The following is a 52,245-nucleotide window of genomic DNA, read 5'->3' on the forward strand; positions in this document are numbered from 1 at the left end:
TTGATCCCAATCTAATTCTATTTGAAGATTTTTGGGGTTTGCATCCGCTGCGTTATTGAGCAGATTAAGTAAGGATTGTTTGAGTGATGTAGTGCTGCTGATATAAGGTGCGTCACCTAGTCCCATTACTGTATAGATCTTGCTGATCTCAGGGCGTTGCACCATCAATTGTTCTAAAGTGTCCTCAATAAGCTCAGTTGCCGGTAGCCACTGAGTTGTCGAATGTTCCTCTTTAACACTTTGGGTCATCTGTTTTAGACGATCGGCACAGATCTCCGTTTGTTGATAAAGCAATTGGAGATCTTCTTGTAATTCGGGGTTTTGCTTGTGTTCATATTCAAGTTCTTTTAGTAACACTTGCATAGTGCTCAAGGGGGTGCCGAGTTCGTGTGCTGTACCTGCGGCCATGGTTGCTAGTGATAATAGTTGTTGATCTTGGATATGCCTTTCTCTTTCTTGTTCCAGTTTTTCCTGCTGTTGTTGCATGGATTGTCGCATTCTAACAATGAAGTAAGTAATAACTAACACCGTCAGTAAAAAGTTAATCCACATACCTACAATGTGTATATCAAACAGCTCCATAACACGATGCTGGTGGCTGTTACCTAGTTTGAAAATGGGCTCGTAGTAGAATAGTAAGGAGCTGTAAATAACGACGATCATAAGAGCGATAAGCCACACATATCGTTTAGATAGCGTCGCTGAGGCAATTATAAGCGGGACTAGTAATAAAAAGATAAAGGGATTTGTTGCGCCACCGGTATGAAATAGTAGAGCACCATACAATGACATCTCGGCTATAAGCTGAGTAAAAAATTCTGGTTCAGTAACCGGCCAAGGTGAAAAAAGTCGGGCGTAGGTTATTACGTTTAGAAGGGCTAACGTTCCTAAGGTTGAGCTTATTTTCCAAACATTTAAATCTGCGTGTAAGCCATAAATAGCAAAGATAACAGCAAGACACTGACCAAACAGTGTGACTGAACGAATATAAGAAAGCTGTAATAGATTGTCGCGATGATTAGCCATAAAGATATTATACCCCAGAGAGGGTTAAGTAAGGCGAGGCAAAATGTCGCAGTTAAGCGGTTTTTGCTTGGTGAAAGAGATAGAGAGTCGTTTTTCCTGTGGTGATAGACTTCCTTTATTTTTGGCTGGATATTATAATCAAATTATAATACCCAGCCAACGGAAACGAATATGGAATCTAAAACTGCTCGCTTTACTGTTCTGCTTGATCCAAGAAAAAAGAAAGCTTTTGAACAATTATGTGCGTCGCAAGATTTAACCCCTTCCCAAGTTGTTCGTCAACTTATGCGAGGTTACCTTGAGCAGCATGGCGTTGATTATTTGAGCAAAGCTGAGGATGATAGCTAAACCTCAGACTAATCCTTTTTACCATCAGATTGGTTACTCGTATTTTCAAAGTATTGGCGGCTAGCGTCTAAAAAGTTGTTCATGATTAATCGGTCATCCTGCTTAATGTCGTTCATTTTAAGCAGTTTGCTAATCGCCTGAGTAAAACCACTAAAAAAGTACTCTTCACCTACTAAACTGATAATTCCTGCTCTTTTGAGTTTGCGCTCTACGCGTTTGTTCGCGCCTGACATTAAAACAATGACATTACGTTTCTGTAGGGCAGTAATAACCTCTTCGAGTGTTTGTAGGCCAGTTGCATCGATAAAAGGCACCCATTTTAAACGAATAATTAGGTATTGCGGGTCAGTGTGAGTATTGGCTAGAGAGCGCTCAAGTGTTTCAACTGCACCAAAGAAGAAAGGCCCTTCTACAGAGTAAACAAGCACAGAGTCAGGAAGTTTTTGCGTACCTAAGTGGGTCAGTTCTGCATGAATATCACTAGATTCAGAGACAGACACTTCCACACTGGAAGCCATTCGGCGTAAAAAATGTAAGGTGGCAATAATAACGCCAATATTGACTGCAATAACAAGGTCTGCAAAAACGGTAAGGAAAAAGGTAACCAGTAAAATAACAACATCAGCGCGGGGGGCTTTTGTCATGATTTTTGTGAAGTGTCTGACTTCACTCATATTCCAAGCAACCACAAACAAAATAGCTGAGAGAACGCAAAGGGGAATATCACTGGCTAGTGGCGCTAATAAGACCAAAATAATGACCAAAACAGCAGAGTGAACAATACCGGCAATAGGGCTGTTACCACCGTTACGGATATTCGTTGCTGTTCGGGCAATTGCGCCGGTTGCTGCAAACCCACCAAATAAAGGTGTGAGTACGTTAGCTATACCTTGGCCAACAAGTTCCTGATTTGAGTCGTGTCGTGTACCTGACATGCCGTCAGCCACCACCGCAGACAATAAAGACTCGATTGCGCCAAGCATCGCGATTGTGAACGCGGGGCCAATTAATGAGATCACTTGCGGCCACGTAAACGAGGGTACTTCGAACTCAGGTAGTCCTTGTGGTATCCCGCCAAATGCAGTTCCTATAGTACGTACATCTTCGAATTGAAATATTGCTTGGGTAAGGGTGATAACAATCAAAGCAACTAAAGGACCTGGAACTTTTTTTAATCCAGGTATATGTGCTGTGATAATAACCAAAAATAGGGAAAAAATGGCTAAAGCGGTCGTGGCTAAATGGAAATCGGGTAGTAAGTTGAAGAGGCTGATGGCCTTCTCATGAAAGTGTTGCCCGTCGACTTTAGCTAAGCCAAAAAAATCCTGCCATTGACCAACCCAGATGATGACAGCGATGCCTGCGGTAAAGCCCACAATAACAGGGTCAGGGATAAACTTTATAATGCTTCCTAACTTGGCGAACCCTAATGCAATAAGAATAAAGCCAGCCATTAAGGTGGCTATTTGCAGCCCAGATACGCCATATTCGGCGGTGATTCCCGCCAAAATAACGATGAAAGCACCCGTGGGGCCTGCGATCTGTAATCGGCTTCCACCGAAAATAGAAACCGCCAAACCCGCGATTATGGCTGTATAAATACCCTGTTCCGGCTTGACGCCTGAAGCGATCGCGAATGCCATTGCTAGAGGCAGCGCTACGACGCCAACAATGGTTCCAGCAACAATATTTCTTAACCAGTTTTTATGCGAAAATAGTCCCGCTTGAAAGGCATCTCTGATCGCGATCATATGCTGTATACACTCTAGTAAATCTATTATCATGTGATTATAATAAAATTGTAATGACAAAAGAAGTGATTATCCAAATTTCACCCTAAGAGAGGTCGTAATGAGTCTGCCAAATTGCCCAAAATGTGAGTCTGCCTACGTATATCAAGATCAAGAGATGCTGATCTGTCCTGAATGTGCATATGAATGGAATCCAAATGATAGCGGTGAAGAGGAAGAAGTGACTCTTAAAGACGCAAATGGCAATACGTTGTTAGAAGGGGATAAAGTTACTTTAATCAAGGACTTAAAAGTTAAAGGTTCATCACAAGTTCTTAAAATCGGAACGAAAGCATCCATAAAGCGTTTTGTTGATGGCGATCACGATATTGACTGTAAGGTTGATGGTGTGGGCGATATGATGCTGAAATCTAAGTTTGTGAAAAAAGCGTAGTAATGGTTTTTGAGAGTCGTGTTTAGACTGCTTTTAGATTTTCTTTGCATATGATTTTGGAATGAGATTATTTAGCAAAGCGATCTTAGGGGAAAATGACTTAGCAATGGCATTTTTCTGGATGAAGGCTAGCCAGGTTTATATTGGCTAGCCTTTTTGTTAATTGGCGGGATATTTTAGTATTAGATGTTGTTTAGCAACGGTTTTGATGTCTGATTTTTAGGTAAGCCCAGAGAAATAAGCGCTGTTAAAATAATAAAAGCGCTAGATATCCATAAGCATGCAGCCATTCCAAAATCTTGATAAATCCAGCCCGATAGCACTGTGCCTATCAGTCTACCCATCGCATTGGCCATATAATAAAAACCTACATCTAGTGACACTCGGTCGCCACTGGCATAGCTGACAATTAAATAACTGTGTAAGGCAGAGTTGACGGCAAAGAGCGCCCCAAACGCAAGTAACCCGCTAATCAGAACGATCTGTACATTCCAGTCATAGGTTAAGGCAAGGGCGATAATAGCAGGTGTGATGCTTAGCGCTAATGCCCAAGCAATTGCATACCTTCCATCAGGCATAAGGTCTTTGTTTTTTCCTGTGATTTTAGGGGCAAGGCTCTGAACGATGCCATAGCCGATGACCCAAAGCGCTAAAAAACCGCCCACATACCAATGATCCCAAGCAAAGGTATTGGCAAGGAAAACAGGTAAGGCGACAACAAACCATATATCTCGTGCGCCAAAAAGAAACATACGTGCTGCAGATAGGTAATTAACCGCTCTGCTTTTGGAAAATATAGCTGTGAACTTCGGTTTGCTTTTGGCCTTTCCTAAATGCTGTTTAAGGCTGATTAAGCTCAATATCCATACGCCAGTTAATGCAATGGCCATAGTTAATATGGCACCCGCAAAGCCTAAAAGACTTAGCAATGCACCGCCCAGAAAAAAGCCTATACCTTTTAGAGCATTTTTCGAACCGGTTAAAATAGCTACCCATCTATATAACTGGCTTTCAGTGCTTTTTGAATCAGGAACCAATAATTTAATAGCGCTTTTTGCACTCATTTTATTTAGATCTTTAGCTATACCTGACAGTGCTTGTGCTCCCATAACCCAAGGAACTGTCAACAAACTGGTTGGAACCAGGAGCATCGCGAGAGCGACTATCTGTATAAAGAGACCTATATTCATGGTCCTGTTTAGACCTAGCCTCGCGCCCAGCCATCCGCCAATTAAGTTGGTGATTACGCCAAAAACCTCATAAAAGATGAATAGCATTGCGATTTCCAGCGGGCTATAGCCTAGCCCGTAAAAATACAAAATAACCAACATTCTTAAGGCGCCATCGGTCAGGGTAAATGCCCAATAATTACCCGTGACGATTATATATTGGCGAACTTGAGGGGATAGCTGCGCGAGTAATTGCATCTCAGTTACTCTTTGTCTGAGCGGCCAACGAGGCGAACGAGCTCAACAGTACGATTTGCATAGCCCCACTCATTGTCATACCAAGCATAAAGTTTTACCTGAGTTCCATTCACAACCATTGTTGATAGGGCATCGATAATGCTTGAGCGAGGGTCTGTTTTGTAATCAATTGATACTAAGGGGCGCTCTTCATAACCGAGAATCCCTTCTAACTCGTTTTCGGCCGCTTCTTTGAGTAATTGATTAACTTCTGCCTCAGTTGTGGATTTTCCGATTTCAAATACACAATCGGTTAAAGATGCATTAGCTAATGGAATGCGTACCGCATGGCCATTAAGTTTCCCTTTAAGCTCAGGGAATATATGAGTAATCGCCGTTGCAGAACCGGTAGTTGTCGGTATCAGACTCATGCCGCAAGCCCTAGCACGACGTAGATCTTTATGGGGCGCATCTAAGATGGTTTGCGTATTGGTTATATCGTGAATGGTGGTCATGGAGCCGTGTACTATGCCAAGCTTTTCATGGATAACTTTTACCACTGGAGCAAGACAGTTTGTTGTGCAGGAAGCAGCCGTCACAATTGAGTGTATCGTCTTGTCATATAAGTGCTGATTGACGCCCATAACCACATTGAGCACGCCTTCTTCCTTGACCGGCGCGGTCACAACAACACGTTTTACACCTTGTTTTAAGTAGTCTTGTAGAGCGGCTTTCGATTTCATTTTACCGCTAGCTTCAATGACTACATCACAGTTGGACCAGTCTGTATCAGCGATCGCTTTGTTTTGGGTACAATGGATAGGTTTGTCGTTAATAACTATATCTGAACCTTCAGCGCGGGCCTCATGGTGCCAACGGCCGTGCACAGAATCGAAGGTGATCAGGTGAGCGAGTGTTGCAGCATCACCCGCAGGATCATTAAATTGAACAAATTCTACATCATCCCAATCAAATGCAGCACGAAACGATAGCCGTCCCATACGTCCTAAGCCATTGATACCTACTTTAATCGTCATAAAAACCTCAAATCGAATAACGTCTATAAATTAATGCTAAATGTGTCGAAGTTAATGTGCTGCTTTCTTGTATTGATGCACGATGCTTAACGTCGCTGGTTCACCCTTCGCTTAACCATGCTTGGATTTGTTCTGTATGTGGTATCGAGCCGGAGTGGACGAGTTGCTCATCTACAACGACGGCAGGTGTACTCATTACCCCGTAAGCCATGATAACTTGCGGATCTGTCTCTTTTGTTACATTCACAGAAACGCCTTTTTCAAGCGCAAGTTTGTTGATTAGCTCAGCCGTTTTAGTGCATTTTTTGCAGCCGCTACCTAGTACTTTTATCTGTTTCATAGATCACCTTATAAAAAAGAAGAGAATGCATTAAATAGCCATCCAACCACAGTGAATGACACGAGTAGCAAGAAAAAGACGGTAGCGAGTAGTCGCCACTGCATGACCTGTTTAAGTAGAATGAATTCAGGGAAGCTTGCGGCAACAGTACTCATACAAAAGGCCAGTGTTGTTCCTATAGGTAAGCCATTAATAATTAAACTTTCCATTACAGGAATGACCCCCGTTGCATTGGAATACAGCGGGATCCCTAATAAAACCGCTGCGGGAACTGACCACCATTGACCAGCTCCGAGGTATTGTTCTATCCAGCCGTCGGGAACAAAACCATGCAGCGCGGCCCCCAACCCAACACCGATAATGACCCATTTCCAAACGCGGCCAAAAATCTCGAAAGTTTCATCTTTCGCAAATTGATGGCGTTCTAAAAATGGCATAACTACAGGCATAACTACAGGCATAACTACAGGTGTATCTTCATGTTGAAGCTGATCCTTTTGCTGTCCTTGAGCAAGAGCTTTTGCAGCAAAGGACTGTAACCAGCGCTCCGCTTTAATGCTATCAAGGAAAAAACCACCGATTGTGCCTACGCAGATCCCTATGGCGACATAGAGCAGAGTGAACTTCCAACCGAGCAAACTCATCAGTAGTAAGATCGCTACTTCATTAATTAGTGGTGAAGTGAGAAGGAACGACATAGTGATGCCTAAGGGGATACCTGCTGAGGTAAAACCAAGAAATACAGGTATGCTTGAGCAGGAGCAAAAAGGTGTAATCGCGCCAAAACCTGATCCTAGTAGATAGCCTACACCACGGTTTTTTCCCGAAAGGTAATCTCTAACGCGTTCTATATTTAACGACGCGCGCAGGAGCGCAATAAAGTAAATCATGACGATGAGCAGCGCGAAGATCTTGGTTACATCTTCGATAAAAAAGTGTACGGCATCACCTAATTTTGAATCAGGGGAAAAGTTAAGAATTGAGTAGGTTAGCCAGTCGGCGAGCTGGGTGAATATTGCAAACATTAGTTCTCTCCAAACCAATGTCTAGTGCGGTTAGCGAACCAAACTAGACTCAGCATAACGGGAACTTCGACGAGCACGCCGACCACGGTTGCCAGTGCTGCGCCTGAGTGGAGGCCGAATAGTGAGATTGCGACAGCGACGGCTAATTCAAAAAAATTAGATGTGCTAATCATGCAAGCAGGCGCTGCAATGTTATGAGGAAGCTTCATCTTTTTAGCCCATAAATAAGCAAGGGCAAAAATACCATAGGTTTGAATCAGCAAAGGGATCGCGATTAAAGCGATAACCTCCGGCTGAGATAGGATAGTCTCTGCTTGAAAGCCAAACAATAATATAACCGTTGCTAGTAGCCCGATCATTGACCAAGGTTTCAGACTTGCCAGTAAGGTATTAAGTTTGGAATGGTCGTTTTTGTTGTCAATGCTTCTGCGGGTCAATACTCCCGCAACCAGCGGAATCACAACATAGAGAGCTACGGAGAGAAGAAGGGTGTTCCAAGGCACAGCAATATCGGTAACACCTAGAAGAAAACCGGCAATAGGTGCGAATGCGAAAATCATAATTAAGTCGTTAATTGAAACTTGCACTAAAGTGTAATTGGGATCACCTTTAGTGAGTTGGCTCCAAACAAAAACCATAGCGGTGCAGGGCGCAACGCCTAGCAGAATCATGCCTGCGATATATTCAGTTGCTGTTTGTGGATCTACCCAGCTAGCGAAGAGAACTTTAAAAAACAACCAGCCTAGAAAAGCCATGGTAAAGGGTTTTATTAACCAGTTAACCACTAAGGTCAAGACTAACCCTTTAGGTTTCTTGCCCACATCTTTAATAGAGCTAAAATCAATTTGCACCATCATCGGGTAGATCATGATCCAGATAAGTAGTGCGACGATTAAATTAACATGGGCGAACTCTAGGGTAGCGATAAGCTCGAATAAATTAGGTACTAAATTACCTAAAATAACGCCTGCAATAATAGAAACACCGACCCATACAGATAAGTAACGCTCAAAAATTCCCATTATTACACTCCTTCTTTAAAGCTTATTGTGTGCAGAATACATTTAGATACAACATAAACGTGTGCGTTCAGGCCTGTCTCCCATTTTCTGAAGGCGAAGTTTATCGTCTTCAATAAATGCGGGGTTGCTGTTTAGCGTTTCGGTTAATACATTCAGCGCCCAAGGAGGGAGTTCTGGGTTGATACTATAAAACACCCATTGGCCTTGGCGTCGGTCGGTCAGTAATTCGCAGTTTCTCAATTGGGCTAAATGCCGAGAAATTTTTGGTTGGCTTTCATCTAATGCCTGCATCAGCTCACAAACACATAATTCTTGCTCCGCTTTGATGAGTAGCAGGCAGCGGAGACGGGTTTCGTCTGACAGGCATTTATAAAACTGAGTAGGCTGCATGGATATTTTTGTTTCCTGTTGGATTCTCGATTAGTAAAGATATATGGGAATTAGTATATATGAAAATTCATATATATAAAATAAAGAGTGTAATTTTATCTCATGGCCAGTGTTGGAGTAGTAAGCGTTTATAGGGTGATCTCCAGACAGGTCGGTAGACTTGGGTAAAACATCCCTTTTTTATAGTCTATTAAGCCTTGTGTATAAGAGAGTCTATAGCTTTGGGGATATAAAACCGTCAGGTTTAATAGCAAGCACAGAGCATTGGAGTTGAGACTATTTTCAACTAAGAGGCAGATAATGTTTGGAATTACATGGGGATGAGAGGAAAGCTAAAAAAGCGTATCTATAAGCCTTTGCTTGATTTGAATCGCTTTTGTTAGACGCTCAATTTTAGTCCTACAGATGAAATTCGAGCTCCCTCAGTTTCCTTTACAATAATTTGCACAAACCCAAGCTGAATTCGGTCGCCTACAACGGGGGTGCCGTGGAACTGTTTGGTTAAGTATTGCTCAACGCTTTTCTCTGCACTTATTGGGTCGATCTCAAAGCTATACTCTTTCGCTAAATCAGCCATTTTGGCGTTAGGTAATAAAGCAAACTCACCAAAAAAGCGTTTAGCTTTAAGCTGAGGCGATTGTGTGTCTGGCGCAAAAATACGTCCTAAAGCTGATTTTGCCTCACTTGTTGCTAGAATCATTACTTGGTCTTCAGGGATAAGTTTCTGTTCCTCAGTATTACTTATCAACAGCCCTTGTCTGATAACACCCACCATTTGGCAAGTGTTACTTAAGGGTAGATTGGTAGCTGATGTTCCAATAACGCTGCTTCCTGCTGTTATAGGGTAGATTAAGAGGTCTTTATCTAGGTTATGTTTGATTGTGAGGTGTAAGTAATTTGGCTCAGGTGATGTCGGGGGAAGTTCAACCTTGAGCCATCTCGCCATAGGCGCAATAGTCCAGCCTTGAAGTACCAATGATATAAGTACAACGAAGAAAACAAGATCAAAATAGGTTTGTGTATTCTCTAAACCCGCTAAGGATGGGAACAGCGCCAAAATAATGGGAACCGCGCCACGTAACCCGCACCAACCAATAAAGACCTGTTCGCGCCATGGGAAATGAAAAGGTAACAAAGACATAGCGACAGCTATAGGTCTGGCGATAAAAATAAGCACAAAGGCGATCGCTATAGCGGGAATGATCATGGGTATCATATGGCTTGGCGTAATGAGCAAACCTAACATCAAAAACATACCAATTTGACTTAACCATGCTATTCCATCGTGAAAACGGTGAATCTCATTACTATAAATAAGCGGAGTATTGCCAATGATTACGCCGGCGATAAATATCGCGAGGAAGCCACTGCCATTTAGCAGGTTGGTTACACCAAAGATACAGATACCGCCGGCTAACGCGAGAAGCGGATAGAGTGATGATGGAAGTGGCAAACGTTTAAGTAATTGAGCAACTATATGGCCGCCCGCAAAGCCGAAAGCTAGACCAAGGCCCATTTGGCTGAGTAATTCGCTCGCAATTGTCCAGCCTTCGCTACCGCTATCGCTTAGTTGAAGTAGTTGCACTAAGGTGATCGTTAAAAAGATCGCTATTGGGTCATTGGAGCCTGACTCGATCTCTAAGGTCGCGCTTGTGCGTTTTTTTAAGTCTAAACCTGCGCCTCTTATTAAGCCAAAGACTGCAGCAGCGTCAGTCGATCCAACAATGGCACCTATTAATAACCCATCGAGAAGGGGTAAACCCAAAATAATATGCGCGGCATAGCCGGTTATACCCGCTGTAGCTATTACACCCACGGTGGCTAATGAGAGTGCGGGTTTGAGGCTGATACGGAAGCTCTGTGTTTTTGTGGCGAGCCCACCATCAAAGATAATAATGGCAAGCGCGATATTGCCGAAGAGAAAGGCCAGATTAAAATCGTCAAACTTAATACCACCGATTCCATCTTCCCCTGCAAGCATACCTAATACTAAGAAAACCAATAAAACCGGTGCGCCGATACGACGAGTCAATACGCTGGCAACAACACATAGCATTACAAGTAGACCGGATAAGAAAATGTATTGATAGGTTAGGTCGATGGTCATGCACTTTCCTTATGTGTATTGATACTTTGCGCGTAGGCTGACGCTAGCTAGTTCTGGAAGATAGAAGAATGGATTGTCTTAGACCACGTTTGATGTGCTTTTTTGTGTCCTCTATCTTGGGTGCGCCCTGTATCTATAAAAACTTTATGCAAGAGACCTTCAGGGTTCTGTTTTACAGGTGCTTTTTGACGATAAACCTTAGTGTTATTGAATGATAGTTAGTTCCCTTATCTTACTAAATTTTAGTGGATGATTATCAGTTTATTCTCTTGAATCATTTTATAGCATATGTGATATTCCATATATACTGTAAATCGAATATGTTGTTATGGATTATGTGGGTTTTTTAAACGTTTTTCGGATGATATGCGTATAAAGCGTGACTACCGATCAATCGTCCTATAGGACAGACAACTATTGCTAATTGAATATGAACAGGTGATAGCATTGTTCATAAGCAATATTTTATGTGTACAGCGTTCATTTGATTGCAAGATTAAAAGGCATCGAATATGAGTGAATTAAATCTAGAAAAGGGCACCTTACCTAATGTAGATGATGAATTACTGGATATTCCATCATTTGATAAATGCGTAAGTGCACCGAGTGAACACGCCCCGCGTGTATTATTACTTTATGGGTCGTTACGAGAGCGTTCTTTTAGTCGGCTAGTCATCGAAGAGTCTGCACGCTTACTAACGTGTTTTGGTGCAGAGGTTAAGATCTTTAACCCTGAGGGGTTACCTCAGGTGGATACTGAAGATGAGAATCATCCCAAGGTACAAGAATTACGTGAATTAATGATGTGGTCTGAGGGCCAAGTGTGGTGCTCTCCTGAGCGTCATGGTGCGATGACCAGTATATTTAAAAGCCAGTTGGATTGGGTGCCTTTAAATATGGGCGGCGTTAGGCCGACCCAAGGTAAAACACTTGCGGTTATGCAGGTTTGTGGTGGCTCACAATCGTTTAATGTTGTGAATCAACTTCGCGTGCTAGGTCGTTGGATGCGGATGGTGACTATACCTAATCAGTCCTCTGTGCCTAAGGCTTACTTAGAGTTTGATGAAAACGATAGGATGAAACCGTCGCCTTACTACAATCGTATTGTGGATGTTATGGAAGAGCTGATGAAGTTCACCTTATTGCTACGCGATAATAAAGACTATTTTGTAGATCGTTATTCTGAGCGTGTAGAAAGTGCGGAGCAGGTGAGTGAGCGGGTTAATCAGCGCTCACTATAAATGTGAAGCTTAGGGCTGTGCCCCTTGTTTTTGTTCTACCGTTTACGAATGTAGTCGTGTAAATGGATTTTAGTAAATGATGCCTAGAGATAAACGATGGTTGTTATTCACCACAATCCAGACTGCGGCACATCGCGCAATGTGCTTAAAATTATTCAAGATGCGGGCTACTCACCGGTTGTTATTGAATATCTACAAGAAGGCTGGACTAAAGCCCAGTTGCAAGGCTTACTTGCCGCCGCTGATTTAACCCCACGACAGGCCCTTAGAACAACCAAGTCCCCAGCGGAAGCTTTAGGCTTGCTAGATGAAACTGTCTCGAACGAGGCAATTTTTAGTGCAATGCTAGAGCACCCCATTTTAGTTAATAGACCTATAGTCTGTAGCCCAAAAGGGGTTAAGCTATGCCGCCCCAGCGAAGCAGTGCTTGATCTCTTAGATAACTGGCCCACCGGCCCCTACTACAAAGAGGATGGGCAGCAAATTTTAGATACCTTAGGGCACCGGTTTATTTCGAGCAAGTAAAGCCTTTTTTCTGGGGCCGCCGTTCTACGCTTAACCTTCTGCAATCAAGCTGGTGGGGGGATTTCCTACGTTCAGAGACTCAGTGTTTCTATTTCTGCGAGGCAAGTCGGCTTGATTTCACTGCCTTACAGCTGTATTCGAGGATGGATATAGTCTAGAAACGCAGTAATTCGACTGGAAAGGGTGGTGTTACGGTAGTAGACCGCATGTACCAACTCGCGGTTACTTGGGCTGGTGATATGATTATCTAGCACTTTAACCAGCCGTCCGTTGGCCAAGTCTTCACAAATCATAAACTCGGATAGCAGTGCCAAGCCTTGTCCAGCCAAGCAAAGTTGGCGAATGGTCTCACCGCTGCTACTGCTTAGGGTTGGGGACAGTGCAACATGAGGGGTAAGGGGCCAGCGATTCAGGTGGGGTGCATCGGCAAAGCCAATGATTTTGTGCTGTTCTAGCGCTTCGGGGGTTTCCGGTGTGCCTTGTTGAGCAAGATATGAAGGAGAGGCGACGATATGCAAAGGGCTGCGTCCGAGAAAGCGGGCATGCAAGTTTGAATCCTGTAGGGTACCAATGCGAATGGCCAGATCCGTCTTGCGCTCAATCAGATCAATGATATTTTCATTGGCTACAAGTTCTAACTCGATCTTTGGATAGCACTCACAAAAGCCTGCTACCAGTGGGACTAGCTGGTGCAGGATAAAAGGAGTAGCGGCGTCCACTCTGAGCCGACCTGCCGGTATACCTTTTAAGGTTCTGATCTTTTCTTCCGCTTCTGCCAACTGATGCAGTCCGTTTCTGACTTGCTCGGTAAAAATACGGCCTTCTTCGGTGAGCTCTAGCTTGCGCGTAGTGCGATTCAGCAATGTGCAGTCTAAATCCTTTTCTAGTCGGCTGACAGCGCGTGACACCTTGGCAACTTGAATATCTAGGATGCGGGCGGCGGCTGAGAAGCTGCCGCTATCAATCACGGTTAGCAGAATCTCAAGATCTTCAGTACGGGATATTATTGCCATATATGTAAAGGTATTTTGTCACTGATGCTGTTTTTGTAAAAGATAGCAGTAGGCATACTCCGTAGCAACTAAAACATACAAGGAGATTGAAATGCCTATTGCTCTTTTTGCGCTGACTCTCAGCGCATTTGCAATCGGTACCACCGAGTTCGTGATTGTTGGTTTGGTACCTACTATCGCCCAAGACCTGGGCGTTTCCCTACCTTCTGCGGGACTGTTAGTCAGTCTTTATGCATTGGGTGTTGCTATTGGGGCGCCTGTCCTTACAGCCCTGACTGGGCGCTGGCAGCGTAAAAATGTGCTGCTGATGGTAATGTTATTGTTCGTAGTTGGTAACCTGCTGGCTTGGATGGCCCCTACCTACAGCTCACTGATCACTGCGCGTATCTTGACCGGCTTGGCCCATGGGGTGTTTTTCTCAATTGGATCAACCATCGCAACTAGTTTGGTGCCACGTGAAAAAGAGGCCAGTGCTATCGCTATCATGTTTACTGGCTTGACTGTTGCATTGGTCACGGGTGTGCCTTTGGGGACCTGGATTGGTCAGAACTTTGGCTGGCGTGCGACCTTTATGGTTGTGGCTGCTCTAGGGTTAATTGCGCTGATCGGTAGTGCATTGCTTGTGCCAAAGAATCTCAAACAGGCCCCGCCTGCACGTATTGCCCAGCAGCTAAGCGTATTGACTCAACCACGCCTGCTGCTGGTCTATGCCATGACTGCCGTTGGTTACGGTGGCACTTTTACCGCTTTCACTTTCCTTGCTCCGATTTTGGAACAGGTGTCCGGCTTTGAATCGGGTGCTATAGGCCTAATCATGCTGGTCTACGGTGTATCGGTTGCCGTTGGTAATATTTGGGGTGGTCGTATGGCGGATCGTATGGGGCCGATCAAGGCATTACATATAATCTTTACTGCACTAGCACTTGTACTGTTAGCGTTTACCTTTACTGCCGGAAATCAGATTGCTGCTGTTATCACCATTTTAATTTGGGGAGCCTTTGCCTTCGGTAATGTACCTGGCTTGCAAGTGTATGTAGTTCAGTTGGCAGAGAAGTACACACCGCAGGCAGTTGATGTGGCCTCGGGGCTGAATATCGCAGCGTTCAATGTCGGTATTGCATTGGGTTCGATCCTCGGAGGGGTTGTAATAGAAAGAATGACACTGATGGATACCGCTTGGATTGGAGCACTGATCGTTGCATTGGCACTCGTGCTTACTCGACTGTCCGGTTTTCTCGATAAACGTGACCAACTGCAATTCATCTGAAAACACGAGAATACAAGGGCGAAGCCCTTCTATGTAACCTTCGATGCTGTCTATGTTGAGCAGTTGGCTTCGGAGTCCAGCGGATATCTAGTCTGCAGTGTGGGGCGTCTAGAAAAGGCGGCGTAGCGTTTTCTAGTCGCGATTATACCAACATGGCGTAGTACTTAATGCTTTGCATGGCACAGGTTCAGTTGTACAGTGGAAATGTTCTGCTCAGATGGATGAAAAACTACTCAATCAGATTTATCGGGGTGAACTTAAAGGACCTGATATTCATGTAGTTAGATTCGATCAGTTGCAGAGGGTTTACGGGAGTTTAAGAGCAATAAAAAGGCCCTAAAATACACTATTGAGATGGCATAGGAACGCTTTTCCTGTTTTATTTTATAATGGTTCTAAGGTGGATCAGGCGCACGGGGCAACTGGAGTTTGATACAATGCCCATGTGCTTTATTTATCAGCTTTTAACCTCAAGGCTTAATGCAAAAATCTAATAGCGAGGATTAACATGGCAGATCTTTTTACACCGGTTCAGCTCGGTGCCCTAACACTGGCTAATCGTGTCCTTATGGCGCCTTTGACGCGGACTCGCGCTGATGCAGATCATGTTCCCACTGATCTTATGGTCGAACACTATGCCCAGCGTGCTTCAGCGGGCTTGATCATTGCCGAAGCTACCATGGCAATGGAAGGTAACTCGGCATTTTGGCGTGAACCTGGTATCTACTCCGAGGCTCAGGTTTCTGGCTGGAAGAGAGTCACTGACGCCGTACATGCCAAGGGTGGCAAGATTTTCTTGCAGATCTGGCATGGCGGTCGCGCTTGCCATCCCTTGCTGAATGGAGGTCGTGTACCGGTCGCACCGAGTGCTATGGCTATCACCAATGATGAAGTTCACACGCCAGAAGGGAAAAAGGCTTATACTGTTCCCCGTGAACTGGCTGATGAAGAGATTCCGGCCATTATCGAAGGGTTTAAAGTCGCAGCGGAAAATGCCAAGAGAGCTGGCTTCGACGGTGTTGAAGTACACGGCGCGAATGGTTATTTACTGGATGAGTTCCTGCGTGATGGCGCCAACCACCGTAAAGGCCCTTATGGTGGCCCGATCGAAAACCGTGCTCGCTTGTTGCTAGACGTTCTAGACGTTGTAACTCAAGTTTGGGGTAGCGACTACGTTGGTGTGCGTCTGTCGCCGTTGAATAGCTTCAACAGTATGAAAGACAGTGATCCGATTGCGCTGGTTACTTGGTTGGCCAAACGCTTGAACGACTTTGATCTGGCGTATCTGCACCTTATGCGTGCTGATTTCCTTGGTGAGCAGCAGGCTGATGTGGTGACGCCTGTACGTGAACACTACCGCGGCCATTTGATGCTGAATATGGGCTATACCGGTGTCGAAGCCGATACTGTTATCGCTTCAGGTCAAGCCGATAGTATCGCGTTTGGTGTGCCCTTTATCGCCAATCCTGATCTGCCGGAGCGCTTGCGGAATGATGTAGAACTGAATCAGGCAGACCCAGCTACTTTTTATACCCAGGGTCCCGAAGGCTATCTTGACTACCCGACTATCAGTGAATTGGTAAACGCCTAAGGCAGGTCCGGGGGGGGCTCGTCTTGAAGATGCGTAAGAAACAACTTTTCCCCCCTCCAATACTTGGTATTCCGGCTAACGGTAACTACACCCATCATGTGTATAGGTCGACAGGTGATCATTATTTTTTAGTAGAAAGAAATTTTGGGTTTGCCCGCAGTTGTTTATGGGCTAAATAAACCGCGATTACCAATAGATATAACTGAGTATTGGTACAGGCTGAGAGTAAATGCTACCTGATTGGATAAGCATTGATTGTGTATACAGCTCAGATCAGCGAAAATAGCCGCCAACTACGATTAACGCGACGGATTTTTTCGGCGAAGAACTTTCGCTATCATCTCCCACCCTGATGCCGCCCAGCCTTTCAACGCTTAAAACCACCTTTCATTGCACACCACAATCACATCTCTACGTACTGAATTTAAAGGTTTTTTGTCTTTTTCTCGTTTCTTTGCTTTTCAATGATGTTCAAGCGTAACCTCGGAAAGTGTGTACAAACTTGAGTACAAATTCCGTTTTAGAGGCCTTTGGCGAAAATTCCATGACACAAATCTGGCTGTAGGTCTTGTCGTTACTGGGTTTGACGAAGAAAATACCTCCTGTTTTTGGTGCTTTGGTTTTGACATTACAAAAGCGGAATAAATGCGATCATCTCTAGCTTGTTGTTTGCAAGGCTATGAATTTAAAGGGTTCGTCATTATGGATTTTGATGTGTCATCGTTGCGAGTGTACAAATTTTTATCGTTGGGCGTGTTGCTTGCTATTCATGACACAAACCGCCTTGTAGCCCTTGTTATTCATAGGTCTGAGCCAATAAGTACCTTTGCGGATGGGGCTTGATATTTTATCACTTGAGTTAATAGCTGGATTGGCCCTTACAAAGCAAACGCACCAAAGCATCGCGGATGTTACTCGCATATTGAACTAAGTAAGCCTTCTCAGTTTTAGCTGGATGGTTTAACAAATATAAATTATACGGCGATATGCGCCGTAAATTTAAAAAATGGTAAACTTTTGTTTGTTGTGTTAGTTTATCAAAGCTAAGTTTTACGGCGAAATTCGCCGTAAAATCATAAAGTGATAAACTGCAGAAAGGGTTTGGTGTTTAGAAATGGTTAGTCATTCCCAGCGCGAAACGGTGAAAGAGTCATATAAGCAGTCTCTTAAAACTCTTTTACCTTATGGCATGTTAGCTACAAAGAAGTGGCTTGCAGAGCAAGGCTTGAGTGCTCATGCGTTAGATAACGCTGTGAAAACCGATACGTTGTTGCTACTAGCTACAGGTGTTTACAGCCAGTATTCCCGGGCAGTCACTTGGGAAGGCGTAGTAGCTTCAATGCAGCGTATGGATGTGAACAACTCGGATAATCTGCCTTCGGTCATCGTTGGCGGGTTGTCAGCATTGTCATTATCAGGATTGTCGCAGTATCTGTCGTTAGGCAGTACGCCACATATACATTTATATGCAAAAGGCAAGTTGCCATCATGGCTGGGGCGTTTGTCGCTGCCCGTTGAATGTGTTGGGCATAGTACCAATACCTTGTGGCCTGAATGGCTGATAAAAGACAAAAGCTTTATCAGGCAGTATGAGTGGGAGGCTGAACTGCCCCCTGTATATTTTTCATGTCCTGAAAAAGCGTTATTGGAATTACTGGTAGATTTGCCTGACGCGGTTAGCTTTGAACATGCTGATGAGCTAATGCAAGGCTTAGTGAATTTATCACCCAGAAAGCTCGATACACTTTTAAAAGCCTGTAAAAGCGTAAAGGTGAAGCGGTTGTTTTTTTGGCTGGCTAAACGTCAAGCTTACCCTTGGTTTAACAAGCTGAATGTCGAGGATTACGATTTAGGCTCTGGCAAGCGTGTTGTGGCTAAAGGCGGTAAATTGGATACAGATTATTTGATCACTGTGCCGTCACATATGGCAATGGAAAGCGAAAGTTAGTGATGGATAGAAACAGTATTTATTACAAGCAAGTGCAGTTATTGATGCAGGTTTTGCCCTTTGTCGCAAAGAAAGAATGCTTTGCGCTTAAAGGTGGTACGGCGATCAATCTCTTTGTCAGAGAGTTTCCGCGCTTGTCGGTTGATATTGATTTAGTTTATCTGCCGATGAAAGGCCGTGATGACGCATTACAGGAAATATGCGCAGCATTAGATGTGATTAGCGCAGATTTAAAAGCCGCGTTTAAAGATGTAGAGCTAACCGAAGCATACAAGTCAAAACGCGATGCGCTCAGACTAATCGTTGGCGGTAATGGCGTGCAGATTAAAGTAGAGTTATCGCCCGTATTACGTGGCACGGTTTACGAGCCGCAGTTGATGGAAGTATGCGCCGCCGTAGAAGATGAATTTGGTTATGCTGAAGTGCCTGTGGTGGCCTTGGCCGATCTCTATGCTGGCAAAATATGCGCGGCATTAGATAGGCAGCACCCAAGAGACTTATTCGATGTGAAGTGGCTCTTGGAAAATGAAGGCCTGACGGATGAGATACGAAAGGCACTAATAATCTATCTCTCAAGTCACAATCGGCCAATGGCCGAATTGTTAAGGCCGCAATTTAAAGATATATCGGCTATTTATGCAGGTGAATTTGCAAATATGGCCGAGACGGATGTACCGCTTGAAGAGCTGGTGGCCGTGAGAGAGCGTTTGGTAGAGCTTATTCACCAAGGGCTAACCGATAGTGAAAAAGGCTTTTTACTGTCGTTTAAAAACCGTGAGCCGGATTGGGCGTTGCTTGGTCTTGATGATGTAAGTGAACTTCCGGCCATTAGATGGAAACAGATTAATCTGGCCAAAATGCCAGATGACAAACATAAGCTGGCGTTAGACAAGCTAAAAGAAGTACTGAGTGTTTGATTTATAGTACTTAGTTATTTTGCTAGAATAGCGCTCAAATTTTTCAATGCTTTGATGGGAGGTTTTGCTGGCTGTAGGCCGTGGCAATCTGCTTGAACTCTTTATGTTATTGAGTGAAACATCGGGGCTTAGAGTTAACTTTATTTTTTTGTACAAATAGTTGTACAAAACGGGAATTTAGATACATGGCAAACGCCGATTTTCTTAATGAAATCAATAAGCGAAGAACTTTCGCTATTATCTCCCACCCTGATGCCGGTAAAACGACAATTACTGAAAAATTGTTGTTGTTTGGACAGCTTATTCAGCAAGCGGGTAGTGTTAAAGGTAAAAAAGGTGATCGTCACGCGACATCGGATTGGATGTCGATGGAGCAGGAGCGTGGTATCTCTATTACCTCCTCTGTCATGCAGTTTCCTTATAATGATCGCATGGTTAATCTATTGGATACGCCGGGGCATGAGGACTTTTCTGAGGATACTTATCGCACATTAACCGCTGTAGATTCAGCCTTAATGGTGGTAGATGGCGCTAAAGGTGTTGAGGCGCGAACCATTAAGTTGATGGATGTTTGCCGCTTACGTGATACACCAATCTTTTCGTTTGTGAACAAGGTCGACCGTGAAATTCGTGATCCAATCGAGTTATTAGATGAGATTGAGGAGGTGCTTAAAATTGAATCAGCACCGATCACGTGGCCAATCGAGATGGGGTCTCGTTTTAAAGGGATATATAACCTTTATACGGATACCATTCATGTCTTTCAGCCTGGGCAGGGACATACCATTCCTGAAGATGTGCGTATCTCTGGTTTAGAAAGTGATGAAGCGAAGGCGCTATTGGGCGATATTTACGATGATTTTGTGGATGAGATTGAGCTCGTACGTGGTGCAACCCATGAGTATGATCAAGAGGCATTTTTGGCGGGTAAGCTGACGCCTGTTTTTTTTGGTACAGCATTAGCGAACTTTGGTGTACGCGAGATGCTGAATGATTTTGTGAAATGGGCACCTGCACCTATTGCTCGCAATGCGATTACTCGCCCAGTAGAGCCGGCTGAAGAAAAATTCAGTGGCTTTATCTTTAAAATTCAGGCGAATATGGATCCTAAACACCGTGACCGTATTGCCTTTATGCGTATCTGCTCCGGCAAATATACTCAGGGTATGAAGATGCGCCACAGCCGCATTAATAAAGATGTGAAGATCGCGGATGCGGTGACATTTATTGCAGGCGATCGTGAAAATGTTGAAGAGGCGTGGTCGGGCGATATTATTGGTTTGCATAACCATGGGACGATACAGATCGGCGACACGTTTACTGCCGGTGAGGACCTGAAATTTACCGGGATTCCTCACTTTGCCCCAGAGATGTTTCGCCGTGTACGCCCCCTTGATCCGCTGAAAATGAAGCAACTTCAAAAAGGTTTGAAGCAGCTTTCAGAAGAGGGTGCTGTACAGTTGTTCCAGCCGTTTAAAAATAACGATCTTATTCTTGGTGCAGTCGGTCAATTACAGTTTGATGTGGTGGTCTTTCGTTTGAAAGATGAGTACAAAGTGGATTGTAAATACGAACCTATAAGCGTTCAGACGGCGCGTTGGGCTGAGTGTGATGACGAAAAAGTGCTGGCTGAATTTGAGAAGAAAAATCATGATAATTTGGCGCTCGATGGTAGCGGTTTGCTGACCTACCTTGCACCAACAAGGGTTAATCTGAGTTTAGCGGAAGAGCGCTGGCCGGATGTTGCTTTTAGGGCAACACGCGAGCACTGATCGGTTCATTGTTTACAAAGGCTTGGCGTACTCTTGCGTCCAAGCCTTCTCGCCTTTAATCTGCTGTTATGCAACTTTTCGATACCCACTGCCATATAGATTTCTCTCAATTCGATGACTATCGAGATGAGGCACTTACACGCGCTTCTAATGCGGGCGTTGGGCATATTGTCGTCCCCGGTGTTAATGCGGTGGGTTGGGCGGGTATTGAAACTTTGTTTTCAGCCCATTGTGACAATTGGCCAAGTCTTCATATGGCGCTAGGATTACATCCTTGTTTCCTTCATGAACATCAATCTCAAGATCTTGAGCAGTTAGAGCAACTGTTATCGTCTAAGTCGGTATGTGCGGTTGGCGAAATAGGCTTGGATCTATTTATTCCGCAGGCGGATTTGGATGAGCAACTAAGTTTTTTAAAGCCCCAGTTGGCACTAGCTGAAAACTATCAGCTTCCTGTTTTATTACATGTTAGAAAGGCCCACGATCAGATGCTTAAGCAGCTTAGGCTATTTAAGCTTACTCGAGGTGGGATTGTGCATGCGTTTTCCGGGAGTGAGCAGCAGGCTCATCAGTATATTGAACTTGGGTTTAAGTTAGGGCTTGGTGGGACTGTGACTTATGAGCGTGCACAGAAATTAAGACGTACAGTGCAAGCTACAGCGCTAGAACATTTTGTTTTAGAGACTGATGCGCCGGATATGCCGTTGAGTGGCCATCAAGGTAAGCCTAATGAGCCTTGTCGGGTATTGGATGTTGCCAAGGTTGTTGCGGATCTGAAAGGTTGTACGGTGGAGGAAGTAGCTGCAACCACCTCTCAGCAGGCGTTGCAGCTTTTTAATATAGATCAGCCAAGCACTGTCGATTAACTGCCAGAGTCAAATAGATCGTTTAGGATGCTGGAGAGTGTGTTCCAGACTAGGTCAGTCGTGTCGTTTTTAGGTACTTTAAAAAAACGACCCTCATTACCCACGGGCGTTGCTTTATAGCTTCCATCGTTGGGATTCATGATCATCAACATTAAGGATACCGGATAATTAGGGCCTTTGACTTCTTGGTTGTAAGCCTTTTCGATGGGATAGAGTTCGCCACGAGAGGAAACAACCTTAGTCATATCTTTGCAGCGTTTACTGTCCCCTTCACAAAAGAAGCGGTATTTAGTATCGATCAAGTAATAGCTAGTATCTGTTTCAGCTTGGAAATCCGGTGTTATAGCATCCATATTAATACAGCCATTAAGACCGATAATTGCTATTAGAGTGATGAAAACACGCATCGCCAGTTCCTTATAAATTATTAGTTAGCAGATATCGTCAAAAGGGTTATCAATATCCAAGTTAATTGGATTGCTGTAGCCCGGCATAGTGATCTGTTTATCACTAATACTAAGGTCTTCGCCCTGAAGGACATTATGGTCATATAAATAGATTGGCTTAGCGTCTCCATGAAGGGAGGCTTGGTCGTATGCAGTGGCTGCCATACGCGTTTTTTCGAGTTTTGTTTGGTAAGCCAATAATTGAGATTTACTATAGCGCTTGTTAAGTAGGTTGCTCACAACATGAGGGGCAATCACGGGTGCGGATGCGTTATTGCCACCAAAACCTTTCGAGTTCAAGAACACGGTATCCATTCCTTGCTTGCCAACTTCAATATGCTGGTTGCTCAAGAATAGATTGCTTTGATGTACATCGCTGGCGAATTCATCTGTCGTTAAAATTCCGGGGATATAGCCATACTTCCAAGTGCCTAAAGATAAGCTAAGCTGATCTCCTCCTGCGGTGCCTTGAGAGTGTCCAATATAGGATTTAATAGCAGCAACCGGCCAGTTTTGTATGCCAAAGGCTTTTGCTGTTTCGTTAATTACATGAGATTCAGTCACACGATTTTGAGGTGTACTGGTACCGTGAGCTTGGACAAAGCTCCTTTGCTGTAAGGACTCTTCGCCAAGCATTTTTCGAACAAGGGCTGTGGATTTGGCTAAAGTGATGTAATTGCCAATACCTGGTGCGGAGATCGATTTTTTATGTCCATCTGCGCTTACAAATACTTCTGGAACTGCGCCATATATTTCGGCGCCTAACTCTATGGCTAAATCGTCGCTCATTAAAAGAACAAATTGGCTGCTTTCGCCTATAGTGAAACCGCAGTTATTGCCGAATGGTCGGCAGGCTTTACGGTAATCATCAGCCGTGAGTTCTGATAGATTGTCGAGTGCTAATAGGTCTTTGTCTTCCGCTAATGCTCCCATGGCTTTGAAGCCTTCAATGACTTCTGGGGTTACAGGCGCATCGCTTCCGCCTACGAGGACGACTTTACGGCGTCCTGAGCGAATATCATTTACGCCGCTGCGAAGGTTGTAGAGAAACGTTGCGCAAGCACCTAGCGCGCCTCCAGTGGTGCCTACATTACCTAGAATGTAGGCATTCACAAAATCTGCAGGCATTTGGGCGTAGCCTAATGGCATCTGTTTGGATGTTGTGCGTTTCCCTATAGCAGGAAATTTTGTAAGTCCGCCAAAGCCAAAATCATCAAGCTGCCCTATAGAGTTGCTGGCATAAACCGCAATCTGATCCGGTGCTACGCTGTTGGCGATTGTTTCGAAAGGGATGCCTGTCGAAGAGAGTGCATCGGATGCTGCAAAAACAGTCATCTGAAGGTTGCGAGGATGGTTGCGGGACTGGTAAAGCTTGCCAGGTTCGAAGCCTGAAGGTAGCTGACCTGCAGACTGGACGGGCGCGACTTTGTTATCGGGTAAGATAACATCCATTTTTGATGAAACGTGAATATCGAACTGTCCGGGTGCCGTTTCAGTGACCGACCAATTAGCAGGTATCTCTAATGGCATCTGCCTTTTGCGGAGGTGGAATCTGAGTGATCCATCTCCGCAATTTAGAGTGGCAGCTTTGTTAAACATAACGTGGTTTACATCAAAGCTGCTTTTTTCAATTCGACGAATTAAAGTACTATCAAGTAATTGTTTTTGAAGATCTTTGATTAATTCGGTTGCATTGTACTCAATTCCATCCTGATTTTTATATTTTCCATCAGATGAGGTAACAAGACCTGTCAATATAGCTAGGTCAGTGAGTGTCTCTTGGCGCGACTGCTCGTCGAGTTTCTCTATAATCAATCGGCGATATGCATGGTGAAAAGAAGCGCGCCCAGCAGGGTTTATACCACCAAAACCAACAATGACAGGAAGCTGGGACAATTGAATCTCCTAAAAACGAGTACTACGTAAAATTAACTTATGTTCAATACAGTGAGTGGAGTTTATATGAAACTGCATTGTTGGAACAATACGATTATTTTATCGGTGTTTGGCATGACTGACTAGCGGCAAGTAGTATTTATCTGTTTTTTAGTCAGTGTTTATTCAGCCATAGTAGAGTTATTATGGTGCAATAGTCATTTTTTTTTGGAGTTAATTATGAAAAAACTGTTCGCAGTTTGTGTTGCCGGCGTTCTGTTGACTGGGTGTCAAACAATTGATCCATACACAGGAGAGCAGAAAGTAGGAAGCACAACTAAAGGTGCAGGTATAGGTGCCGTTGCAGGTGCTGTGCTAGGTGCAGCTGTTTCTAGTAAATCTGATCGTGGTAAAGGCGCTTTAACAGGGGCTTTGGTGGGTGGTGCTGTTGGTGGTGGTATTGGTTACTACATGGATCAACAGGAAGCGCTTCTGCGTCAAGAGCTACAAGGTACAGGCGTTCAAGTTGAGCGTATTGGTGATTCAATTCGTTTGATTATGCCGGGTAATATCACATTTGCGCTTAATTCAGACCAGATAGCGAACAACTTTTATCCTGTATTGGATTCAGTAGTAAAAGTCTTGGTGAAATTTGATAAAACCGAGATGAATGTGGATGGCTTTACTGATAGCACAGGATCGTTTGAGTATAACCAGCAGTTGTCAGAACGACGTGCGGCGCGTGTGGCTGACTACTTAGCGAGCTCGGGTATTTCTCGTCTTAGAGTTAATGCACGTGGCTTTGGGGAGCGTTACCCCGTAGCAGATAACACTACTGAAATAGGTCGTTCTCAAAATCGCCGTGTAGAGATTAATATTAGCGGCACACGTACAAACTAGTTTGTATATATATTCCCCCGTTTTGCTGGCGGGGGAGTCGTCTTTTAGCTATATGGAATTAGCGTGCAATAGCTAAATCCCCTGCCCGAATATTGTATGTTTCAGCGGATGCGTTGATATGGCCAGATGCAAATCCCATCTGTACATCATCAATAATTAAGGTTTGTTGTGTGTTGGTTAATTGGGTGTTGCTGTTCATTTGTGGGGTGAAAATGGTGGAGCTGCGATAGATAGTGAGCTTGTCCCCACGCTTTAAACCATGCTGCTTACCTGCATTGATCCAGATAGTGCGATCTTCAACTTGAGTTATACGAGTACTAAAAGGTTCGCAGCGTAGCTCTGCGGATATTTCCGCCGCAATCTTATCTTCGAGTGCTCTTACTTTCTGTCCGTAGTCCTGCTTAATAAACCCTGGTGTAGCGAATCCCGTTGTTATTGTGTGATCAAGACTCCATAAACCTGCGGTTTGGTAGTGTTTTTGTGAAACAAGTTGGCCCGAGAAACCATCGTGTATAAATAGGTCAATTTCAAAGTTTCGGAGGTGTCTTTTACTTTTGAAATCGAGCCTGTTGTAGAGATCCATAAAGTAGTTGTTTTCGGCGTGAGTGCGAGGATCAACCATAGAGATATCACGGATAACACCTGAAATTACATAGTTAACATCGAGCTGACCAATCGTGCTTAGCATACTCGTTAGCTTGCCGCTATCTAACTGTGATGAGCTAGCTTGGCTAGGGTTAGGGTAGAGGTTAATTAACCCAGCATTGTAAGTGATCGTTTGTGCTGTGCTGTTAAAGCGTTGGCTTAATTGTGCAGGTAGTTCACTACTAACGTTATGGAGTCCGCCCAGATTAGCTTGGCTTAATTGTTGAAGCGGAAACGCGGCAAAGGCTATGGTTTTTTTATAATTGTTGCTACTTCCGTTGCTACAACCTTCATCAATATCTACATTCGCTTTGATTCGAATGTGTAGTGTTGAACCAATGATTTTCTCGTCCAGTATTTCGATATTTGAAACTTGGCCCAAAGAGCTAATCTGCATATTGTCGATCTCAAGAATGCCATCTCTTACGACTTGGCTGCTAGACACATAAACAGCTGCCTGCATTGATGCTTGCTGAGAAGCGTCCCTGATGGCAGCCTCTCTAGCAGCGGTAATGTTTTTGTTGGCAATAATAGCTTGCCCCTCAGCTTCAATGACAACCGCTTGAGCTATAGAAGTTAAAGATAGAAATAAGCTAACAATAAGAAAATTCAGCGTTTTATTAAACATATCTGCCTAATGACCGATTACTAAAAGAGGTCGAGTAAATAATTAATCGTTTTCAGAACAGTATTTTATTGTGTGCCTGTTGTAAACGGTTTAAGTCGACTCCCTATGCTTGGTGGATTATGTTAGATTGTCGGGCTTAACCTTTTGAGTTTGGAATATCAGGATGAAAAAGATTTTACTGCTGTTAATGGTTTGCTTTTTAAGCGGATGCTTTCAGCAGGTTAATACCCAAGATAAGCAGCCTGAAAAGGTGCATATTGAAAGTATGAGTCCTGAGGTTGTTGAGCAGTTGCATCAGCTTGAGAAAGCGCATATTGCAGAGAAAGAGGCGCTGTTGGAAAAAGAGCGGTCGATGTTACAGCGCCAAGTTGTACAGATTGACACTTTGCCGAATGGGTTGGACCCCATTAGCGAGGCGGTATCTCAAATGGCGGTGCAGATGAATGTTGGCTTGCAGGAAAACCGAGTAAAACGCTTCCCCGTTGCGGTTATTCCATTTACTAACTTGCATAATGCTAGGAAAGTTGGTCGTTTTGGCGAACGATTAGAGCAAGGGTTTATCTATCAATTACAGCAGCACGGTTATAATCTTGTTGATTATCGTGCGGCTGGGCTTACAACTTCGACAAAACAGCCGTTATCGAAACAAAATCTGTCTGGTCTGCGTACGCGTTTTAAGGTTTACTTCTTAGTGACAGGGACTTATGCCCAACACTCAGATGGCTTAGTAATTAATGCACGAGTCATTGATACAACGACGCGGCAAGTATTGGCAACAGGTCAAACCCATATACCTAACGAACGTTTAGAAGGTGCTATTCCAGGGTATGATCCATTGGAGGCTCTAAATCAAGGGCTTATTATTGAAAATCGCGGCGGTCCTGTTGGTAGGTAATAATGAAAAAAATAATAAGTAAATCTATAAAGCTGACTGCTTTTGCGCTGTTTTTCCCTATGTTTCTAGTTATTCAAGGCTGTGAAACGGTTGTGGAATCTACTGTTGAAGTGGTGGATGCGTTACCTGATATTAATTTTCCGCCGCGAGTGGAGGAGCCGCAAGCGCCAAATTGGGTGCGTGCAACAGGCTATGCACCCATCAGTTTACAGCCGGGTCAAACGCAGCAACATAAAGTGTTGATGGCTATGCGGGCATCTAAATTGCGTGCATACCAAGAGTTGGCGGGTGTTGTTCACGGGCAATATATGTTTGGCACGACAACGGTTAAAGATATGGTTTTACAGAGCGATCAATTTAAAACGGCGGTATCGGGTATAGTGCGGGGGGCGAGAGTGGTGAAGACCTTCCCTGTGCAGGAAGATACATACGCCACTACTCTTGAGGTGGATATGAATCAAGTGCAGCGTGCTTGGGTGAGTAACTAAGACTCTACTAGATCGGTTGATCAGTAGAGTGTGTAGTTATTTGTTTTGCGTCGCTTCAAAAGCTGCCATCTGTTCTGGGGTTGCTTTCGCTTGATGTTTTTCTTTCCAGCTATCGTAAGGTTCTCCGTAAACTAACTCTCTCGCTGCTTCGTAATCGATCTCTTCGCCTCGCTCTTTTGCTTCCGCTGTATACCATTTGCTTAGGCAATTACGGCAAAATCCGGCAAGAATCATCAAGTCGATGTTTTGTACATCTTTTCTTTCGTCTAAGTGGGCCAATAGGCGACGAAAGACGGCAGCTTCTATCTCGTTTTGTTTATTCTGATCCATATTTCTCTCACCCTTATTATTCATGCTGGATAGTTTCATCTAATTGATGACATATATCTTCTTGCAGCTTTTGGCACACATTGGGATCCGAAAGCGGGGTTCCTTCTTCATCAGTGATAAAAAAGAAATCCTCTACTTTTTCGCCGACACTTGTAATTCGGGCCTTTCGAACCGAGAGATTATGTTCGGCGAAAATGCCACCTATACGTGCTAAAAGGCCAGGCCTGTCGGGCGTGATAACTTCTAAAACAGTCTGCTGGGAAATTGAGTCGTTACTTAAATATACTTGTGTAGGTGTGGCAAAGAGTTTCATTTGGCGAGGTACACGCCGTTGGATAATCTCTGGGTAATCATCCGGGTCATCGAGCTCCTCAATAAGACGTTCTTTGATTCTGGAGAGATGATCAGGGTTTTCTGATAGAGGGGTGTTGTCGTCCGATAAGACTGTGTAGGTATTTAGCACCTCTCCACCGTCAGTCACTATGATTCTAGCGTCTTGAATGTTTAGGTGAAGCTGATCCATTGTTGCAACAGTGGCCGCAAAGAGATTCTTGAAATCTTCGCTGTAGATAAAGATCTCAGTTGCTCCCTCAAATGCACGGTGTGATGTTTGTCTTATTAGAACGAGAGGTTCGTGGGGCCTATCATGTTCAATAATTGCCTTTGTGTGCTCGGCAATGCTCTGTGATGTTTCCCGGAGAAAATAATCATCTCCAATAGATTCCCATAGCTCTTTAAATGCGTCTGCCTCCACTCCTTGGCGTTTGAGAATAACCAGTGCTTCGTTTTGTATCTGTTCAATACGGTCTTCTTTGTTTATTGGGTTTTCTAAGCCGCGTCTTAATGCGCGTTTAGTATCTGTGTAAAGCTTGCGCATTAAGGTTGCGCGCCAGCTATTCCAAAGCGTCTGGTTTGTGGCGTTAATATCGGCAATAGTTAATACATAAAGGTAATCTAAGTGGACAACGTCACAGACTTGTTTAGCGAACCGATGGATGACTTCTGGATCTGATATGTCTTTTCGTTGTGCTGTCATTGACATTAGCAGGTGGTTTCTGACTAACCAAGCAACAAGGTGGCTGTCCCATTTTCCTAAATGGTGCTTTTCGCAAAAAGACAGTGCATCTTCTGCTCCTAAGTCGGAATGGTCACCACCTCGGCCTTTTGCTATGTCGTGGAAAAGTGCTGCAATATAGAGAAGTTCAACCTTGGGAAGGTGGTTGACTATTCGATGAGCTATAGGGAACTCCTCTCGTGCATCGTTGTGCCTAAATTGTCTACAGTTTTGGATGACCTTCATGGTATGTGCATCCACGGTATAAATATGAAATAGGTCGTGCTGCATCTGACCTATGATTTTACCGAATGCAGGTAAGTATCGTCCTAATATCCCATAACGGGTCATGAGTTTGAGCTGAGTAGAGACGCGTTCAGGAGAGCGCATCAATTCCATAAATAGACTGGTGTTGCGTATATCGTTTCTGAAGTCGCCATCTACTCGATGGCGATTGGCGCGTATAAGTCGGATTGTAGATGCCCTAACGCCTGCTATGTTTTCGTTTTGCGCGAGTAATACAAACAATTCCATTAATGCAAAAGGGTGGTGTTCGAAAACTTTGTCGTAGGTAACTTCTATGAAATCGTTGTGTATTTGGAAGCGATTGTTTAGTGGTTTGATAACCTGTTCTTCGTTAGCACGCAGGATCGCTTCATCGAAATGTTGTAGAAGTAAGCCGTTAAAAACCGACATTGCCATTGCTATGCGGTAGTACTTACTCATAAATTGTTCAACAGCTAGTTTCCCATCTTTATCTTGGTAGCCAAAGAAGTCAGCTAGCTCGCGTTGGTGATCAAATAAAAGACGGTCTTCACGCCGTTTGCACAGCATATGGAGGGCGTATCTGACTGACCATAGATAGAGTTCACCTTTGTTTAAAATATCGAGTTCTGATTCGGTTAGAAAGCCATCTTCTACTAAGTCACGAATATATGTAGAGCCAAAATGCCGTTTAGCAACCCACCCGATGGTTTGTAGGTCGCGTAAGCCGCCTGGAGAGTTTTTGAGGTTAGGTTCTAAGTTATATTCTGTGTTGTTTGTTTTCGAATGACGGTCTTTCTGTTCTTTTGATTTGGCAAGGAAAAACTCTTTATCGGTCCAAGCGCCTTCAGAGGTGACTTTGTCGTACATCTCTGAGTGTAAACCGTCATTGCCGATCAGTGTTCTAGACTCAATGAGGTTGGTTGCGATGGTGATGTCATTTTGAGCTTCGTTGTAGCATTCGCTCAGTGTTCGGACGCTAGAACCTATATCTAAGTTTATATCCCAGAGAAACGTTAAAAAGCCACTGATTGAGTCGTGATGTTCTTCTGGGTTTAGTTTGTCGCTTAACAGTATAAGTAGATCGATATCGGAATGAGGGTGGAGTTCTCCGCGACCATAACCTCCAACAGCAATCAGTGCGATCTGGTTTTCAGGCCATTCGAACTGCTCCCAGGCTGTTTGTAGAATGCGATCAATCTCCCAGGCGCGCCCATAGACAAGTTTTCTAATGTCTTCGCCAGCTTTGAAGCGCTCGTCAAGGTTTTGATTAATCTCTTTTAGTGCGTCTTTATAAACAGGAATTTGGGATGTTGCTGAAGCGAGTTTGTTTTTGAAATCGCTGAGATTAATAATCTCTGTTTCGGCAAGCTGCTGTTGTAAAGTAATTGGCATTACATACGACCTTTTATTGAATGCGGCACTAATTTTATAGGTATAGATTAAATTGTATCATCAGGTCTGAGTGTTAAGACTTCATAACCATCTGCCGTCACCAATATGGTGTGCTCCCATTGTGCGGAAAGGCGACGATCAGATGTTTCCACTGTCCAACCATCTTTCTTTGAAAGCTTAACTTGGCGTTTGCCCGCGTTGATCATTGGTTCAATAGTGAAGATCATCCCTTCTTCTAAAATATCGCCGGTGTCAGGTTTACCATAATGCAATACCTGAGGTTCTTCGTGGAACTCAGCGCCTATGCCGTGTCCGCAGTATTCGCGTACAACAGTATAGTGGTTTTGCTCAGCATAGGTTTGTATGGTGTGACCAATATCACCTAAGCGAGCACCTGGTTTGACCAATCTAATCCCTCTATACATGCATTCTAATGTTACATCGACCAGTCTACGTGCATGTGGAAGCTCTTTGCCAACAAAAAACATTTTGCTTGTATCGCCATGATAGCCGTCCTTAATAACTGTAATATCAATATTGATAATATCGTTGTTTTTAAGGGGTTTGTTGTTGGGGATGCCGTGGCAGACGACATGGTTTACAGATGTGCAGATTGATTTTGGGAAGCCATGATAATTGAGTGGTGCGGGAATGGCTTGCTGTTCGTTGACAATATAGTCGTGACAGATTTGATTGAGTTCTTCGGTGGTGACGCCGACTTTAACAAAAGGTTCTATCATGACTAAAACATCGGCAGCTAAGCGGCCTGCGATGCGCATTTTTTCGATCTCTTCTGGGGTTTTAATCTTGATGCTCATAGCTGCCGAAGTATCCTTTTAATTCTTGTGAGTACTGTATGTAAAAAATATCTGGATGGGGATTGTATCAATCAACGGAGGTTAAAAGAAATAAGCTTTATCTCTATAGGTAGTTATGGTATAAATCCGCGCTCAATTTGCATAAGCAAAAATATCACACACGTGCCGACACAATATTCAGGGTGCCTTCGGGTTGAATATTGGGGTTCGTGGAGGTCTAACCCAAAACATTTAGGAAAAAATAATGGCTAAAACTACTATGCGTGACCTGCTTAAAGCAGGCGTTCACTTCGGTCACCAGACTCGTTACTGGAATCCGAAAATGTCAAAATTCATTTTTGGCGCTCGTAACAAAATCCATATCATCAACCTTGAGCACACACTTCCTGCTCTTAATGGTGCATTGGATAGCATCCAGAATATGGCATCTAACAAAAATAAAGTTCTTTTTGTTGGTACTAAACGTGCAGCAAGCAAAATCATTAAAGAAGAAGCTAGCCGTGCATCTATGCCATACGTTAACCACCGTTGGTTAGGTGGTATGCTGACTAACTACAAGACTATTCGTCAGTCTATCCGTCGTCTTCGTGACCTAGAATCACAGAGCCAAGACGGTACGTTTGAAAAGCTAACTAAAAAAGAAGCTTTGATGCGTCAGCGTGAAATGGAAAAGCTAGAGCGTTCTATCGGTGGTATTAAAGAGATGGGCGGTTTGCCTGATGCTCTTTTTGTAATCGATGTTGATCATGAGCGTATCGCTGTAAATGAAGCAAACAAGCTAGGTATCCCTGTTATCGGTGTTGTTGATACTAACAGTAACCCTGATGGTATTGACGTTATTATTCCTGGTAACGATGATGCGTTGCGCGCTATTCAGATTTACGTTAAGTCTGCTGCTGATGCATGCCTTGAAGGTTCAGGTGCTGGCGCTGGCGACAAAAACGAATTCGTAGAAGTTGAAGAGACGCCAGCTGCGGCTGAGTAATCTGACTGTAAACACAGTTAATTATTCTCTTTGATGACTTAAAGAGGGGGCTTGGCCCCCTTTTTTGGATTTTTTGATTAATCCACGGCTATTTAATTAGGGGTATCGATAATGGCGAAGATTTCCGCTGCAATGGTTAAAGATCTGCGTGACCGTACTGGTCTAGGCATGATGGAATGTAAAAAAGCGCTTCAGGGCACTGATGGCGATGTAGATAAAGCGATCGAAGAACTACGTAAAGCGTCTGGCATGAAAGCAGCTAAAAAAGCGGGCCGTACGGCAGCTGAAGGTGTTGTTTTAGTTAAAGTTGCAGATGACAATAATTATGCAGTTGCGGTAGAAGTTAACTCTGAAACTGACTTTGCTGCGCGTGATGAAGGTTTTCTAGCGTTTTCAAATGTTGTGCTTGATAAAGCGTTTGCTTCTAAAGAAACTAATGTTGAAGCGTTGATGGCTGGTGAGTTGACGGATGCACGTGATGCGTTGGTTCAGAAAATTGGTGAGAACATCGGTGTACGTCGTGTCTTCTTAGTTGAAGGTGGTGTTGTTGCTGCTTATGTACATAGTAATAATAAGATTGCTGCAGTTGTTCAGCTTGAAGGCGGTAACGCTGAAACGGCTAAAGATATTGCTATGCATGTTACTGCGGTTAATCCTCAGGTTGTAAGTAAAGAAGATATGCCTGAAGATGTGGTAGCTAAAGAGAAAGAGATCATTCTTGCTCAGCCAGATATGGCGAGTAAGCCAGCAGAAATTGCTGAGAAAATGGTTTTAGGTCGTATTAATAAATTCTTGGCTGAGAATAGCTTGGTAGAGCAAGCATTCGTTAAAAATCCTGAACTTAAAGTAGGTCAGGTTGCTAAAGATGCCGGTGCGACTGTTAAATCTTTTACTCGCGTAGAAGTGGGTGAAGGTATTGAAGTTGAAGATGTGGATTTTGCTGCTGAAGTTGCTGCTCAATTGAACGGCTAACTTGCTGTAAAACCTTCCGATTGCGCATGTTCTGCATGCGCAATCCTCCCTTTTCCTGATACACTATCCTGATCTCAATTTCTGCGGAGATAGACGGATGCCATCTACCGAAAAACGGTCCAAATATAAACGTATTCTGCTCAAGTTGAGCGGCGAAGCCCTAATGGGCGAAGAAAGCTTTGGTATTGATTCCAATGTCCTCAATCGAATGGCGCTTGAAATCGGCCAGTTGGTTGGAATAGGTGTGCAAGTGGGTATGGTGATTGGTGGCGGGAATTTATTCCGCGGTGCCGCACTTAATGCTGCTGGCTTAGATCGAGTTACCGGTGATCACATGGGAATGTTAGCTACGGTTATGAATGCATTAGCTATGCGCGATGCTTTAGAACGTAGCAATATTAATACACGTGTTATGTCTGCAATTCCTATGAGTGGTGTCGTTGATCATTATGATCGTCGTAATGCGATACGTTACTTGAATCAGGGTGATGTAGTTATTTTTGCCGCTGGCACAGGTAACCCATTTTTCACTACAGATTCTGCCGCTTGTTTGCGTGGTATAGAAATTGATGCAGATGTTGTTTTAAAAGCGACAAAAGTTGATGGTGTATATACTGCCGATCCAGTTAAAGATCCAACGGCGCGCCGATACCTTCATCTAAATTATGATGAAGTTCTGGAGCAACAGTTGGGTGTGATGGATCTGACGGCGATATGTTTAACGCGCGATCATGATATGCCTGTTCGTGTATTTAATATGAATAAATCAGGTGCTTTGGCCAACCTAGTTGTAGGTGGTAATGAAGGCACATTGATTGATTGCAGTGAAACGGTTGGAGAAAAATATGCTGAATGAAATTACTCAGGATGCTTCCGAACGCATGCAGAAGAGCTTAGATGCTCTAGTAAATAATTTTAAAAAGATTCGTACCGGCCGCGCGCATCCAAGTATTTTGGAAGGTGTGCAGGTTTCTTATTACGGATCTGATGTGCCTTTAAGTCAGGTTGCTAATATCTCTGTTGAAGATGGCAGAACATTGTCTATTGTGCCTTGGGAAAAACCTATGGTACCTGTGATTGAAAAAGCAATTATGACATCAAACTTAGGGCTCAATCCTGCAACGGCTGGTGAAAATATCCGTGTTCCTATGCCGCCTTTGACAGAGGAAACACGCAAAGGTTACATAAAGCAGGCTCGTTCAGAAGCTGAGAATGCGCGTGTCTCTGTACGTAATATTCGCCGTGATGCTAATGGTGACTTGAAGGATCTTCTGAAAGAGAAGGAGATTACTGAGGATGATCAGCGCCGTGGTGAAGATCAGATTCAGAAGATTACGGATAAGTATGTTGCTGAAGTGGATGCGCTTTTGGAGCAGAAAGAAAAAGATCTAATGGAAATTTGATCGTAGCAGCGGTGCTGTAAAGTGCCGCTGAACTTATGTCATGAAATCTACTAATAGCCCGTCTAGTCTAGCTGCGAAAACGCCGCGACATATTGCCATTATAATGGATGGTAATAATCGCTGGGCGAAAGAACGGCGCCTACCAGGTCTTGCCGGGCATAAAGCTGGTGTTGACTGCGTCCGTTCCACTATCGAAGGCTGTATTGAGTCTGGAGTGGAAGTGTTGACGCTTTTTGCGTTTAGTTCTGAAAATTGGAAACGACCTCCCCTTGAAGTTAAAGGGCTAATGGAGTTGTTTAAATTAGCTCTAGATCGCGAAGCTAGACGATTACTGAAAAACAATATTCGTTTACGAGTGATAGGGGATAAGTCTGCTTTTAGTGCTTCTCTACAGAAAAAAATTGAGAAAGTTGAAGTGTTGACTGAAAAATGTACAGGCCTTCAGCTAAATATTGCAGCAAACTACGGTGGTCGCTGGGATATAGTCAATGCCGCTCAACAAGTCGCTGAGCAGTGTGTGCAAAATAAAATATCGCCTGCTGATATTACTGAAGAGTTATTGTCCGCAGCGGTAACGCTTGATGAATTACCTGAGCCTGACCTTTGTATTCGCACAGGTGGTGAAAAGCGCATAAGTAATTTTCTTATTTGGCAATTCGCATATACCGAACTTTATTTCTCTGATGCTTATTGGCCTGATTTCGATAAATCTCACCTATTGGCTGCTATTGATGATTTTGGTCGTCGGCAGCGTCGTTTTGGGCGTACCAGTGAGCAAGTAGAGGCTGAGATGAATGCTTAAACAGCGCATAATTACGGCGATGGTTCTTGCGCCTCTGGCGTTGTTTGGTGTTTTTGGTCTTCCTTTCTCTTTCTTTGTCTTTTTAATGGATGCGGTTATATTGTTGGCTGCATGGGAATGGGCTAATCTTGCTGGTTTTAAGAAGGGTTGGGTGAAAGTAGCCTATGTGTGCCTTGTGGCTGTCGTTGTAGGTTTGTGCCACTATCAATATCAGACTATAGATGCCTTTTATGTTTTTTTTCTTGCTATTGTCTTTTGGTTTATTGCGCTCTTTTGGGTGTATAGATTTCCCCGTGTATCTAGTTGGGGCTCAGTCTTAGCTCGAGGTCTGATTGGTTTTATTGTCCTTCTGCCTTGTTGGTTTGCGTTTGTTGAAATGAAGTCCGTAGAGCAGGGTGATCAGTTGATTTTTTTACTGTTATTGCTTGTCTGGGGAGCGGATGTCGGTGCTTATTTTGCGGGCAAGCGTTTTGGTCGCACAAAATTAGCGCCCAGTGTGAGCCCTGGAAAGACACGTGAGGGTTTGTATGGAGGTTTAGTTGCATGTTTTGCTGTTGCGGTTATTTATAGTTTTATTGCTGGGGCGGCATCAGTCAGTATCTTTCCTTTAGTTATTATGGCGCTGCTGACGGGGTTGATTTCAGTCTTAGGTGATCTTTTTGAAAGTATGCTAAAGCGTCATCGAGGCATTAAAGATAGTAGTCAATTGTTGCCTGGGCATGGGGGGGTGTTGGACCGTATCGATAGCATTACCGCCGCTTCGCCACTGTTTATATTAGGAATGCAGTATTGGGTGCTTGTGTAATATGGAATTTCTGCATACTGTTTTTATCACCATTCTCACCTTAGGTATTTTAGTTACTATTCATGAATGGGGACATTTTTATGTTGCGCGTAGGTGCGGCATTAAGGTCTTAAAGTTTTCGATCGGTTTTGGTAAGGCTTTATATACTTGGCGTGATAGGCAGGGCACTGAATTTGCTATTGCTGCTATCCCGTTGGGTGGTTATGTGAAAATGCTAGATGAGGGAGAGGCTGAGGTTGCTCCTGAACAGTTAGATCAAGCGTTTAATCGTAAACCGGTCTTGCAGCGGATGGCTGTTGTGGCTGCGGGTCCTGCAGTTAATCTTATCTTTGCTGTTCTGGCTTATTGGTTTATGTATCAATCGGGTGTTTCTACCGTCGTACCTGTGGTGGGTACGCTGATTGAAGGCTCTATTGCGGATACAGCTAATATACCTGCGAATAGCGAAATTTTATCTGTTGATGGTGATGAAACCCTATCTTGGGATGAAGTAAATTTAAAGCTGGCTTCTCGTGTTGGTGAAAGTGGCTCTTTGGTGCTTACTGTAAGGCCCGTTGATAAAGTGAATGTCGTACCTGAAGAGTATGTTATAGATCTGAAACAGTGGCATATTGACCTTGAAAATGAGTCGCCATTAACTGCGTTAGGTTTGGTCCCTTGGCGACCAGAGGTGCCGGCAATTATTGGTCGTTTAGTTGAGGATGGGCGAGCTAAAGCTGCAGGGCTTCAACTAGGAGACAAGGTAGTAAGTGTAAATGCAGATGTAGTTGATGATTGGTATGCTTTAGTTGATGTGGTGAGAGCGAGCCCTAATACGCAGTTAACGCTTCAAGTGCAGCGTGGTGTGGAATTGCGCGAACTGGTTTTATCTCCTGCGCTTAAAGTAGATCAAGCGGGTGGTTCTTATGGTTATATAGGAGCGGCTGCACAGCCTGTAGATTGGCCGCAAGAGTATAAGCGTGAGCTGCATTATGGTTTTTTTGATGCTCTGATTAAGGCATTTAACAAAACTTTACAGATGATTTCTTTGACCCTTGATTCTATCTGGAAGATGATTGAAGGGGTAATATCTGTAAAAAACTTGAGTGGTCCTATAACCATTGCTAAAGTGGCCAGTGCTTCTGCAGCCTCTGGCTTAGAATCCTATGTGAGTTTTTTAGCTTACCTGAGTATTAGCTTAGGTATATTGAATTTATTGCCGATTCCTGTTTTGGATGGCGGGCACCTTCTTTACTACACAGTTGAGTTGTTGAGAGGGAAGCCAGTCAGTGAACGAGTTCAATTTTTAGGATTGAAGATAGGGATGGCAATGCTGTTAACGCTTATGTTAGTAGCTCTGTTTAACGACTTTATGCGGTTGTGATATTAAGTTACAGTCGGTTTTATTTTTATAATGGATAAGAAGTACTTCATGAAACGCGCCATTGGACTTCTGGTTACGCTTTTTCTTTGGGCCTCATTGGCTCAAGCAAACACATCATCTTTCGTGGTTGAAGATATTCGCTTGGAGGGATTACAGCGAGTATCACCAGGTATAGTTTTTAGGAACTTTCCGATTACAGCAGGGGATCAGGTTGATTCTTTGGTTTTAGCGGACGCTTCACGGAAACTGTTTGAGTCTGGTTATTTTGATGATATTGAATTGTTACGTGATGACTCTGTCCTGATTTTACAGCTTCAGGAGAGACCCTCAGTCAGTTTGATTCGATTAGATGGTAACAAAGTTCTTGAATCTGATGCGTTGTTAGATGGTCTTAAGCAGACTGGATTGCAAGAGGGTGATGTTTTTAAACGTTCCACCTTGGAGCAGATTAAGCAGGATATTGTTCGAGTATACTCATCACAAGGGCGTTATGGTGCAAACGTTGAAACTGATGTTGAAACGTTACCGGGTAATCGTGTTGCTCTAAACATAAATATTAAAGAGGGACAGGTTGCGACGATTCAGCATATAAATATTGTGGGTAACAGTGTTTATACTGATGAAGAGTTAACGGACCTATTTTCCTTGAAACTCCCTAATTTTTGGTCTTTCTTTAAAAAGGACGATCGTTATGCGAGACAAAAACTGTCTGCTGATATCGAACGTCTTCGCTCTTATTATCTCGATAGCGGTTATGTGAACTTTTCTATTGATTCGACACAAGTTTCAATTACACCTGATAAAAAGCATGTCTATATAACCGTTAATGTCACTGAAGGCGAAAAATACACCGTTCGTGATGTAGATATTGCGGGTGAGATGGTTGTGCCGGAAGTTGAATTGAAGAAAGTGATTCGTGTTGAGAAAGGTCAGACTTTTTCTAGACGTTTAATTACTGAGTCACAAGAAGCATTGAGTAATAAAATTGGCGATGTAGGTTACATGTTTGCCAACGTATCTCCTGCACCTGAGTTACATGATGATAATACTGTTACCGTGAAGTTTTTCCTTGATCCGGGTAAGCGTACCTATGTGCGTAGGATTGCTATCAGAGGTAACACGCGTACGGCAGATGATGTTATTCGTCAGCACTTAAAACAGATGGAAGCGGCGGTAGCATCGAACGAGTTGATTGAACAATCTAAGCTGCGATTAGAAAAAACAGGATATTTTAAGGCTGTTAGTGTCGAAACTATCCCTGTTCCAGGGAGTACAGACCTTGTCGATGTGCAGTATTCAGTTGAAGAGCAACAATCAGGTTCCTTCTCTGCAAGTTTAGGTTTCTCTCAAACCTCAGGTATCATTCTGGGCTTCCAGCTGCAGCAAGATAACTTCTTAGGTACAGGTAAGAAAGTCGGTATAGGTATCTCTAATAGTGATACTTTAACGGAATATTCATATAGTTTTGTTGATCCGTACTATACGGTAGATGGCGTAAGCCGAGGCTTTAACCTTTACTACCGTGAACGAGACTTTGACGAAGATAATACGAGTGCATTCTCTACCGATGAGATTGGCGGTGGTGTTAACTTTGGTTATCCGATTGATGATTATCAGCGTTTGAATTTTGGCCTAAATGTTGAGCAGGTCACTATCAATACAAATTCTTCTGAAACGCCAGATGAGATTAATCAGTATCTTCTGGATGAAGGAAATGATTATTTTAATATGAACTTCACGGGTTCGTGGAGTAGTAACCATCTTAATAGGGGTTATTTCCCAACTAAAGGTTATTCCCAAAGTGCATCTCTTGAAGTCAGTATCCCTGGAAGCGATTTAAGCTATTACAAGGCGTTGTATAATGCTAAATGGTATCGCCCTCTAACTGAAGATCGTAATTGGGTGCTCTCAATGAAGGGGCGTCTCGGTTACGGTGGTGAATTGGGCGATAATGAATATCCGTTTTACAAGCACTTTTATGCAGGTGGTTTAAAGACAGTTAGGGGTTACGAGCAAAATACCTTAGGTCCACGTGATACAAACGATGACCCGTTTGGTGGTGATGTGCTCATTACAGGTGGGGTTGAGCTTATTTTCCCAATGCCGTTTGTAAAAGATAAGTCATCATGGCGTACGCTGTTCTTTGTGGATGCAGGTAATGTTTTTGATACAAGTTGTTCATCAGTTGCATTATCAGGTAATTGTGAAGATGGGGTGAAGTTGGATGAACTTCGTTATTCAGCAGGTATAGGTCTTAGTTGGCTAACTCCTATTGGTCCGCTATCTGTTGCTCTAGCGACACAGTTAAATGATAAGGCTGGGGATGATACTGAAGTGTTCCAGTTTGCATTAGGTCAAACTTTCTAAGGGATAAGATATGAATTATAAATCGTTGTTAGGCTTTATTTTGGTTGCAGGCATGAGCTTTTCTGTGCATGCAGAGAAAATAGCAGTATTAGGCGTACAGCAGGCGCTGTTAGCTTCTTCAGCGGCTGCGGATTTCCGAGGAAAGCTGAAAAGTGAATTTTCTAAAGAAGAAAAGTCGCTGTTAGATTTAGAAAAGCAAGTTAAGGCTGCTCGAGATAAAGTTACAAAGAATAAAGACCTTGCTTCTGCGGAAGAACTGAAAAAAATGAAAATACAGTTTCAAAAAGTATTTGCTCAGTATCAGCGTAATGGTCAAGCCTTACAGCAAAAGCGGATGGAGCGTGAACAAGCGTTTATTCAGGAGATGCGTCCTAAACTTGATAAAGTGATTCGTGAGCTAATTGAAAAAGAAGGCTATGATGTGGTTTTAGCAAAACAGGCAACGCTTTTTGCAAAGAAAGAGGTTGATATAACGCCGCGTGTTGTTGAACTTTTAAATAAGCAATAGGCTTATATGGGTTCATGAAAAATCATCATTACACGCTTAGTGATATTGCGACGTTTCTTTCGGCAGAGTTTGTTGGTAATGCTGATTATAAATTGAGCTCAGTATCTACATTGCAATCGGCGTCGTCGACTCAACTCTCTTTTATAGCAAATAATCGCTATCAGAAGTATTTGCGTACGACCCAGGCTGGCGCAGTTATTCTGTCGCCAGCAGATCTTGAAAGCTATTCAGGCAATGCTATTTTAGTTGATGACCCTTATTTGGCTTACGCTAAAATAAGTCACCTGTTTTCTTCAGCTCAAAAATTATCACAAGAGATATCACCTTCTGCATATGTTCATCCTACGGCTGTTGTGAGTAAAACTGCCTCTGTGGCTGCCGGAGCTCATATAGGCCCCAGCTGTACAATTGGTGATAATGCTACTGTCGGTGTTAATTCAGTTGTAGGTGCAGGATCAAGTGTTGCAGATAATACTGTGATCAATGCTAATGTGACGATCTACCATAATGTGAAAATTGGCGCTAACTGCCTAATTCATAGCGGTGTAGTTTTGGGGGCGGATGGATTCGGGTTTGCTAAAGATGGTGATAACTGGGTGAAAATCGCTCAGTTAGGTGGTGTCAGCATAGGTGATAATGTTGAAATCGGTGCGGGTACAACCATTGATCGTGGTGCTTTAGATGATACTGTTATCGAAGATGGTGTGATTTTAGATAATCAGATTCAAATCGCTCATAATGTTACAATTGGCAAAAATAGTGCGTTAGCCGCTTGTACTGCAGTGGCTGGTAGCACTAAAATTGGCGCCCAGTGCACAATTGCTGGAGCTTGTGGAATTACAGGTCATTTGACGATTGCTGATGGCTCACACATTACTGCAATGTCGCTTATTACAAAATCCATATTGAAGCCGGGTGTATATTCATCAGGTACGGGAATGTTACCGAATAAAATGTGGAAAAAAAATGTTGTTCGTTTTCGACAGCTGGATCAAATGGCGCGTCGAATTAAGTCTATTGAAGACGAGATTATTGAGATTAAGGGTTCGTAAGAAATGATGGATGTGAATGAAATTCGGGAATATCTTCCGCATCGGTATCCTTTCCTTTTGGTGGATAGGGTGTTGGAGCTAGAAAAAGGAACGTCCATTGTTGCGATTAAAAACGTTACAGTTAATGAACCCTTTTTTAATGGACATTTCCCCGACTATCCTGTGATGCCTGGTGTTTTAATTGTTGAAGCTATGGCGCAGGCTGCAGGTATTCTCGGTTTTAAAACAATGGATAAAACGCCACAAGATGGATCTATCTACTATTTTGTGGGTGCGGATAAACTACGCTTCAAACGTCCTGTAGTTCCAGGTGATCAGTTAAAGTTAGAGGCGACTGTTGTATCTGAACGTCGAGGTATTTGGAAATTTGATGTGCGTTCATCTGTCGACGGTGATACGGTAAGTACTGCAACTATTTTGTGTGCTGATAGAAAGGTTTAAGTCTTGATCGATTCTCGTGCTGTTATAGATCCCTCTGCAAAGCTGGCCAGTGATGTTGCTGTAGGGCCGTGGTCTCTTATTGGACCTGATGTCGAAATCGGTGCGGGTACAGTTGTTGGGCCTCACGTTGTTATAAAAGGCCCAACGACAATTGGCAAAAACAATAAGATTTTCCAATTTGCTTCGGTGGGTGAAGATTGCCAAGATAAAAAGTATGCAGGTGAGCCAACCAAATTGGTTATCGGTGATAATAATATCATTCGAGAAGGTGTAACTATTCACCGAGGTACAGTGCAAGATGCGGGGGTTACTCAAGTAGGTAGTGATAACCTTTTTATGGCCTATGCGCATGTGGCACACGATTGCATTGTTGGTGACCATGTCATTATGGCCAATAATACGGCCATTGCTGGGCATGTTCATGTCGGTGATTGGGCTGTTCTTGGTGGGTTTACTGCCGTGCACCAGTTTTGCCATATTGGTGCGCATGTCATGTGCGGGACCAGCACTGTAGTGCTCAAAGATATCCCTGATTACATTATGGCCAATGGTAATACAGCAGCCCCTCATGGTATTAATGTTGAAGGTTTGAGGCGAAGAGGTTTTTCAGCTGATGCTATTGCCAATTTACGCCGCGCCTACAAGATTATTTACCGCAAAAAATTGACTATTGCTCAAGCGCTAGTTGAGCTACGGGAGCTTGCGGAAAGCTGTCCCGAAGTCCTATCTCTGATTCACTCTATTGAATTATCAAGCCGCGGCATTATTCGCTAGGAGAAACTATGCCGAATCCTCTGCGAATAGGCATTGTTGCGGGAGAAGCCTCAGGTGATATTTTAGGCGCGGGCCTTATCCGATCACTTAAAACCAAGTTTCCAGATCTTATCGTTGAAGGTATAGGTGGTGAGCTTATGCAGGCTGAGGGCTGTATATCTCGTTACCCGATGGAACGTTTATCTGTGATGGGGCTAGTTGAAGTTCTTGGTCGATTGTTTGAGCTGCTTAAAGCCCGTAGAAAGCTTATCCAATATTTTATCGATAATCCCCCAGATGTTTTTATTGGTATTGATGCGCCGGACTTTACCCTTCATATGGAAGGTCGTTTGAAAGCGGCAGGAATTCCAACGGTTCATTATGTAAGTCCCTCTGTTTGGGCGTGGAAACGTAAGCGTATTTTTAAAATAAAGCAAACTACAGATTTAGTACTAGCTTTGTTTCCCTTTGAGCCCGCTTGTTATCAAGAAACAGGTCAGAGAATTGAGTTTGTTGGTCACCCATTAGCAGATCAGATTGTAAATGATCCGTCTCTTCAGGATCCTCGGGCTTTATTTAGTATTAGCGAGTCTCAGCGAGTTGTCGCGCTGTTACCGGGTAGTAGGGGGAGTGAGATAAAATATCTGGCTGAACCTTTTTTACAGACAGCAAGATGGTTAGCGGAAAAAGAGCCAGATTTGCTTTTTCTTTTGCCGGCGGCGAATGAGCAGCGATTCAATGAGCTTGAAGCTTTACTTAATGAGAGCTTTTCTGGGCTTAATGTTAGATTAGTACTGCAGCAATCTAGGCAAGTTATGGCTACTGCTGATGCAATCTTGATCGCTTCAGGTACAGCAACACTCGAAGCGACTATTTTGAAAAAACCGATGGTTGTGGCCTATAAAATGGCATCATTAACTTATGCTATTTATTCCCGAATGATTAAATCTCGTCATATATCATTACCTAATTTGCTGGCTGATGAAGCGTTGGTCCCAGAAATTTTACAGGATGATGTGACCCCCAGAATTTTAGGCGAGGCGCTATTAAAAGCTCTGAATGATCACTCTTATATTGATTATGTGCAGAAGCGTTTTGAAGATGTTTATACTCAGTTGCATCAAGATGCTGATGAGCGAGCCGCATCTGCGATCGTTAAATTGCTTGAGGATAAAGGAGTGCTGTAATGGATGGTTTTGATTTTGGGAAAGGGAAGCGGGTAGCCGGTGTTGATGAGGTTGGTCGAGAAAGTTTACATTGTGTGGTGAGTGTCTAATTTCTATGTTAAAGATGTTTCTTTTTAATAGTTCTTGTCAGTATATGGCTAAAGAAATTCATGGTATTGGGAATATATGGATATTGTTGCGGGAGTAGATGAGACTGGTAGAGGTTCAGCATGTTTTGAGCTTTTAGCGGCAAGTTGTATCTTGGATCCAAATAAGCCCATACAAGGGCTAACAGATTCTAAAAAGCTAAGCGCTAAACGTAGAGAGCAATTGGCAGAAGAGATCAAAGATAAGTCCATAGCTTTCTGCATTGCAGAAGCAAGTGTTATAGAGATTGAAAACTTGAATGTGCTTCATGCGACTATGTTAGCAATGCAGAGGTCTGTAGAAGGCCTCAACGTCATTCCTAATTTGGTGCTGGTTGATGGTAATCGGCTCCCTGAACTATCTATTCCGGCTGAAGCTATTATCAAAGGCGATTTAAAGATACCTGCTATTTCTGCAGCATCTATTTTAGCAAAAGTAGAAAGGGACAGAAGACTTAAGCTTTACGATGCTAAGTACCCAGAGTATGGTTTCGCTGCACATAAAGGTTATCTGACTAAGAAGCACATGGATGCTCTTAAAAAGTATGGTCCATGCCCTCAACATAGAAAGTCCTATAAACCTATACGCCAACTTTTAGAGGAAAAGAATATTGGCTAAAAAAAAGGGTCTTTTCAAAGGAGGGGGGAGGTCAGTCTTAGACAAGATGTTGAGACCACCTTTTACACCAGATCAAACAACGATTGATACTTCCCTTTCGGCACTAGAGAAGCGTGCTGAAGCTAGAAATACCCTTCCTTTACTTTCTTTAACTTTGTCGCTTAAAGCTAAAGCAAGGAAAGACAAATCAGTAGTTTCTTTTAAAGAAAATTATGCGGATCTTAGTGCTAAGTACCCTGGGCAGGATTTGCTAATTAAACAACTATGTTTAGGTTATGAACTTCATTATGCGGGGAGAATAATAAATACAAGTGAGTGCGATAGAATTAGAGATTCTATATATTATTTTGTTGAGTTTTTAAATGACACTTCTTTTTCTTTAAATAAAAAAGTAACAGCAGTTAGTGAAATAGATATTTTTACATGTAAGGCTTATGTTAATTGGATAAATTTAGGATTTGATACAACGTCTCCTAGAAAAAGTTATAGCTCAATAAAAAGAAGCGTTTTGGCGTTAAAGAAAAATACGGTACGAATGAAAAAATTGGCCAAGTTTTTTCTTGGCCTCCTGGTCCGGCCAAAAATGAAAATCCAACAGAAGGAATTGGGTTAAAAGGATATAAAGAACTTTCTAATGTATGTAAAGCTGAAATAAAAGAAGTTATGGCTTTGCATTCATTGTATAAAAATATCCATTTACATGAAGAACCTTTTAAAGGTGAAGTATGGAATTTAAATAACATAATGTATTTACTTCGAGATTCAGAGCTTGGAGAAAAAAGAACTGATGAGGAACTTATACGAAAAGGCTTAGCTTATAAGACTAAAAATAGGGATGGCTTTCTTAAAGCAGAAGGAATGTCAGTTGATGATGTAGTTGAATTATGGAAATTAAAAGGTCCAGAACTAGCGAAGAAAGGTGTGGTTCCTGATCGAAATGCAAAAAAGAACGTAATATGGAATTTGGAAAATTTGATGACGTGGGTTGAATACCTGCTTAGAAATAGTAAATATAGAGATTCTAATATCAAGATAAATATGCGTAAAAGGATATCTCGTTCAAAGCCGAAAAAGTGGATCGAAGAAAATGAATTAACTGTTGATACCGTTTTAAACATTTATAATGAAAGTGGTCAAGAGTTGGTGAAAAAAGGAAGATCACCTTATAAAGATAAAATCCCAAAAATAGATGGTATATGGGGTGGGCCTAAAGAGAAAAGTAAATTCTTTAAAAAGTTACTAGTAACACTTAAATGTGAATTTAAAGAATTTCCTTTTTATATGAGTTTGGAGGATGGTGGTAAGTTTTTTAAACTGAGACAGAATTTATCTCTGATAGATAAGATCGAAGATGAAAAGAAAGAGATATATGAATTAGCAAGAAAGTGTGTAGAGATCGCTAGGTGGCCTTTTTTTGGGGAGATGTCATTTAGACAGTCTGTTTACGGTGCAATGCACTTTGTTGCTGAAACTATCTATCCATTTTATCTGCTTGTTATGCTTAATACTGGCTGGAATTCTGAATCGATTTTGGCAATAACTGATGATGTCGATAAGCATGTTGAACCAGACCTTATTGACCCAGATAACTATGTGGTAATTATTTCTACAAAAAAAAGAGGTCAGAGTAGTAAGAAGGACGGTGCTAAGAATATATATCATAGGTGCAATAAACATGAAAAATTTGGGACATATAGATTACTTAAGTATGTTGAATCAATTGTCATTAAGTATCGCGAGAGCCCTCATTATATAAAGGGGAGACTTTGGCAGTATGCTATACCAAATGGTAGTCATCGTAAAAACTTAATAAATTTGATGGGGTCTGCTAGCTCTGATATATATTATATGTCGTTGAGATTTATTGAAAGAAATGATTTTAAATTTATTACCGAGAAAACTCTTGACCATAAAAAAGTAAGGTCAGGCTACTCTAGCGCTCGCGAAGCATTGGGATTGACTGAATTCGAAATAAGAGAGGATCTTGACCATGAAGGTTACGAGACGACTTCAGTAAGTTATGCTTCAGATAGAAGTAGCAATAAAATTAAGGATATCAAAATAGCTGAAATTCAGAAGCAATTCGTAGAGGAAGTAAATGATATAAAGATTAAGAAAGTTACATCAATGACCTTGTCATCAATGCGTAAAGCCATCAATGATTCTAAAGATGAATTGGACCGGATAAATATAATTAACTCTTCTGTTAAGAAAACTGGCCTTCCTTCACAAACTATCATTCATCTTCTTGATGTTGACTCACAAAAATATATTTCCGCTTGTGAAAATTCTATGGCCCCTACTTGGCCTAATCATGAACGGTTTGTGAAGAAAGGCCAGAAGTGCAGATTTTTTAATAAATGTTGTTTGTGTGATAAATCTGTTTTATTTCCAGAAGCACTACCATATGTTGCTAAGAGGGTTCTTGTTTTAGAAGAATTGAAGGACCAATTGTCGGGTGTTGACTGGATTGTGAATTATGGTGATGAATTTGATGCTTGGAGTCAAATTCTTGATGTGTGGAGTAATAAATCAGAGGTAGAAGAAGCCAAAAAATTGGCTTCATCCGGCTCGGTGTTTTTGCCGCATTTATTACGTGGTGTATGAAATGAGTAATTCAATATATTATGACGCAGTTACTCGATTACAGGAAAAATATAAGACAGAAGATCATCAAACTGAGTTACCTGAGTTACCTGAGTTACCTGAGTTACCTGAGTATTCCAAGTTTCAAGCAGGGGATAGTATTAAATGTTCCTATGCTGGTACATCTGTTCATTCATTTTTAGAGTTAGACGAAGTGGCTTGGTCTTCGCTTCAAGTAAGTAGTATTAGTAATTTTGATGATCTTATATGGGATTGGAGTAAAGATTGCAGCCCTATAAATAAGCATGTCGCACGGTTTCATTGGGAACGTAAAATATCTGAGAATAGCAATCTATCAGACTCTGAATATGCGCCCTTGCTTAGGGTTTTAAAAATTCTTTTGTTCTATCAACTTCCTAATAATGCACTAGTTAAGAATATAAATTCATATTCTACAAGTTTGAGTTCAGGTAAAGCCCTTTTTGAGTTGGCAAAAATATTAATTAAATGTGGAGTATTTGTTGATCAAGAGGGGAATGGGAGTTATATAAATTCGTTTAGCTTAAGTAAAATTTTATTTTATAAGTGTTTGTATGAAATAGATTCTCCTGCCAAGCAATATTCAATTGCTAGTCAAGTTTATCATTGGCAGGAATTGAGTCAGGCAAAATTAATTCCTGATGATTTTACATTGAATAATATTTTAATTTCTTATGATGAGTTAAAAGTATTCCGTATGGCTTTTGACAGTAATAAAGGCCAGTGGCAACCTATACCCATTGATACTTTGTCTGAGATGATTACATTTAGTTGTGATTATATTTATAAATATTCAGAACGAATATTGGATGCTTATGATGTTTTCTTTCCATTGCTTAGTTCTGAAAAATCTACCTGCGATGATGATTTTGATTGGGATGATGCAATAGATTTTCTTCTTGAGGATGATTCAAGTTTATGGGGTGTTAAAGCTTTTAATGATGAATCTAAATCGTCAGGCTATTTTTCTTCTAGAAAAATTGTCAGGGAATGTAAAAAGAGAGGAGTTAAAACTTTATGTAAAGATAATGATTCGATAGAAGATGTTTTTCAAGAGATAAATAGTCTTGGTGTTGATGTTAATTCATTTTCTAATTCAGCGATTTATAATATCGCAAATATAAGGTATCGCGTTACTCATGCCTTATATCTTTTAAGAAGTTCTTGTACAGCTATTGTGTTGGCAACTACAGGGATGCGTAGGAGTGAATTCTCCTTTTTAGAGACGCAAAATTTTTGGTTAGATACGCAAAACAGAGATACTTACCGCTTGAAATTGAGAGTATTTAAAACCTCTGATTCACCTAAAGGTGATTGGGTTATAATTCCTATTCCGAAAGTTACTTATACGGCCTTGTGTATTTTAGATCGCCTTACTAAAGCTGCCAGAGTATATTCTGGTTCACCATATATTACACTAAACTATGCATCTCATTTTGGAACCGAGATTAACCCTAGTACGATCAATTCCTATTTAGAAAGTTTTTGTGAGGAATTAGGTGTTGATCATGTTCATCCTCATCAATTTAGAAAAACATTGGCTATGTTTGCCATATATAAAGATCATAGAAATATAGGTGTTATTAAACGTTTGTTTTCTCACAAAAGCCTCGCTATGACTTTGGCCTATATAGTTAAACTTCCCGGGATGTCGGATGAAATCAAAGCAGTTATTGTTGATAACAATAAATTACTGCTTTCTGAATTACTAGAAGCTATCGATACGAATGTGGTCGGCGGTGGAGCAGGGCTTAGAATTAAAAAATCAATAAAATCTAATCCCAAATTCATGAATCAATTGTATGATGACGGTTGGGAAACATTAGATCAATACATAGATGTGTTGCTAGATGAAGGGCTATCTCTACTTCATCGCGCCCCTTTGGATGTGATATGCACACGTGCTTATAGTGATATATCTTTAATTGGAATAGATACATGTACTTGCAATGTGGTTGATTGTTCATCTGCTGTATTTACTAGGAAGTCTATTAGTAAACTTCATGATGACATTCGTTTTCATTTGGATTTAGTATCGTCACGGAAGGACATCAGCGTTACTCAGACTGAATTCTCACAGAAGCAACTTAGAAACTGCTTAGATAGACTAGTTGAACTCGAAGGGCTCAAAAAAGTAGGTCAACAATATAATGCGCTTCTCCATCCGATAGGATTATCTATTCAGTATGAATCATGAGGATAAGGTTAAGTCGGTTTACCAAGCACTAGCTGAATTTTGGATTTCAGGTGTTAAAGAACCTAATATCAAGTTGTTAGCCCAAGAAGCAGGTGTTGCTCGGTCTACTTTGTATACGGCCCATCCCGACTGGTATGAAATTAGGTCTATTCTACGAACAGGCTCTTCTAACGAAAGGTTAAAGCGCGTATTACATGAGCTTAAGTCTGGAAAAGTTGAGGTCGATAGGCTGCAGGTCCGCTATCGTAAAATTGTATCGGATATAAAATCTTGCAAGGCCGATATAGATGGAATTAGGAATATTGGAGACATGGTTTACCAACAATTGATAGATCAAGTACATAAGTACGCGCTTCTTGCTAAAAATTCTCCTAATCAGAGAGATTAAATCAGCAAGTTACTATCTGAATTGTCTTCTTTCACACGTACTGTTGAACACCTCACATCTGAAAACAAGCTTTTAAAAGCGCAGCAGGATTTACCCGAGAGCATTGGGATCCTCCCTCATAGGAAGGTTATCAATGTTATTATGAAATCAGATCTCCATTGTGATTTGTTCACCCGTTCCTTAGATAGAGTTAATGATATTGACGACTTGTTTATTGGTAAACATGATTCTCAAGTACCTAGGGTTGTGTACGTATTATGTGGCAACTTCTTATCAGGAAAGTCTTCATGGATTAAAATACACCAGCCCAGTGTATCTGGTGTAAACCTTTATTTGGACGGTCTAAATCATACGAAAGCCATCCGAACGGTTATTATTAAAAGGATTAAGAAGCTTTCGCCAGGCTGTCGTATCGTTTGTGTCAGGCTATTAACACCAATGGATATTTGTTTGGAACGCTTTAAAAAAGTTAAGGCAGGTGGTAAAGCCTTTGATCTATCGGAGTCCTGGATTTATAAAGTTGAGGACGCTTTTGAAGAAGTTGATGTACATGAAGGTTTCTCGTCTATTGAGTGTGTCGTTTATTCATTATGAAATCTGGCGATCAAACATTTTTAACCTTTCAGCAGTTTGTTTCTTTGCGTGACAAACAAGGGGACTGGTTAAGTTTTGTAGACAGAAGCAGTAGTAGGCTTAATCGGACTAAAATTGCTAGGGAATGTGGTTTTGGAAGAGGTGTTTTTTTTCAGAATGAAAAGATTAAGGCCCTCTTAGCTTCCACAGAAGCACGGCTTAAAGAAAATGAAATCCTTTATTCGATTTCTAAGGACATGATTAGCCCGGTTCTCATTCCTAGTAATCAAAGTGAAATTGATCTGTTACGTGCAACTGAGCATGAATTGATGCTTCTTTGTCAGAGTATCTCAGATACACGGGATTGGCTAACAGAGTTCGTATCAAAAATTAATGAACTAGATTGAAGTTATTGCCAATGATTTTGCAGACAAGTGATGGGCTGCTGGACGTATCCGGTTATGAGAAAAAGGGTGTCCCAGTTTACTTTACAGATGATCATTTACTCTTGGAAGGCCCAACCTACTGGATCGCGGAGGTATCTAAAATTCGTTCGAAAAGTATTCGAACACTATCAGACTACTCCACCATATTAGCGCGTTATCTGCAGTGGCTTGATGATCAAGGGTATGGAAGCCTAAATTGGCAGAACATAGACAGAAATATTATAGACTCTTATACCTGTCATTTATTAATTTCGCGGAATAGTTTGGGAAAGCCGCGAGACAGTACCATCGAAAGTTACATGGCTAAGATTGCTAGCTTCTATAAATGGGCTACCAAAAATGGTTATAAGCACTATTGGGATATGGAGCGTGAGATAAAAACATGCTTTGTTGACAGTGCTATGATGGTTTTGGATACAGTAGATGTTGAAATAAATTGAATTAGCTCAGACTAGATCTGACACATCATCTTGAAAAAGAGAGAGTTACCCGTTTTGATAAAGGTGTCGAATCTTAAATCAAAACAAAAGGTAACTCTCATGATCCATACTAACAATCCAATCATTAAACACAAAGCTGGCTTGCTGAATTTGGCAGAAGAGCTTGGGAATGTGTCCAAAGCATGCAAAGTCATGGGCGTATCACGAGATACGTTTTATCGTTATCAGGAACTTGTTGAAGAAGGTGGTATCGATAGCCTGATCAACAAAAGCCGTAGAGCACCGAATCCCAAGAACAGAGTGGATGAAGCAACAGAACAAGCTGTCGTTGCTTATGCCATTGAACAACCCGCTGCACCGTACCAGTAATGAACTACGTAAGTCGGGTGTCTTTGTATCAGGTAGTGGCGTCCGTTCAATTTGGGTTCGAC

The 52,245-nt window shown here is 42.4% G+C and carries 50 protein-coding genes and 1 pseudogene (1 of these 51 running past the window's edge); 35 read left to right on the forward strand and 16 right to left on the reverse strand.

Annotated elements, in window-relative coordinates; genetic code table 11:
• On the reverse strand, positions 1 to 1,026 hold the 5' portion of the coding sequence (locus A3774_RS08410; RefSeq protein ID WP_067866142.1) for an ATP-binding protein. Its footprint begins 228 nt before the window's first position; 1,026 of the gene's 1,254 nt are visible here — the first part of the coding sequence; it begins with the start codon at positions 1,024 to 1,026; its stop codon lies beyond the left edge, outside the window.
• A gap of 171 nt (positions 1,027 to 1,197) precedes the next feature.
• Here A3774_RS08410 and A3774_RS08415 point away from each other — a divergent pair, with 171 nt between their 5' ends.
• Positions 1,198 to 1,374: a CopG family transcriptional regulator gene (locus A3774_RS08415; RefSeq protein ID WP_067866145.1), complete on the forward strand. Its 177-nt coding sequence runs from the start codon at positions 1,198 to 1,200 to the stop codon at positions 1,372 to 1,374.
• 8 nt (positions 1,375 to 1,382) lie between these two features.
• On the opposite strand, the gene A3774_RS08420 is transcribed toward A3774_RS08415, so the two are convergent.
• Positions 1,383 to 3,125, reverse strand: a complete 1,743-nt coding sequence (locus tag A3774_RS08420; protein WP_067866147.1) for a SulP family inorganic anion transporter — start codon at positions 3,123 to 3,125, stop codon at positions 1,383 to 1,385.
• A 100-nt stretch (positions 3,126 to 3,225) separates the two neighbouring features.
• Between A3774_RS08420 and A3774_RS08425 the strand changes: the two genes are divergently transcribed.
• A complete protein-coding gene (locus A3774_RS08425; protein WP_067866149.1) occupies positions 3,226 to 3,558 on the forward strand; it encodes a zinc ribbon domain-containing protein YjdM in 333 nt (110 codons plus the stop codon).
• A gap of 182 nt (positions 3,559 to 3,740) precedes the next feature.
• Here A3774_RS08425 and arsJ read toward each other — a convergent pair whose 3' ends face one another.
• The 7 genes from arsJ to A3774_RS08460 form a co-directional block, all read right to left on the reverse strand.
• Positions 3,741 to 4,985 (reverse strand): organoarsenical effux MFS transporter ArsJ, encoded by a 1,245-nt coding sequence (arsJ, locus tag A3774_RS08430; protein WP_067866151.1) that lies wholly within the window; start codon positions 4,983 to 4,985, stop codon positions 3,741 to 3,743.
• A gap of 5 nt (positions 4,986 to 4,990) precedes the next feature.
• Positions 4,991 to 6,001, reverse strand: a complete 1,011-nt coding sequence (locus A3774_RS08435) for an ArsJ-associated glyceraldehyde-3-phosphate dehydrogenase (RefSeq protein ID WP_067866153.1) — start codon at positions 5,999 to 6,001, stop codon at positions 4,991 to 4,993.
• Positions 6,002 to 6,101: 100 nt separating this feature from the next.
• Positions 6,102 to 6,341: a thioredoxin family protein gene (locus tag A3774_RS08440; protein ID WP_067866155.1), complete on the reverse strand. Its 240-nt coding sequence runs from the start codon at positions 6,339 to 6,341 to the stop codon at positions 6,102 to 6,104.
• Between the two features lie 8 nt (positions 6,342 to 6,349).
• On the reverse strand, positions 6,350 to 7,366 hold the full coding sequence (locus A3774_RS08445) for a permease (protein WP_067866157.1): 1,017 nt from the start codon (positions 7,364 to 7,366) through the stop codon (positions 6,350 to 6,352).
• A complete protein-coding gene (gene arsB, locus A3774_RS08450) occupies positions 7,366 to 8,388 on the reverse strand; it encodes an ACR3 family arsenite efflux transporter (RefSeq protein ID WP_067866159.1) in 1,023 nt (340 codons plus the stop codon). The genes A3774_RS08445 and arsB overlap by 1 nt, the downstream gene beginning before the upstream one ends.
• Positions 8,389 to 8,430: 42 nt before the next feature.
• On the reverse strand, positions 8,431 to 8,778 hold the full coding sequence (locus A3774_RS08455) for a metalloregulator ArsR/SmtB family transcription factor (RefSeq protein ID WP_067866161.1): 348 nt from the start codon (positions 8,776 to 8,778) through the stop codon (positions 8,431 to 8,433).
• 379 nt (positions 8,779 to 9,157) lie between these two features.
• Positions 9,158 to 10,885 (reverse strand): potassium/proton antiporter, encoded by a 1,728-nt coding sequence (locus A3774_RS08460; protein ID WP_067866164.1) that lies wholly within the window; start codon positions 10,883 to 10,885, stop codon positions 9,158 to 9,160.
• Positions 10,886 to 11,397: 512 nt separating this feature from the next.
• On the opposite strand from A3774_RS08460, the gene arsH reads away from it, so the two are divergent.
• Both arsH and arsC read left to right on the forward strand, forming a co-directional pair.
• The gene (gene arsH / locus A3774_RS08465) at positions 11,398 to 12,126 is read left to right on the forward strand and encodes an arsenical resistance protein ArsH (RefSeq protein ID WP_067866167.1); all 729 of its coding nucleotides are present in this window, start codon (positions 11,398 to 11,400) and stop codon (positions 12,124 to 12,126) included.
• Between the two features lie 96 nt (positions 12,127 to 12,222).
• Complete coding sequence (arsC, locus tag A3774_RS08470) at positions 12,223 to 12,651, forward strand: arsenate reductase (glutaredoxin) (protein WP_067866169.1); 429 nt, start codon at positions 12,223 to 12,225, stop codon at positions 12,649 to 12,651.
• A 125-nt stretch (positions 12,652 to 12,776) separates the two neighbouring features.
• On the opposite strand, the gene A3774_RS08475 is transcribed toward arsC, so the two are convergent.
• Complete coding sequence (locus A3774_RS08475; protein ID WP_067866171.1) at positions 12,777 to 13,664, reverse strand: LysR family transcriptional regulator; 888 nt, start codon at positions 13,662 to 13,664, stop codon at positions 12,777 to 12,779.
• A 91-nt stretch (positions 13,665 to 13,755) separates the two neighbouring features.
• Between A3774_RS08475 and A3774_RS08480 the strand changes: the two genes are divergently transcribed.
• The 6 genes from A3774_RS08480 (at position 13,756) to A3774_RS08510 (ending at position 22,025) form a co-directional block, all read left to right on the forward strand.
• Positions 13,756 to 14,931, forward strand: a complete 1,176-nt coding sequence (locus tag A3774_RS08480) for an MFS transporter (protein WP_067866173.1) — start codon at positions 13,756 to 13,758, stop codon at positions 14,929 to 14,931.
• 508 nt (positions 14,932 to 15,439) lie between these two features.
• Positions 15,440 to 16,522 (forward strand): alkene reductase, encoded by a 1,083-nt coding sequence (locus tag A3774_RS08485; RefSeq protein WP_067866176.1) that lies wholly within the window; start codon positions 15,440 to 15,442, stop codon positions 16,520 to 16,522.
• 1,114 nt (positions 16,523 to 17,636) lie between these two features.
• Complete coding sequence (locus A3774_RS08495) at positions 17,637 to 18,470, forward strand: type IV toxin-antitoxin system AbiEi family antitoxin (RefSeq protein WP_067866180.1); 834 nt, start codon at positions 17,637 to 17,639, stop codon at positions 18,468 to 18,470.
• A 2-nt stretch (positions 18,471 to 18,472) separates the two neighbouring features.
• Positions 18,473 to 19,387: a nucleotidyl transferase AbiEii/AbiGii toxin family protein gene (locus A3774_RS08500; RefSeq protein WP_067866182.1), complete on the forward strand. Its 915-nt coding sequence runs from the start codon at positions 18,473 to 18,475 to the stop codon at positions 19,385 to 19,387.
• Between the two features lie 185 nt (positions 19,388 to 19,572).
• Positions 19,573 to 21,159: a peptide chain release factor 3 gene (locus tag A3774_RS08505; protein ID WP_067866184.1), complete on the forward strand. Its 1,587-nt coding sequence runs from the start codon at positions 19,573 to 19,575 to the stop codon at positions 21,157 to 21,159.
• A 68-nt stretch (positions 21,160 to 21,227) separates the two neighbouring features.
• Entirely contained in the window at positions 21,228 to 22,025 is a 798-nt protein-coding gene (locus tag A3774_RS08510) for a TatD family hydrolase (RefSeq protein WP_067866186.1), read from the forward strand.
• On the opposite strand, the gene A3774_RS08515 is transcribed toward A3774_RS08510, so the two are convergent.
• On the reverse strand, positions 22,022 to 22,432 hold the full coding sequence (locus A3774_RS08515) for a hypothetical protein (RefSeq protein WP_067866188.1): 411 nt from the start codon (positions 22,430 to 22,432) through the stop codon (positions 22,022 to 22,024). The genes A3774_RS08510 and A3774_RS08515 overlap by 4 nt on opposite strands.
• A gap of 24 nt (positions 22,433 to 22,456) precedes the next feature.
• Positions 22,457 to 24,367 (reverse strand): beta-ketoacyl synthase, encoded by a 1,911-nt coding sequence (locus tag A3774_RS08520; protein ID WP_067866190.1) that lies wholly within the window; start codon positions 24,365 to 24,367, stop codon positions 22,457 to 22,459.
• A gap of 219 nt (positions 24,368 to 24,586) precedes the next feature.
• Between A3774_RS08520 and A3774_RS08525 the strand changes: the two genes are divergently transcribed.
• Positions 24,587 to 25,246: an OmpA family protein gene (locus A3774_RS08525; RefSeq protein ID WP_067866192.1), complete on the forward strand. Its 660-nt coding sequence runs from the start codon at positions 24,587 to 24,589 to the stop codon at positions 25,244 to 25,246.
• A gap of 58 nt (positions 25,247 to 25,304) precedes the next feature.
• Here the strand turns inward: A3774_RS08525 and A3774_RS08530 are convergent, their stop codons facing one another.
• On the reverse strand, positions 25,305 to 26,519 hold the full coding sequence (locus tag A3774_RS08530) for a flagellar assembly protein T N-terminal domain-containing protein (protein WP_067866194.1): 1,215 nt from the start codon (positions 26,517 to 26,519) through the stop codon (positions 25,305 to 25,307).
• 163 nt (positions 26,520 to 26,682) lie between these two features.
• On the opposite strand from A3774_RS08530, the gene A3774_RS08535 reads away from it, so the two are divergent.
• Positions 26,683 to 27,414, forward strand: coding sequence for a FlgO family outer membrane protein (locus tag A3774_RS08535; protein WP_067866197.1), 732 nt, complete (start codon positions 26,683 to 26,685; stop codon positions 27,412 to 27,414).
• Positions 27,415 to 27,416: 2 nt separating this feature from the next.
• On the forward strand, positions 27,417 to 27,902 hold the full coding sequence (locus A3774_RS08540) for an LPP20 family lipoprotein (protein WP_156473685.1): 486 nt from the start codon (positions 27,417 to 27,419) through the stop codon (positions 27,900 to 27,902).
• A gap of 36 nt (positions 27,903 to 27,938) precedes the next feature.
• Here A3774_RS08540 and A3774_RS08545 read toward each other — a convergent pair whose 3' ends face one another.
• The 3 genes from A3774_RS08545 to map are packed head-to-tail and all read right to left on the reverse strand — an operon-like array spanning position 27,939 to position 31,763.
• Positions 27,939 to 28,232 carry a DUF1244 domain-containing protein gene (locus tag A3774_RS08545; RefSeq protein ID WP_067866200.1) on the reverse strand — a complete coding sequence of 98 codons (294 nt, stop codon included), beginning with the start codon at positions 28,230 to 28,232 and terminating at the stop codon, positions 27,939 to 27,941.
• Between the two features lie 16 nt (positions 28,233 to 28,248).
• Entirely contained in the window at positions 28,249 to 30,945 is a 2,697-nt protein-coding gene (locus tag A3774_RS08550; protein WP_067866202.1) for a [protein-PII] uridylyltransferase, read from the reverse strand.
• Between the two features lie 47 nt (positions 30,946 to 30,992).
• The gene (gene map / locus A3774_RS08555; RefSeq protein WP_067866204.1) at positions 30,993 to 31,763 is read right to left on the reverse strand and encodes a type I methionyl aminopeptidase; all 771 of its coding nucleotides are present in this window, start codon (positions 31,761 to 31,763) and stop codon (positions 30,993 to 30,995) included.
• Between the two features lie 244 nt (positions 31,764 to 32,007).
• Here map and rpsB point away from each other — a divergent pair, with 244 nt between their 5' ends.
• The 22 genes and pseudogenes from rpsB to A3774_RS08665 all read left to right on the forward strand — a co-directional run.
• Complete coding sequence (gene rpsB / locus A3774_RS08560; RefSeq protein WP_067866207.1) at positions 32,008 to 32,748, forward strand: 30S ribosomal protein S2; 741 nt, start codon at positions 32,008 to 32,010, stop codon at positions 32,746 to 32,748.
• A gap of 111 nt (positions 32,749 to 32,859) precedes the next feature.
• Positions 32,860 to 33,720 (forward strand): translation elongation factor Ts, encoded by an 861-nt coding sequence (gene tsf, locus A3774_RS08565; protein WP_067866209.1) that lies wholly within the window; start codon positions 32,860 to 32,862, stop codon positions 33,718 to 33,720.
• 97 nt (positions 33,721 to 33,817) lie between these two features.
• Positions 33,818 to 34,576 (forward strand): UMP kinase, encoded by a 759-nt coding sequence (gene pyrH, locus A3774_RS08570; protein ID WP_067866211.1) that lies wholly within the window; start codon positions 33,818 to 33,820, stop codon positions 34,574 to 34,576.
• Positions 34,566 to 35,123 carry a ribosome recycling factor gene (gene frr / locus A3774_RS08575; protein ID WP_067866214.1) on the forward strand — a complete coding sequence of 186 codons (558 nt, stop codon included), beginning with the start codon at positions 34,566 to 34,568 and terminating at the stop codon, positions 35,121 to 35,123. Before pyrH ends, frr begins: the two co-directional genes overlap by 11 nt.
• A 40-nt stretch (positions 35,124 to 35,163) precedes the next feature.
• Positions 35,164 to 35,925 carry a polyprenyl diphosphate synthase gene (gene uppS / locus A3774_RS08580; RefSeq protein ID WP_067866216.1) on the forward strand — a complete coding sequence of 254 codons (762 nt, stop codon included), beginning with the start codon at positions 35,164 to 35,166 and terminating at the stop codon, positions 35,923 to 35,925.
• A complete protein-coding gene (locus tag A3774_RS08585; RefSeq protein ID WP_067866217.1) occupies positions 35,918 to 36,730 on the forward strand; it encodes a phosphatidate cytidylyltransferase in 813 nt (270 codons plus the stop codon). Before uppS ends, A3774_RS08585 begins: the two co-directional genes overlap by 8 nt.
• A 1-nt stretch (position 36,731) precedes the next feature.
• On the forward strand, positions 36,732 to 38,093 hold the full coding sequence (rseP, locus tag A3774_RS08590) for an RIP metalloprotease RseP (RefSeq protein WP_067866219.1): 1,362 nt from the start codon (positions 36,732 to 36,734) through the stop codon (positions 38,091 to 38,093).
• Between the two features lie 48 nt (positions 38,094 to 38,141).
• Positions 38,142 to 40,460 (forward strand): outer membrane protein assembly factor BamA, encoded by a 2,319-nt coding sequence (gene bamA / locus A3774_RS08595; protein ID WP_067866221.1) that lies wholly within the window; start codon positions 38,142 to 38,144, stop codon positions 40,458 to 40,460.
• 10 nt (positions 40,461 to 40,470) lie between these two features.
• Entirely contained in the window at positions 40,471 to 40,968 is a 498-nt protein-coding gene (locus tag A3774_RS08600) for an OmpH family outer membrane protein (protein ID WP_067866224.1), read from the forward strand.
• Between the two features lie 14 nt (positions 40,969 to 40,982).
• Positions 40,983 to 42,020: a UDP-3-O-(3-hydroxymyristoyl)glucosamine N-acyltransferase gene (gene lpxD / locus A3774_RS08605; RefSeq protein WP_067866226.1), complete on the forward strand. Its 1,038-nt coding sequence runs from the start codon at positions 40,983 to 40,985 to the stop codon at positions 42,018 to 42,020.
• Positions 42,021 to 42,023: 3 nt separating this feature from the next.
• Complete coding sequence (gene fabZ, locus A3774_RS08610; RefSeq protein ID WP_067866228.1) at positions 42,024 to 42,461, forward strand: 3-hydroxyacyl-ACP dehydratase FabZ; 438 nt, start codon at positions 42,024 to 42,026, stop codon at positions 42,459 to 42,461.
• 3 nt (positions 42,462 to 42,464) lie between these two features.
• Positions 42,465 to 43,235, forward strand: a complete 771-nt coding sequence (gene lpxA / locus A3774_RS08615; RefSeq protein WP_067866229.1) for an acyl-ACP--UDP-N-acetylglucosamine O-acyltransferase — start codon at positions 42,465 to 42,467, stop codon at positions 43,233 to 43,235.
• Between the two features lie 8 nt (positions 43,236 to 43,243).
• Positions 43,244 to 44,401, forward strand: a complete 1,158-nt coding sequence (lpxB, locus tag A3774_RS08620) for a lipid-A-disaccharide synthase (RefSeq protein ID WP_067866231.1) — start codon at positions 43,244 to 43,246, stop codon at positions 44,399 to 44,401.
• Positions 44,402 to 44,566: 165 nt separating this feature from the next.
• Positions 44,567 to 45,145 (forward strand): ribonuclease HII, encoded by a 579-nt coding sequence (rnhB, locus tag A3774_RS08625; RefSeq protein ID WP_067866232.1) that lies wholly within the window; start codon positions 44,567 to 44,569, stop codon positions 45,143 to 45,145.
• On the forward strand, positions 45,138 to 45,758 hold the full coding sequence (locus tag A3774_RS08630; RefSeq protein WP_067866234.1) for a hypothetical protein: 621 nt from the start codon (positions 45,138 to 45,140) through the stop codon (positions 45,756 to 45,758). The genes rnhB and A3774_RS08630 overlap by 8 nt, the downstream gene beginning before the upstream one ends.
• Before the next feature lie 50 nt (positions 45,759 to 45,808).
• Positions 45,809 to 47,752 (forward strand): hypothetical protein, encoded by a 1,944-nt coding sequence (locus A3774_RS08635; RefSeq protein ID WP_067866236.1) that lies wholly within the window; start codon positions 45,809 to 45,811, stop codon positions 47,750 to 47,752.
• Position 47,753: 1 nt separating this feature from the next.
• On the forward strand, positions 47,754 to 49,967 hold the full coding sequence (locus A3774_RS08640) for a site-specific integrase (RefSeq protein ID WP_067866239.1): 2,214 nt from the start codon (positions 47,754 to 47,756) through the stop codon (positions 49,965 to 49,967).
• Positions 49,957 to 50,355 carry a hypothetical protein gene (locus tag A3774_RS08645; protein ID WP_067866241.1) on the forward strand — a complete coding sequence of 133 codons (399 nt, stop codon included), beginning with the start codon at positions 49,957 to 49,959 and terminating at the stop codon, positions 50,353 to 50,355. The genes A3774_RS08640 and A3774_RS08645 overlap by 11 nt, the downstream gene beginning before the upstream one ends.
• A gap of 141 nt (positions 50,356 to 50,496) precedes the next feature.
• Complete coding sequence (locus A3774_RS08650; protein WP_156473686.1) at positions 50,497 to 50,949, forward strand: hypothetical protein; 453 nt, start codon at positions 50,497 to 50,499, stop codon at positions 50,947 to 50,949.
• Positions 50,946 to 51,335, forward strand: coding sequence for a hypothetical protein (locus tag A3774_RS08655; RefSeq protein ID WP_067866245.1), 390 nt, complete (start codon positions 50,946 to 50,948; stop codon positions 51,333 to 51,335). The genes A3774_RS08650 and A3774_RS08655 overlap by 4 nt, the downstream gene beginning before the upstream one ends.
• An 11-nt stretch (positions 51,336 to 51,346) precedes the next feature.
• Entirely contained in the window at positions 51,347 to 51,814 is a 468-nt protein-coding gene (locus A3774_RS08660; protein ID WP_067866248.1) for a site-specific integrase, read from the forward strand.
• A gap of 99 nt (positions 51,815 to 51,913) precedes the next feature.
• Positions 51,914 to 52,245: pseudogene (locus A3774_RS08665) on the forward strand (helix-turn-helix domain-containing protein); the annotation flags it as partial.

It is taken from the genome of Neptuniibacter marinus (assembly GCF_001597725.1).
GTDB classification, from domain to species: Bacteria; Pseudomonadota; Gammaproteobacteria; order Pseudomonadales; family Balneatricaceae; genus Neptuniibacter; species Neptuniibacter marinus.

Excerpts from the sequence above, each read along its gene's own strand:
- A3774_RS08415 (WP_067866145.1), top strand. The coding sequence starts at position 1,198 with ATGGAATCTAAAACTGCTCGCTTTACTGTTCTGCTTGATCCAAGAAAA.
- A3774_RS08420 (WP_067866147.1), bottom strand. The coding sequence starts at position 3,125 with ATGATCGCGATCAGAGATGCCTTTCAAGCGGGACTATTTTCGCATAAA.
- A3774_RS08425 (WP_067866149.1), top strand. The coding sequence starts at position 3,226 with ATGAGTCTGCCAAATTGCCCAAAATGTGAGTCTGCCTACGTATATCAA.
- arsJ (WP_067866151.1), bottom strand. The coding sequence starts at position 4,985 with ATGCAATTACTCGCGCAGCTATCCCCTCAAGTTCGCCAATATATAATC.
- A3774_RS08435 (WP_067866153.1), bottom strand. The coding sequence starts at position 6,001 with ATGACGATTAAAGTAGGTATCAATGGCTTAGGACGTATGGGACGGCTA.
- A3774_RS08440 (WP_067866155.1), bottom strand. The coding sequence starts at position 6,341 with ATGAAACAGATAAAAGTACTAGGTAGCGGCTGCAAAAAATGCACTAAA.
- A3774_RS08445 (WP_067866157.1), bottom strand. The coding sequence starts at position 7,366 with ATGTTTGCAATATTCACCCAGCTCGCCGACTGGCTAACCTACTCAATT.
- arsB (WP_067866159.1), bottom strand. The coding sequence starts at position 8,388 with ATGGGAATTTTTGAGCGTTACTTATCTGTATGGGTCGGTGTTTCTATT.
- A3774_RS08455 (WP_067866161.1), bottom strand. The coding sequence starts at position 8,778 with ATGCAGCCTACTCAGTTTTATAAATGCCTGTCAGACGAAACCCGTCTC.
- A3774_RS08460 (WP_067866164.1), bottom strand. The coding sequence starts at position 10,885 with ATGACCATCGACCTAACCTATCAATACATTTTCTTATCCGGTCTACTT.
- arsH (WP_067866167.1), top strand. The coding sequence starts at position 11,398 with ATGAGTGAATTAAATCTAGAAAAGGGCACCTTACCTAATGTAGATGAT.
- arsC (WP_067866169.1), top strand. The coding sequence starts at position 12,223 with ATGGTTGTTATTCACCACAATCCAGACTGCGGCACATCGCGCAATGTG.
- A3774_RS08475 (WP_067866171.1), bottom strand. The coding sequence starts at position 13,664 with ATGGCAATAATATCCCGTACTGAAGATCTTGAGATTCTGCTAACCGTG.
- A3774_RS08480 (WP_067866173.1), top strand. The coding sequence starts at position 13,756 with ATGCCTATTGCTCTTTTTGCGCTGACTCTCAGCGCATTTGCAATCGGT.
- A3774_RS08485 (WP_067866176.1), top strand. The coding sequence starts at position 15,440 with ATGGCAGATCTTTTTACACCGGTTCAGCTCGGTGCCCTAACACTGGCT.
- A3774_RS08495 (WP_067866180.1), top strand. The coding sequence starts at position 17,637 with ATGGTTAGTCATTCCCAGCGCGAAACGGTGAAAGAGTCATATAAGCAG.
- A3774_RS08500 (WP_067866182.1), top strand. The coding sequence starts at position 18,473 with ATGGATAGAAACAGTATTTATTACAAGCAAGTGCAGTTATTGATGCAG.
- A3774_RS08505 (WP_067866184.1), top strand. The coding sequence starts at position 19,573 with ATGGCAAACGCCGATTTTCTTAATGAAATCAATAAGCGAAGAACTTTC.
- A3774_RS08510 (WP_067866186.1), top strand. The coding sequence starts at position 21,228 with ATGCAACTTTTCGATACCCACTGCCATATAGATTTCTCTCAATTCGAT.
- A3774_RS08515 (WP_067866188.1), bottom strand. The coding sequence starts at position 22,432 with ATGCGTGTTTTCATCACTCTAATAGCAATTATCGGTCTTAATGGCTGT.
- A3774_RS08525 (WP_067866192.1), top strand. The coding sequence starts at position 24,587 with ATGAAAAAACTGTTCGCAGTTTGTGTTGCCGGCGTTCTGTTGACTGGG.
- A3774_RS08530 (WP_067866194.1), bottom strand. The coding sequence starts at position 26,519 with ATGTTTAATAAAACGCTGAATTTTCTTATTGTTAGCTTATTTCTATCT.
- A3774_RS08535 (WP_067866197.1), top strand. The coding sequence starts at position 26,683 with ATGAAAAAGATTTTACTGCTGTTAATGGTTTGCTTTTTAAGCGGATGC.
- A3774_RS08540 (WP_156473685.1), top strand. The coding sequence starts at position 27,417 with ATGAAAAAAATAATAAGTAAATCTATAAAGCTGACTGCTTTTGCGCTG.
- A3774_RS08545 (WP_067866200.1), bottom strand. The coding sequence starts at position 28,232 with ATGGATCAGAATAAACAAAACGAGATAGAAGCTGCCGTCTTTCGTCGC.
- A3774_RS08550 (WP_067866202.1), bottom strand. The coding sequence starts at position 30,945 with ATGCCAATTACTTTACAACAGCAGCTTGCCGAAACAGAGATTATTAAT.
- map (WP_067866204.1), bottom strand. The coding sequence starts at position 31,763 with ATGAGCATCAAGATTAAAACCCCAGAAGAGATCGAAAAAATGCGCATC.
- rpsB (WP_067866207.1), top strand. The coding sequence starts at position 32,008 with ATGGCTAAAACTACTATGCGTGACCTGCTTAAAGCAGGCGTTCACTTC.
- tsf (WP_067866209.1), top strand. The coding sequence starts at position 32,860 with ATGGCGAAGATTTCCGCTGCAATGGTTAAAGATCTGCGTGACCGTACT.
- pyrH (WP_067866211.1), top strand. The coding sequence starts at position 33,818 with ATGCCATCTACCGAAAAACGGTCCAAATATAAACGTATTCTGCTCAAG.
- frr (WP_067866214.1), top strand. The coding sequence starts at position 34,566 with ATGCTGAATGAAATTACTCAGGATGCTTCCGAACGCATGCAGAAGAGC.
- uppS (WP_067866216.1), top strand. The coding sequence starts at position 35,164 with ATGAAATCTACTAATAGCCCGTCTAGTCTAGCTGCGAAAACGCCGCGA.
- A3774_RS08585 (WP_067866217.1), top strand. The coding sequence starts at position 35,918 with ATGCTTAAACAGCGCATAATTACGGCGATGGTTCTTGCGCCTCTGGCG.
- rseP (WP_067866219.1), top strand. The coding sequence starts at position 36,732 with ATGGAATTTCTGCATACTGTTTTTATCACCATTCTCACCTTAGGTATT.
- bamA (WP_067866221.1), top strand. The coding sequence starts at position 38,142 with ATGAAACGCGCCATTGGACTTCTGGTTACGCTTTTTCTTTGGGCCTCA.
- A3774_RS08600 (WP_067866224.1), top strand. The coding sequence starts at position 40,471 with ATGAATTATAAATCGTTGTTAGGCTTTATTTTGGTTGCAGGCATGAGC.
- lpxD (WP_067866226.1), top strand. The coding sequence starts at position 40,983 with ATGAAAAATCATCATTACACGCTTAGTGATATTGCGACGTTTCTTTCG.
- fabZ (WP_067866228.1), top strand. The coding sequence starts at position 42,024 with ATGATGGATGTGAATGAAATTCGGGAATATCTTCCGCATCGGTATCCT.
- lpxB (WP_067866231.1), top strand. The coding sequence starts at position 43,244 with ATGCCGAATCCTCTGCGAATAGGCATTGTTGCGGGAGAAGCCTCAGGT.
- rnhB (WP_067866232.1), top strand. The coding sequence starts at position 44,567 with ATGGATATTGTTGCGGGAGTAGATGAGACTGGTAGAGGTTCAGCATGT.
- A3774_RS08635 (WP_067866236.1), top strand. The coding sequence starts at position 45,809 with ATGGCTTTGCATTCATTGTATAAAAATATCCATTTACATGAAGAACCT.
- A3774_RS08640 (WP_067866239.1), top strand. The coding sequence starts at position 47,754 with ATGAGTAATTCAATATATTATGACGCAGTTACTCGATTACAGGAAAAA.
- A3774_RS08645 (WP_067866241.1), top strand. The coding sequence starts at position 49,957 with ATGAATCATGAGGATAAGGTTAAGTCGGTTTACCAAGCACTAGCTGAA.
- A3774_RS08650 (WP_156473686.1), top strand. The coding sequence starts at position 50,497 with ATGAAATCAGATCTCCATTGTGATTTGTTCACCCGTTCCTTAGATAGA.
- A3774_RS08655 (WP_067866245.1), top strand. The coding sequence starts at position 50,946 with ATGAAATCTGGCGATCAAACATTTTTAACCTTTCAGCAGTTTGTTTCT.
- A3774_RS08660 (WP_067866248.1), top strand. The coding sequence starts at position 51,347 with ATGATTTTGCAGACAAGTGATGGGCTGCTGGACGTATCCGGTTATGAG.